43 protein-coding genes, 1 other RNA gene and 1 pseudogene (2 of these 45 cut by a window edge) are annotated in these 57,671 nt (G+C 38.0%); 15 read left to right on the top strand and 30 right to left on the bottom strand.

Annotated features, from left to right (window positions below; genetic code table 11):
* Together EL259_RS07255 and msrAB are read left to right on the top strand one after the other, a co-directional pair.
* On the top strand, positions 1-1,435 hold the final stretch of the coding sequence (locus EL259_RS07255; protein WP_232019033.1) for a type III restriction-modification system endonuclease. Its footprint begins 1,814 nt before the window's first position; only the last 1,435 of its 3,249 coding nucleotides appear in the window; its start codon lies off the left edge, out of view; its stop codon occupies positions 1,433-1,435.
* 300 nt (positions 1,436-1,735) lie between these two features.
* The gene (gene msrAB, locus EL259_RS07250) at positions 1,736-3,307 is read left to right on the top strand and encodes a bifunctional peptide-methionine (S)-S-oxide reductase MsrA/peptide-methionine (R)-S-oxide reductase MsrB (protein WP_126600348.1); all 1,572 of its coding nucleotides are present in this window, start codon (positions 1,736-1,738) and stop codon (positions 3,305-3,307) included.
* Positions 3,308-3,395: 88 nt separating this feature from the next.
* On the opposite strand, the gene EL259_RS07245 is transcribed toward msrAB, so the two are convergent.
* From EL259_RS07245 to sppA, 5 genes and pseudogenes are all read right to left on the bottom strand, one after another.
* On the bottom strand, positions 3,396-5,315 hold the full coding sequence (locus EL259_RS07245) for a YadA-like family protein (RefSeq protein ID WP_126600346.1): 1,920 nt from the start codon (positions 5,313-5,315) through the stop codon (positions 3,396-3,398).
* A gap of 145 nt (positions 5,316-5,460) precedes the next feature.
* On the bottom strand, positions 5,461-6,462 hold the full coding sequence (locus EL259_RS07240) for a hypothetical protein (RefSeq protein ID WP_126600344.1): 1,002 nt from the start codon (positions 6,460-6,462) through the stop codon (positions 5,461-5,463).
* Between the two features lie 40 nt (positions 6,463-6,502).
* Entirely contained in the window at positions 6,503-7,903 is a 1,401-nt protein-coding gene (locus tag EL259_RS07235) for a surface lipoprotein assembly modifier (protein WP_126600342.1), read from the bottom strand.
* 201 nt (positions 7,904-8,104) lie between these two features.
* Positions 8,105-8,476, bottom strand: coding sequence for a hypothetical protein (locus tag EL259_RS07230; RefSeq protein WP_126600340.1), 372 nt, complete (start codon positions 8,474-8,476; stop codon positions 8,105-8,107).
* A gap of 109 nt (positions 8,477-8,585) precedes the next feature.
* Positions 8,586-10,469 (bottom strand): annotated as a pseudogene (sppA, locus tag EL259_RS07225) (signal peptide peptidase SppA).
* Positions 10,470-10,595: 126 nt separating this feature from the next.
* On the opposite strand from sppA, the gene EL259_RS07220 reads away from it, so the two are divergent.
* From EL259_RS07220 to ndk, 3 genes are all read left to right on the top strand, one after another.
* Positions 10,596-11,150: a nitroreductase family protein gene (locus EL259_RS07220; RefSeq protein ID WP_126600338.1), complete on the top strand. Its 555-nt coding sequence runs from the start codon at positions 10,596-10,598 to the stop codon at positions 11,148-11,150.
* A gap of 137 nt (positions 11,151-11,287) precedes the next feature.
* On the top strand, positions 11,288-12,583 hold the full coding sequence (gene pepB, locus EL259_RS07215; RefSeq protein WP_126600336.1) for an aminopeptidase PepB: 1,296 nt from the start codon (positions 11,288-11,290) through the stop codon (positions 12,581-12,583).
* Between the two features lie 11 nt (positions 12,584-12,594).
* A complete protein-coding gene (gene ndk / locus EL259_RS07210; protein WP_126600334.1) occupies positions 12,595-13,011 on the top strand; it encodes a nucleoside-diphosphate kinase in 417 nt (138 codons plus the stop codon).
* A 60-nt stretch (positions 13,012-13,071) separates the two neighbouring features.
* Here ndk and EL259_RS07205 read toward each other — a convergent pair whose 3' ends face one another.
* The gene (locus tag EL259_RS07205) at positions 13,072-13,992 is read right to left on the bottom strand and encodes an outer membrane protein assembly factor BamD (protein WP_172594236.1); all 921 of its coding nucleotides are present in this window, start codon (positions 13,990-13,992) and stop codon (positions 13,072-13,074) included.
* A gap of 252 nt (positions 13,993-14,244) precedes the next feature.
* Between EL259_RS07205 and rluD the strand changes: the two genes are divergently transcribed.
* Complete coding sequence (rluD, locus tag EL259_RS07200; protein WP_126600330.1) at positions 14,245-15,219, top strand: 23S rRNA pseudouridine(1911/1915/1917) synthase RluD; 975 nt, start codon at positions 14,245-14,247, stop codon at positions 15,217-15,219.
* Positions 15,219-15,950, top strand: coding sequence for a peptidoglycan editing factor PgeF (gene pgeF / locus EL259_RS07195; protein ID WP_126600328.1), 732 nt, complete (start codon positions 15,219-15,221; stop codon positions 15,948-15,950). Before rluD ends, pgeF begins: the two co-directional genes overlap by 1 nt.
* 111 nt (positions 15,951-16,061) lie before the next feature.
* On the opposite strand, the gene EL259_RS07190 is transcribed toward pgeF, so the two are convergent.
* The 8 genes from EL259_RS07190 to rpsT all read right to left on the bottom strand — a co-directional run bounded on the left by EL259_RS07190 (position 16,062) and on the right by rpsT (position 26,078).
* Positions 16,062-16,718 (bottom strand): opacity family porin, encoded by a 657-nt coding sequence (locus tag EL259_RS07190; protein ID WP_126600327.1) that lies wholly within the window; start codon positions 16,716-16,718, stop codon positions 16,062-16,064.
* 205 nt (positions 16,719-16,923) lie between these two features.
* A complete protein-coding gene (locus EL259_RS07185) occupies positions 16,924-17,538 on the bottom strand; it encodes an outer membrane protein (RefSeq protein ID WP_126600325.1) in 615 nt (204 codons plus the stop codon).
* A 146-nt stretch (positions 17,539-17,684) separates the two neighbouring features.
* Positions 17,685-18,326 (bottom strand): opacity family porin, encoded by a 642-nt coding sequence (locus EL259_RS07180; RefSeq protein WP_172594235.1) that lies wholly within the window; start codon positions 18,324-18,326, stop codon positions 17,685-17,687.
* A gap of 167 nt (positions 18,327-18,493) precedes the next feature.
* Positions 18,494-19,195, bottom strand: coding sequence for an opacity family porin (locus EL259_RS07175; protein ID WP_126600321.1), 702 nt, complete (start codon positions 19,193-19,195; stop codon positions 18,494-18,496).
* Positions 19,196-19,392: 197 nt separating this feature from the next.
* The gene (locus tag EL259_RS07170) at positions 19,393-20,043 is read right to left on the bottom strand and encodes an opacity family porin (RefSeq protein ID WP_172594234.1); all 651 of its coding nucleotides are present in this window, start codon (positions 20,041-20,043) and stop codon (positions 19,393-19,395) included.
* 219 nt (positions 20,044-20,262) lie between these two features.
* Entirely contained in the window at positions 20,263-24,195 is a 3,933-nt protein-coding gene (hrpA, locus tag EL259_RS07165; protein WP_126600317.1) for an ATP-dependent RNA helicase HrpA, read from the bottom strand.
* A gap of 164 nt (positions 24,196-24,359) precedes the next feature.
* Positions 24,360-25,580 carry a beta-ketoacyl-ACP synthase I gene (gene fabB, locus EL259_RS07160; RefSeq protein WP_126600315.1) on the bottom strand — a complete coding sequence of 407 codons (1,221 nt, stop codon included), beginning with the start codon at positions 25,578-25,580 and terminating at the stop codon, positions 24,360-24,362.
* A 231-nt stretch (positions 25,581-25,811) separates the two neighbouring features.
* Entirely contained in the window at positions 25,812-26,078 is a 267-nt protein-coding gene (rpsT, locus tag EL259_RS07155) for a 30S ribosomal protein S20 (RefSeq protein WP_126600313.1), read from the bottom strand.
* A 256-nt stretch (positions 26,079-26,334) separates the two neighbouring features.
* On the opposite strand from rpsT, the gene murJ reads away from it, so the two are divergent.
* Together murJ and ribF are read left to right on the top strand one after the other, a co-directional pair.
* Positions 26,335-27,915 (top strand): murein biosynthesis integral membrane protein MurJ, encoded by a 1,581-nt coding sequence (murJ, locus tag EL259_RS07150; RefSeq protein WP_126600312.1) that lies wholly within the window; start codon positions 26,335-26,337, stop codon positions 27,913-27,915.
* Between the two features lie 13 nt (positions 27,916-27,928).
* Positions 27,929-28,864, top strand: a complete 936-nt coding sequence (gene ribF / locus EL259_RS07145) for a bifunctional riboflavin kinase/FAD synthetase (RefSeq protein ID WP_126600310.1) — start codon at positions 27,929-27,931, stop codon at positions 28,862-28,864.
* 864 nt (positions 28,865-29,728) lie between these two features.
* Here the strand turns inward: ribF and EL259_RS07140 are convergent.
* Complete coding sequence (locus tag EL259_RS07140) at positions 29,729-30,325, bottom strand: trimeric intracellular cation channel family protein (protein WP_126600308.1); 597 nt, start codon at positions 30,323-30,325, stop codon at positions 29,729-29,731.
* A gap of 107 nt (positions 30,326-30,432) precedes the next feature.
* Positions 30,433-32,190: a 30S ribosomal protein S12 methylthiotransferase accessory factor YcaO gene (gene ycaO / locus EL259_RS07135; RefSeq protein ID WP_126600306.1), complete on the bottom strand. Its 1,758-nt coding sequence runs from the start codon at positions 32,188-32,190 to the stop codon at positions 30,433-30,435.
* 116 nt (positions 32,191-32,306) lie between these two features.
* Between ycaO and gloB the strand changes: the two genes are divergently transcribed.
* From gloB to budA, 4 genes are all read left to right on the top strand, one after another.
* Positions 32,307-33,014 (top strand): hydroxyacylglutathione hydrolase, encoded by a 708-nt coding sequence (gene gloB, locus EL259_RS07130; RefSeq protein WP_126600304.1) that lies wholly within the window; start codon positions 32,307-32,309, stop codon positions 33,012-33,014.
* A gap of 112 nt (positions 33,015-33,126) precedes the next feature.
* Positions 33,127-33,224, top strand: an RNA gene (ffs, locus tag EL259_RS07125) — signal recognition particle sRNA small type.
* 225 nt (positions 33,225-33,449) lie between these two features.
* A complete protein-coding gene (alsS, locus tag EL259_RS07120) occupies positions 33,450-35,132 on the top strand; it encodes an acetolactate synthase AlsS (protein WP_126600302.1) in 1,683 nt (560 codons plus the stop codon).
* A gap of 16 nt (positions 35,133-35,148) precedes the next feature.
* Positions 35,149-35,868: an acetolactate decarboxylase gene (gene budA / locus EL259_RS07115; protein ID WP_126600300.1), complete on the top strand. Its 720-nt coding sequence runs from the start codon at positions 35,149-35,151 to the stop codon at positions 35,866-35,868.
* Between the two features lie 137 nt (positions 35,869-36,005).
* Here budA and panF read toward each other — a convergent pair whose 3' ends face one another.
* From panF to menB, 8 genes are all read right to left on the bottom strand, one after another.
* Positions 36,006-37,442 (bottom strand): sodium/pantothenate symporter, encoded by a 1,437-nt coding sequence (panF, locus tag EL259_RS07110; RefSeq protein ID WP_126600298.1) that lies wholly within the window; start codon positions 37,440-37,442, stop codon positions 36,006-36,008.
* A complete protein-coding gene (locus EL259_RS07105; protein ID WP_126600296.1) occupies positions 37,433-37,714 on the bottom strand; it encodes a YhdT family protein in 282 nt (93 codons plus the stop codon). The genes panF and EL259_RS07105 overlap by 10 nt, the downstream gene beginning before the upstream one ends.
* Positions 37,715-37,784: 70 nt before the next feature.
* A complete protein-coding gene (accC, locus tag EL259_RS07100; protein WP_126600295.1) occupies positions 37,785-39,128 on the bottom strand; it encodes an acetyl-CoA carboxylase biotin carboxylase subunit in 1,344 nt (447 codons plus the stop codon).
* A 16-nt stretch (positions 39,129-39,144) separates the two neighbouring features.
* The gene (accB, locus tag EL259_RS07095) at positions 39,145-39,603 is read right to left on the bottom strand and encodes an acetyl-CoA carboxylase biotin carboxyl carrier protein (RefSeq protein ID WP_126600294.1); all 459 of its coding nucleotides are present in this window, start codon (positions 39,601-39,603) and stop codon (positions 39,145-39,147) included.
* A 146-nt stretch (positions 39,604-39,749) separates the two neighbouring features.
* Entirely contained in the window at positions 39,750-40,187 is a 438-nt protein-coding gene (aroQ, locus tag EL259_RS07090) for a type II 3-dehydroquinate dehydratase (protein ID WP_126600293.1), read from the bottom strand.
* 95 nt (positions 40,188-40,282) lie between these two features.
* Positions 40,283-41,299, bottom strand: a complete 1,017-nt coding sequence (gene menC / locus EL259_RS07085; RefSeq protein WP_126600292.1) for an o-succinylbenzoate synthase — start codon at positions 41,297-41,299, stop codon at positions 40,283-40,285.
* Between the two features lie 158 nt (positions 41,300-41,457).
* Entirely contained in the window at positions 41,458-42,486 is a 1,029-nt protein-coding gene (locus EL259_RS07080; RefSeq protein ID WP_126600291.1) for a TerC/Alx family metal homeostasis membrane protein, read from the bottom strand.
* Positions 42,487-42,542: 56 nt separating this feature from the next.
* Complete coding sequence (gene menB / locus EL259_RS07075; protein ID WP_126600290.1) at positions 42,543-43,400, bottom strand: 1,4-dihydroxy-2-naphthoyl-CoA synthase; 858 nt, start codon at positions 43,398-43,400, stop codon at positions 42,543-42,545.
* 274 nt (positions 43,401-43,674) lie between these two features.
* On the opposite strand from menB, the gene EL259_RS07070 reads away from it, so the two are divergent.
* Complete coding sequence (locus EL259_RS07070; protein WP_126600289.1) at positions 43,675-45,006, top strand: anaerobic C4-dicarboxylate transporter; 1,332 nt, start codon at positions 43,675-43,677, stop codon at positions 45,004-45,006.
* A 49-nt stretch (positions 45,007-45,055) separates the two neighbouring features.
* Here EL259_RS07070 and EL259_RS07065 read toward each other — a convergent pair whose 3' ends face one another.
* The 4 genes from EL259_RS07065 to EL259_RS07050 form a co-directional block, all read right to left on the bottom strand.
* Positions 45,056-46,384 (bottom strand): amidohydrolase, encoded by a 1,329-nt coding sequence (locus EL259_RS07065; protein WP_126600287.1) that lies wholly within the window; start codon positions 46,382-46,384, stop codon positions 45,056-45,058.
* Between the two features lie 591 nt (positions 46,385-46,975).
* The gene (locus EL259_RS07060; protein ID WP_126600285.1) at positions 46,976-48,121 is read right to left on the bottom strand and encodes a glycerate kinase; all 1,146 of its coding nucleotides are present in this window, start codon (positions 48,119-48,121) and stop codon (positions 46,976-46,978) included.
* A gap of 10 nt (positions 48,122-48,131) precedes the next feature.
* A complete protein-coding gene (locus tag EL259_RS07055) occupies positions 48,132-49,391 on the bottom strand; it encodes a GntP family permease (protein WP_126600283.1) in 1,260 nt (419 codons plus the stop codon).
* 98 nt (positions 49,392-49,489) lie between these two features.
* The gene (locus EL259_RS07050; RefSeq protein WP_232019032.1) at positions 49,490-50,602 is read right to left on the bottom strand and encodes a sugar diacid recognition domain-containing protein; all 1,113 of its coding nucleotides are present in this window, start codon (positions 50,600-50,602) and stop codon (positions 49,490-49,492) included.
* A 277-nt stretch (positions 50,603-50,879) separates the two neighbouring features.
* Here EL259_RS07050 and EL259_RS07045 point away from each other — a divergent pair, with 277 nt between their 5' ends.
* Positions 50,880-52,175 carry an adenylosuccinate synthase gene (locus tag EL259_RS07045; protein WP_126600278.1) on the top strand — a complete coding sequence of 432 codons (1,296 nt, stop codon included), beginning with the start codon at positions 50,880-50,882 and terminating at the stop codon, positions 52,173-52,175.
* An 84-nt stretch (positions 52,176-52,259) separates the two neighbouring features.
* Here the strand turns inward: EL259_RS07045 and EL259_RS07040 are convergent, their stop codons facing one another.
* Entirely contained in the window at positions 52,260-53,618 is a 1,359-nt protein-coding gene (locus EL259_RS07040) for an SEL1-like repeat protein (RefSeq protein ID WP_126600276.1), read from the bottom strand.
* 408 nt (positions 53,619-54,026) lie between these two features.
* On the bottom strand, positions 54,027-57,671 hold the final stretch of the coding sequence (locus tag EL259_RS08690) for a YadA-like family protein (protein ID WP_126600274.1). The gene runs 7,320 nt beyond the window's last position; the window shows 3,645 of its 10,965 coding nt (coding positions 7,321-10,965); its start codon lies beyond the right edge, outside the window; it ends in the stop codon at positions 54,027-54,029.

The following is a 57,671-nucleotide window of genomic DNA, read 5'->3' as shown; positions in this document are numbered from 1 at the left end:
AGTAGGCCGGGGCTTAAGATTGGCCGTAAATAAGAACGGTGATCGTATGGATAGCCATTATCTTGGGGCAGAGGGAGCAGTCCATAGTATCAATGATTTAACCGTTGTTACTAATGAAAGTTATACACAGTTTGTAACAGAGCTACAAAGCGAAATTATTAAAACATTAGCAAGTCGTCCGACAACAGCTACACCTGACTATTTTAAAGGTAAAACTATTTATGATAATGATGGTAAACAAGTAATAATTAACGGTGACATGGCGAATAAGATTTATAAATACCTTATCAAGCATAATTATATTGATGAGGAGGATAAAATTACTAGCCAATATCGAGAAGATAAAGCTAATGGTCAATTAGCACCACTTCCAGAAGCATTGCAAACATTTGAGGAAAGTATATATAAACTTACTGATGCGATACTTAATCCTACGATACTAGCTGATATGTTCGGTAATGATAATAAAACTATTTCCAATCCGATTAATAAGCGCAATTTAGATCGTAAAGAATTCCAAGCACTATGGTCGCAAATCAATAAAAAAGCGATTTATCAAATTGCTCTCGATAGCGATATTTTAGTTACGAATAGTATTGATGCTATCCAGAAAGTAGCTGATAAACGTAACAATAATTTTGTTGAAACATTAACTTATGTAGTAAGAACTGGCGAACAAGTTGATAATTTGTCCAAAGAACAATTATCTGATAACCAAGGATTCGGAAAGACAACGATACAAACAGAGAAACCAAAAATTTCTACGCATACAGATGTATCTTATGACTTGGTTGGTGATATTGCAGAGCGAACAAACCTTACTAGAAAAACGATCGTCCGTATTCTACAAGGAATAGCTAAACAGATTTTCTTACAATTTAAGAATAATCCCGAAGCATTCATTAGAGAAGTCAGTGAGATTATTAATGAACAACAAGCAAGTATGCTGATACAGAATTTACAATACTACCCTATTGAGAAAAGATATTTGGCAAACGAGATATTTGTAACGAATAAAGTGCCTAGTACTGCGATGAAAGTTGAAAAACACGTATGGGAATATATAAACACAGACTCAAAGGTTGAGAAAAAATTAGCAGAGAATTTGGAAAGCGCTGTTGATGAAGTGATTGTATATGCCAAATTACCTGATACTTTCAGGATTCCGACTCCCTTCGGTAGTTACAATCCAGATTGGGCAATTGCGTTTAATCAAGAAAAAGTACGCCATATTTACTTTGTGGCTGAAACAAAAGGTTCATCACTCGATAAAGACCTGAAAGATGCTGAAAAACGTAAAATCGAAAGTGCTAAAATATTTTTCAATACACTCGCAGATAGTAGCATTCCGACCGATCAACAAGTTAAATATGGCGTTATCAGTAATTATGACGAACTTGAACAAATTATTGGGATAAAAGAAATGGGAGCATAACTTGTAGTTATTAATTTCTCATTTTCTACCAAAATAACCTTTAAGTCTTCAGGAATAATCAAATTAGCTGATTATTCCTGAATAAATAATGATAATCATCTTGGAACCACAATAATTCCCCCGTGATTCTTTACCCTTTCCCAAAACATCTTTCCAAATCTGTTAAATAAAATATTATGACTATTACAGCAATAGCCAACCAGTGATACTAAATACCCCATTAAACGTAGATTAATTATACAAAAATAGATTAGAATGATTACTATTTAGATTGTATTTTGCTTTTTATTGGAGTCTTTTATGAAACTAAAAGCTTTATTATTAACTACGCTTTGTTCATCGGCTTTTGCTGCGATTGCCGATAATGGTCCGCCTGCTTGGTTTGGAAAAGAAAGTCAGATCAATGATACCCGCATTCTTTCTATCCCTAATTATGTTTTTAATCTTCCCCACGCCCAAAATAGTCCTCAATATTCTCCGAAATCAAATGCGCCATTATTAATAAAATTCTGGGCGAGTTGGTGCCCGCTTTGCCTAGCTACGTTACAAGAAAGCCAGGACTGGCAACATAATAAGGCTCTTCAGAATCTTAACTTTGTTACGGTTGCCTCCCCTGATTTTCTGAATGAAAAAAATTTCCAAAATTTTAATCTATGGTACAAGGGACTGGACTACCCTGATTTGCCTGTATTTCTTGATAATGGCGGTAAATTAGCAAAACAATTGGGCATTACTGTCTATCCTAGCTATGCGCTTTTCAGTCCAAGTGGTGAACTTTTACGTATTCATAGAGGGAATCTTAGCCTTGCACAATTACAAACATTATTAAAAGATCCACGAGCTAACTTAAATAAGGTGAATAAAATGACGTTGTATCAAAATAAAATCGCAAACGATAGTGCAGTAAATCAGATGGCTGATCCTCAACCTATTTACTTAGCTGGAGGTTGTTTCTGGGGATTAGAAGCTTATTTTGAACGTATTCCAGGTGTTATTGATGCGGTATCAGGATATGCGAATAGCCGTATTCCAAATCCAACCTATCAACAAGTTGTTACAGGTAGAACAGGTGCTGCGGAGACTGTAAAAATTACGTTTGATGCGAATCGTATTTCATTAGATCAAATTTTACGTTATTACTTCCGTGTTATCGATCCTACTAGTTTAAATAAACAAGGTAATGATAGAGGAACACAATATCGCACGGGAATTTACTATACTAATTCTAGTGAACGCCCAATTATTGATGCTGCCCTCATGCGTGAAGCGAAAAAATTTGATGTTCCGCTCGCTGTCGAAACCCAAAAGCTGACAAATTTCTATGAAGCGGAAGATTATCATCAAGACTATTTGCAAAAAAATCCAAATGGATATTGTCACATTGATATTTCCAAAGCTGATGTTCCATTGGAGCCAATACCAGAGGATAAACACTATAAAAAACCAAGTGAGCAAGAACTTAGAGAAAAATTAAGTGATTTATCTTATCGAGTCACCCAACAAGGTGCGACAGAGCGGGCATTTAGTCATGCCTATGATGAATTATTTGAGCCTGGGATTTATGTAGATATTGTAAGTGGCGAGCCATTATTTAGTAGTGCAGATAAATACCGTTCTGGTTGTGGGTGGCCGAGCTTTACCCAGCCAATCCAAGCCAAAGCGTTGACGGAAAAAGATGATTACAGCTTCAATATGCATCGTATTGAAGTGCGTAGTAGCCAAGCTAATTCGCACCTTGGACATGTTTTTAATGATGGTCCAAAAGATAAAGGTGGATTACGTTATTGTATTAATGGAGCAAGCCTTAAATTCATTCCACTTAATAAAATGGCAGAAGAAGGCTATGGGGAATGGATTGATAAAGTAAAATAATTGTATTTATCATATTGTCAAAGAAAATGGGCGGCACATAATTATATGTGCCGCCCTAATTTTCGGAAAAATTTACATTAATCAATATTTACCATTGATAACCGAAACTCATTCCGCCACCAAAATTCTTTTGGGTATCTTTTGACACTGCAGTTTTTACAATCCATTTACCATTATCTGATATACGAGATACACCTATCGCAATAGCTTGTTGATCACGATAATGCCCTAAAGATGCCCCTACCATACTTCTTCCTGCACTAAAAGGTTGAGGTAAAAGTGCAGTGGCCACTGCAGAAGCACTTCCTGCACGAGATTCTTTGCTAACTTTATGAATTTTATCATCAATACCTGCTTGTATATGATGCATTTCTTTCTTCAATCCATCAAGTTGTCTAAGATTAACGGCATCCATTGGCGCTTGACCATCAGCCACATTAGAAATTACATTACCACCATTATTTAAGCCCTGTGCCGTTAGAGAAACAGCTGGTTGTCCCTTGTGGGATTGAATCGTTATCCCTTGCTGGGTAATTTTTGTTTGCGCACCAGTTTTATCTCTCCCTACATTAATCGCTTTAAAGGTTGGCGTATCTTTCATCTTAATTTCAATTACACCATTACCATTTTGTTGCTGAGTATATTGTGTAGTTAAATTCTCACTACTATAAACGGCATTCGGATCAGCTTTACTTCCTTGGATTGCAATATGGGAACCAAGTTTTTGTTGTCCGTGACCTGTATTACCAGAAAAATCTAGCCCTTTAGTTAAATCTACATGATTAATCGCAGTCTTAACAGATTTAATCGCCTGAGTTAAATCACCTACATTTACTGCATTTTTAAAAATCTCATTATCACTGTTGCTAATCTTCTCAATGTCTGAAAATGATTTTCCATCAAAACCACTTGCAACATGCGTAATTTTGTTATTGGCATTATCTAAGCCATTTTTAGTTAAAGATGGTCCATGCATCTGACCATTTGCAATGGTTATGCCCTGATTATCTACTTTAACATCACCGACTTGGATATGATCTTTAGCCTTGAGACTATTTACATCAAGATCTTTATTCAATTCAACCTTAATAATCGTTGTCCCAGTGGGGGTTTGTTTTAATTCTGTCGTAATATTTTTATTATCACCTTTTATATCCACTTGTGAGCCTAATTTATTGGTAACAGGACCGCCATGATCACCTTTAAATTTTAGCCCCAAATGTATGACAGATTTCAACTGTGCAACATTCACTGCATCAGTATCCTCTGTTCCTGCTGAAACATGCGTAATCTGACGAATTTTACCCTCTTTACCAATTGAAACTGCAGCGCCTGTGGAATAGAAAGCCTTGGAACTACTTTTATCTTTATCTTCTGGGTATGGATTAAAGCCTACGGTTCCAGCTTTACGTTTGACTATTGAATCAGTACCGATTGCGATACCATCTATTACTTCTGTATGAGCATTACTACCGATAGCAATAGATCGATCTTTATTAGCGATAGCTGTATCACCTAATGCGATAGAATCATTACCTTTGGATTCGGTTGATACTCCAATAGATATTGCACTATCTCCACTAGAATTAGCTTGATAACCTAACGCAATAGAACTTACCCCAGATGAGTTTGAATTTGATCCAATGGCTGTGCCTCCTGTCCCCTTTACATGTACATTAGCACCAATACCGACAGTAGAAGCACTAGTCACAGAACTTAAAGCACCTATTATTACACTATTATCACCATTGGCTGTTGCTTGCGTTCCTAATGCTAATGCAGAATGACCAATAGTTTTAGCCCCCTCTCCTATTGCTGTAGAATACGTACCACTAGCATTAGTAGATGCACCATCACCGACACTCAAATTTAAGTTTTGAGCATTACTTTTAATCAAATCAGAATCCTTTGCTTGCCCTATCATTGGATAGATTGCTATAGTGCTAAACAAAACTACTTCCAATGCTGTTCTTCGTTTTAAAGAATTATTCAAAAAAAACTTTTTCATTATCCTCTCCCTAATACATTTACTTCTAACAAAATCTCATTGTTCTAATAAAAAATCTTCTATAATACAGAGGTTTTTATTAAATAATTTTAATGTTTTTATCAGAAAATAAGGGGAAGTTTTATCTCCCCCTTATTTTTATGGATTATTTCGTTTTTTCTACTACGAAAGCACCATTAAAATCACCAGTCACGGTACCAGTGACATACTTCAACTGGTTCTGATCATCCTTCACAAAGGTTAAATCATCATGTGCGCTTGAGCCTTTTGCTCCTGCCTTAATCCCTAAAGCTTCTTGTCCACTTGTTGCTGTGAAGACTAGATTTTTCGTATCACCATTAATATTAAATAAAGTATCATCCTTTATATTTGGATCTAAAACTTTACCTTTCGCATGTCCATTTTTAAAGGAAAGCTCCATATCCCCAAATTTAACAATGCGTTCTGTTTGATAACTATTATTTAATGGCGAATACATAAAGCCATTTTTCTTACTAAACTCTGCATTAAGATCTGTAGGAACATTTCGTTCACGATTTTTTTCATTAATTGCTCGTACATATTTAGATGTTAAAGTACGACCATCACCATTTTGGTTATATTGATAATATCCAACATATCCTGTTTTAAATTTGCCTAGTGGCACAAAGTAATAATAATTACCTTCAGTTGTATTCGTTGTTTTTACTATTTTTGTATTTTCAGGTTCTAACTTAACAATATCTGGTTGTTTCTTTCTGATAAAATCATGATCATCTTGATATTTTTTATTTTGGTTCTCTTCATATACATCAATTGTTAATGTTAACGGATCGCCATTTTTCATTACAGAATCTAGTCCTGTTGTATAAAATTTTGCATGCGCCGCATTATCTGCTGAAGTTTCCTTGCTCATTTGATTATTAGGCTGCATTGGAGCAGGAATAGTCATTTCGGGTGCCATTGGTACTTTTTGATTTGGCATATTCCCTTTTGTTTCTCCCTGTGATTGAGTATTTTGATTTTTACTCATATTATGCGTCACAGATGATGTTAAATTTTGTTTGGACTGGCTCTGATGATCTTTATCATGACCTGAACTTCCACCACCTGAACCACATGCGGTTAAAAGGCTTATTAAACCTAATGATAAAATTTTCTTTTGCATATAAATACGCTCCTAACTGATTTAATAAAATAAAAATGATCTAAAATGTTTTATTAATTTGTATCACAACTTGTTTTTTGACGTGATTTTTAAAAACATTTGTACTTCTAAACTTTTTATACTGGAAGGTTAACCGAGGTTGAAATCCTTTAAATTGCCATGGTTGATACCAAATAGAATAATCAACCTTCCATTCCCTATCTATTCGACGCTTAGTAAAGAAAGAAATAAAACTTTGTGGATCAATTGGAGCTTGATAAAAACGTTTACTATAATCAAAACGAATTGCCTGCCCTAATTTCAATATTTCTCCTTCTATTCCAGAATAAAGATTCCACTGACGATAACTATCGTAACCCTGATGAGCCATAAAAGAACGATAATCTCCACCTAATTCAAATCTAAATTTAGGTAAAAAATAAGCCATATTTACGCCGTAACTTGTAATATTTGCTTTCAAAATATCATTCTGATAATGGCGTTGGGATAATCTTATAAAAGGCGAAATTCTAATATGTGAACTAGCATAAAAGTGTGTGAAAAAGTTTGTTCCCACTCCGTAATATTCACGTCTTAAATGCCCAGCACCATCGGTTCCTCCTCCGTAAAAACTTTGAGTAACAAAAGGACTAACACCTAATGTAATCCGATTAAATTGTTTACCAAAACGTGGGGCAACAGAGAGATCTAATTCATCAAATGCATGACGATTATATATTTTCCCCGTACCAATAAGAGATATCCCTGTAAATAAGCCGTTCCATGTTGGTCCTAGGATAGGAGCAAGCTCCCAATTATGACTCGCAACCAAACCATAACTTACTCCGACCCCGCTTTCTGGTTTAGCGGTAGAAATTAAGTTATCTACTCGTGTTCCTACAGGTGCAATATTCGTTAAATTATTATCTCGTAAATAACTTAATGAAAAATCATATTCCCAATGAGATTCTGGGTGTAAGAAATTTAAATAATCTTTTGCAATATCTTGGATATTTTTAGGGGCCTGTGTAGCTAATAAATAAAGCTCACGTTTTCCCTGAAAATAATCACCATTTTGTAGTAATAATAAGGCTAATTGTAAGCGTGCTACATCTAAATTAGGCTGATTTTCCAATAGCTGTGTATATTCAATAATAGATTGTTCAGGATCTTTTTTTGCCTTTAATAAGGCATCTGCCCATAATATCCAAGTAGGATTTCTTGAAGATAATCCTGCATAAAATGGCAAAAGTTGCTGAACTTTATTAGTATCATTAAGCGTTAATAAAGTAATAAACGCTTTCTCTAATAAAACATTATGTTGTTCAATATTATTTGGTGTAATTTTAATTTTTTGAATGCCATCTTTAACATGACGATTAATAATGACTTCTTGAGCTAAACTACTAGATACATATCCTAAAAAGCTCATAAATAGTATGGATTTAATATAAAATTTCATGCTTATACCCTAAATTTTGATAGATTCTATCCAAATTTAGAAAAAAGAAAAGCAATTTTACATAATTTTTCATATTCTATTAGTAAAACTAATGAATACGCCTACAAATCTCTTTTATTTTTTAACTTAATACCTCTAACTAATTAATTTATAAATAAAAAAAGCGGACCTTTTGGTCCGCTTTCTATTATTTTAATCGCATCAATAAACACCGCTTGATAATAATGTTTCTTTGTCTGTCTTACTGTTTTCAAAAGTCAGTTCGATTTTAACTTTATCTTTGATGTTAAGTTCACGTCGAACCTCATCTGCCATGCCTGTGATAATTTCTTGGTGAGTTGTTTTATTAAACTTAGACCATGCTCCATCATTATTTTTGGATTCTAATTCAAGTTTTACTAAAACTTGATTTCCCATCTGATCGATATCTATGTCATCGACTTTCATTGTATTTGTTCCATCAGTCAATGTGCTATATACCCCTTCCAACTTATCTTCAAGCATATCGTATTTATCATTCGCCATAACGGCTGTTGAACATAACAATAGTGCGCCTAATAAAATCTTTTTCATAGTACTTGCCTTCTGATTAAAGTTAAAAACTAAAAATGAATTTGCATAAGATAAAAGTTTAAAAGCCTTCATGCCTCCTACAATCACTATACCAACACATGACATTCTGTTATTGAATATCACCACATCCTAAGCAATATAAATATTGCCCTTTCGGATCATTGAATTTATCCAATAAATTCACTTTATCCGTAACTTGCGTATAAGCTTTTGGTAATCCCAAACTTTCAATCACTTGTGCTTTAATTGCAGCCTTACCTTGTTGATCTAAGCCTTTAAAGAAACTGAATAATGTTGGATTATCTTCGTTTTCAACCCACTCTACACCCAGATCTTTTTCAGTAATTTTATCGTTATCCGCAACAATCAAGCTTTTCACTTTAGCAACTGCGTCATCAAAATTACCTAATTCATCAACTAAATGATTTTTAAGTGCATCACGTCCTAACCATACTTGTCCCTGTGCGATTTTATCTACATCCGCTTTAGACATATGGCGTCCTTCACTAACAATCGTTAAGAAACGATCATAACCATGATTAATTTCTTGCTGCAAAATGTCACCATTAATCGGCGTAATACCACTTAACATAGAGCTTTTTGCTAAATCACTTGTACTTACGCCATCGGCATTCACACCGATTTTGTGTAAGGTTTTTTCAAAAGTTGGAATCATCGCAAAAATACCGATAGAGCCAGTTAACGTATCAGGATCGGCAACGATATAATTCGCCCCACTTGAAATCCAATAGCCACCAGATGCCGCCATGCCTCCCATGGATACCACAACAGGTTTGCCTTCGGCTTTAATTTGCATGAGCATTTGACGAATTAATTCTGAAGCAAATGCACTACCACCTGGACTATTTACACGTAAAATGACACCTTTAATATTATCGTCGTGATAAACTTCATTTAATTGTTTAACGATAGTATCGCCACCTGTTTGACCATCACGACTTTCTCCATCAATAATGTCACCTTCTACGCTAATCACTGCGATTTTATCTTTCTTCGTAGTCGTCATTACATCTGGTAAAGTTTTAAGATAAGTATCATAGTTAATTAGATTCGGTTCACCTTCTTTATTCTCACCAAATTTATCCGCTAGTGCTTTTTCAAAGGTAAGGGAATTTGCAAAATTCGTTACGAGATGACGTTCTTTTGCATAAAGCGTATTATCTCCATTTAAACGTTTTAAATCGTCTAAATAAGTGGTTGCAGATGGTAAAACTTGCTGTGCAGTGATATTACGATTCTTCGCTACCACATTCACATAATCTTGCCATGTTTGATCAAGCCAACGTTGCATATTACTACGTGCTGCTTGTGACATATCTTCACGCATAAACGGCTCAACCGCAGATTTATATGTGCCCACACGGAAAATATGCGGAGTCACGTCTAATTTATCCAATAAATTTTTGAAATAAAGGTTTTCAACATTTAGACCTGTAATTCCTACCTGTCCCATCGGATTCATATAAATTTGATCGGCATAACTTGCTAATAAATAGCTACGTTGCCCATAATTTTGGGCGTAAGCAATTACAGGTTTATGGCTTTGTTTAAAGTCGGCAATCGCATCGCCCACATAGTGGATTGCAGGGAAATTACCTTGTGTAAAATCACTTAAATTTAAAACAAGCCCATCAATTTTCGGATCATTTTTTGCATGACGAATGGCATTGACGAGATCAAAAATAGAATATTGCTGTGGAGTATCATCACTGCTTGATAATGCCTCTTTCACTAATTGACGCACACTATCCTCTGGACGATTATCCGCAAGATAACCATTAAGATCGATATATAATGCCCCTTTTTGTGGCAATGTCGGTTGGGTATTTTTATTTCCTTACCATTGATTTAACTGGTGTACGCCAACAAAGATAGCCGCACAAATTACGACAAAGAAAAGGAAGACAATATTCATCACTAATTCACGGATGAAATTTAAACACTTCCATAGGAATTTACATAAAAATGTCATGGAGTTTTTAATCCTTCATTAATTAAATTTAGAACAAATAATAGCACATTTTCATCGAGGACCATGAACAACAAAATTTTTATGTTAAACTTAAGCAAATTTTATTCATTAAAATAGAGCAAATTTATGGATACACTTACTTTATTGACACATCGTCACTCAGAAAAAAAACTCACTTACCCAATTCCTGATGAATCGCAATTAAATCAAATGTTTGAGGCAGCGACACACGTACCTGATCATGCTCGCTTACAGCCTTATCGCTTTATCGTTCTTTCCCCTGAAATCATGCCCGATTTCCAAAGATTACTGCAAGCTGGTGCTGATGAACTTAATTTAGGTGAAAGCCGCAAACAAAAAGCCGAAACCATTTGTCAAAACAGCCCAATGATGATTGCAGTTATTGCTCAACTTGATCCAGACTTTGAAAAAGTACCGACATGGGAACAACTTGCTTGTGCGAGTTGCAGTGCTTATGCCATCCAACTCGCAGCCAATGCATTAGGGTTTGATAACGCATGGCTTTCTGGAAAATGGTTAGAAAGTAACGCAGTACGTGAAGGATTAGATTGTGCTGAAAATGAAAAAATTATTGCGCTCATAGCAATAGGAACATGTACAGAAAAAAGCACACCTAAACCACGTAAAAAATCTCTCGAAGATCTCGTCGAATATTTATAAATTTTTAAATATCACGCCCCGTTTTTCGTAGAAATTTATATTATTTTATTACGAATTTAAATGAGAAAGATTTTGCTTTTCATGGCGGATCGCAGTATAACTGGAAACAATTATAAATAATCTCATAAGGACGCATTATGAACGTTTTTTTATCAACTCAACCTGCTGCTGAAATGTGGGGAAAAAACGCAATTTTAAGTTTCGGTGACAATGGTGCCACTATTCATATCAACAACGATAACGTACTAACCGATATCCAACGTGCGGCTCGAAAACTACGTAATCAAGGCATTAACGACACTGATTTAGAAGGGGAAGGTTGGGATTTAGAAACCTGCTGGGCTTTCTACCAAGGATTTTACACTGCAAAACAAAACTATGATTTAAGTCTGCCTGTGCTTGATGAAGAAAGTCATGAAACACTGCTTGCTCGTATCATTTGTGGTGATTTTGTCCGTGAAATTATTAATACGCCAGCACAACATATGACGCCTGTTCATCTTGCTCACGAAGCCCTTAAATTTATTGAGCATATGACTCAAGAATACGCACCACAAAGTGAGATCAATGCCAGAATTATTGAAGGCAAAGCCCTACTTGAAGAAAACTATCAAGGTATTTGGACAGTGGGTAAAGGGGCGAAGAATCCACCTGCTATGCTTCAACTAGATTATAATCCGACAGGCAATCCAGATGCCCCTACTTTTGCGTGTTTAGTCGGTAAAGGTATCACTTTCGATAGCGGTGGCTATAGCATCAAACCAACAGAAAGCATGGTAACAATGCGTACCGATATGGGGGGCGCTGCATTATTAACTGGCGCATTAGGTATGGCTATCGCAGCTGGACTTAACCAACGTGTTAAACTTGTACTTTGTTGCGCAGAAAACATGGTTAGTGCGGATGCGATGAAACTCGGTGATATCATTGAATATAGCAATGGTGTTACTGTAGAAATTCTGAATACTGATGCAGAAGGTCGCCTCGTGCTTGCTGATGGTTTAATCTGGGCTGATCAACAAAATCCAGAAATGATTATCGATGCTGCAACCTTAACTGGTGCGGCTAAACGTGCTGTTGGCACTGAATATCATACCATTCTTTCAATGGATGAAGATCTTGTCCTTGATTTAATGGAATCTGCAGAAGAAGCCAACGAATTATTCTGGCGCTTACCTTTTGCTAAATTCCACCGTGATCAAATTAAATCACAATTTGCAGATATTGCGAATACGGCAACTGTATCTTCTCCAGCTGGTGCAAGTACCGCAACCGCTTTCTTATCTTATTTCGTTAAAGATTATCCTCGCCATTGGCTTCACATTGATGCGTCTGCAACATTCCGTGCTGCCCCAACTGATTTATGGGCTGCGGGTGCGACAGGTATCGGTGTGCAAACTGTGGCAAACTTACTATTATTAAATCAAGAATAAAAAGGAATTTTATGCAACAAACTTTTGCTATTATTAAACCAGATGCTGTTCAACGTAATATTATTGGTCAGATCATTGCACGTTTAGAAAAAAATGGATTTCGTATCGCAGCAATGAAAATGTGTCACTTAAGCCCTGCGCAAGCACAAGGCTTTTACCAAGAACACGAAGGCAAACCATTCTTTGATGGGCTTGTAGAATACATGACCTCAGGTCCTGTGGTACTTTGTGTTTTAGAAAAAGAAAATGCGGTTGCTGATTACCGCAAATTAATGGGAACGACTGATCCAGCTGAAGCTGAAAAAGGGACACTACGTGCCGATTTCGCTGTAAATAAACGTCAAAATAGCGTACATGGTTCTGATAGCATAGCAAGTGCAGCACGAGAAATTAGTTATTTCTTTGCTCAAACTGAAATTGTAGGCTAAGTTTGTGATAATAAAAAAGCGGATATATCCTTATCCGCTTTTTTAATTTTCTTATAAAAACTAATCATCAGTTAGTTTTTCTTTTTTCAACGATTGTTCTGGTTGCTCAGGTACATAATCATCTGCATGAAGTGCATTTTCTGCTTCCATTTTTTCAATCATTTCTTCAGATGGCATCGGCGGAAGTTTTACCCATTGTGGTGGGAAAATATTTTTAGGTTCACCTGGTTTTTGGATATCTGGCGCTTTTTTCGCTGCGCCACTTTCTGCTTTAATTAATGCCTCTGTATCTGCCGCTAATTTAGGTAGATTCATTTGCTCATACGCCTCTTTTAATAACGGCAAACTTTCAACAGCGGCTTTTGTAAGTGGATATTGACGTTGCACCGCAACAAGACGATTCGCAACAGCTACCCATGCATTGCGTTTTGCATAGAACTTCGCAATATTCACTTCATGACGAGCAAGTTGTGAGTAAATATATTTAATCCGTTGCAACGCATCAGGGGTATAAGGGCTATTTGGGAATGCCGCAACAAGCATTTGGTAATCTTGCAAAGCACTTTGCATAGATGCACTATCGTGGTTAGCTTGATCAACACCAAAAAGCTCTTGCACCCAATGATCATTTGGGACTTCTTTCGCTAAGCCTGCAAGGTATAACACATAGTCAGAATGAGGCGCATTTCTAAAGTAACGCATAAAAGTATCAGCTGCCCACGAAGCTTTATCGTATTCTTTATTTTCAAAATACGCATAAATTAATTCAATTTGTGTTTGTTGACTATAAATTGTGCGTGGGAATCGACCATTTAATGCATTAAGATACTTGATTGCTTGCGCATAATTTTCATCTTTTAAATAAGTCTGTGCTCGGTGTAATAAAACGGATTCTGGTGCGGTTTGCAGTTCTTTATCCCCAGCACACGCAACCAATAATCCTGTTGCAGCTACTAAAAGCGTCAACTTCAATCTTTTCATAAAACTTATCCTTTTTAAGCTCAGCGAAATTAGATACATTTCTCATTTTATAAAACATCACTGAATTATACACGTTCTTTTATACATTTTTATAAAAAATAATCAATAACTTGTTTATCTTATATCTATTTACCCTACCAATCCTTTTCTTGACACAATAAATGAAAGTAGCGGATCGCATGGTTTTTCCCTACTTAAATAAATGCTACAATGTGGCAAATTTTTTTGTATCTACTATTTTTTGGAAACCTTATGGCAACCCTTATTTTAAATTCAGAAATAACACCAGACTTACTTGGCGCACGTCTTGACCAAGCTTTAGCAAAATTATTCCCTGATTATTCACGCTCCCGTATTAAAACATGGATCGAAGATGATCTTGTTAAAGTTAATGGCGAAATCTGTAATGTGCCAAAATTAAAAGTCTATGGTGGAGAACAAATTGAAATTCAAGCCGAAGTCGAAGAAGATGAACGTTTTGAACCAGAAAACTTGCCATTAAATATCGTTTATGAAGATGAACATATCTTAGTCATCAACAAGCCTAAAGATTTTGTGGTCCACCCAGGAGCGGGCAATCGTAATGGCACAATTTTAAATGCATTACTTTATCATTATCCAAGTATTGCTGAAGTCCCACGTGCAGGGATCGTACATCGCCTTGATAAAGACACAACAGGGCTAATGGTTGTCGCAAAAACAATTCCAGCGCAAACCCAATTAGTCCGTGATCTACAAAAACGTAAAATTACCCGTGAATATGAGGCGGTTGCCTTTGGTGTCATGACTCAAGGTGGTAAAGTCGATGAACCGATGGCTCGCCATCCAACTAAACGCACACATATGGCAGTACATCCAATGGGCAAACCAGCGGTAACGCACTATCGTATTATGGAACATTTCCGTAATTACACTCGCTTACGTTTACGTCTTGAAACTGGGCGCACACACCAAATCCGTGTACATATGTCCCACATTGCACACCCATTATTAGGGGATCAAACCTATGGCGGTCGCCCTCGTCCACCGAAAAATGCAAGCCCTGAATTTTTAGAGGTTTTACGTAACTTTAAACGCCAAGCATTACATGCAGTTATGTTACGTCTTTATCATCCAATCACAGGCGAATTAATGGAATGGCATGCACCACTTCCAGACGATTTTGTGCAACTTATTGATGCACTAAAAGCAGATTATCAACTCCATAAAGACGAACTAGACTATTAATGCAAGTTATCCTTCCAACTTGGCAAGCGCCGAAAAATATCCGTGCTTTCACCACCACCCGTCATGGTGGTGTCAGCACTGCACCTTTTGATACACTAAACTTAGGTGCGCATGTCGGTGATGATCCAATTGCGGTCGAACAAAATCGCGTACGGTTACAACAGGAAATGGGACTTCCTCAAATGCCCCACTTCCTTAACCAAACGCACACCACCAACGTGTTAACATTACCTTCAGATTCTACTTATCCAGCAGATGCAAGTTACACGACACAAAAAGGTGAAGTTTGTCTAGTGATGACCGCAGATTGCCTACCCGTTTTATTTTGTAATAAAGACGGTACAGAAATTGCAGCTGCTCATGCGGGCTGGCGTGGATTATGCGACGGTATTTTGGAAAATACCGTGGAAAAATTTAACTCTCCTCGCCATGACATCATGGTATGGCTTGCCCCTGCAATTAGCCAAAAGGCTTTTCAAGTGAGTGAAGATCTTCTTCATGCGTTTATCGATGTTGATCCTCACGCAGAAGCGGCTTTTATTCCTGATCCCTCAGCATCTAATAAATATCTTGCAGATTTATATTTACTTGCTAAACAACGTTTACATGCCTTAGGCATCACAAATATTTCTGGCGGAGAATATTGTACCTTTAGTGATAAGGATCGCTTTTTCTCCTACCGCCGAGAAAAAAATACTGGGCGAATCGCTACCCTCATTTGGATAGAATAATTTTTAATTAAAATACAATCACGCCCCGATTTTCATAATTTTTTATGATTTTTGAGGCGTGATAATTAAAAGCCCCATCACGTAGAGCTTTAATATAAAATCTAGGAAATCCTAGAACGAAACACGTAAAAATGCACTACCTGTAAAATCTTTTATATAGTGGCGGTATAAACGATCGTATTCTACGCCAATACCTGTTGTTACGTTATGAGTAATGTTAAATTCTACCCCACCGAAAGCACCGTAACTAAAACGGTTAAAGGAATATGAATCTTTTGCAGCATCTGCATCTGGACCTACATCAGCAACGCCATCATGATAGTCCTCTTCTCCTTTGACATGCGTATAACCAATACGTGCTCCAATATAAGGGTGAACAACTGAGTCTAGCATCATTACATGCGTATAACTTAAACCAATGCCATAGATACTTTCTTTAATTTCTTCTTGTGCTAGATTTTCACCTTCATCTAAGGTCATATTCCATTTATATCGACCAAAATTAGTGAAGTCTAAACCTAAACGATCCCCCTGAAAATCAAGACCAATGGTTGCTCGTTGTGAAAACCCAGTTTTAGTGGATTCAAGTTCATCGTCGGGTTCCATAAGTCTAGTCATACCTAGATCAATTTGAGCATAAGGTACGACAGATGTGTCTGCTTGATTATCTAAAGACATATCAGGTGCAGATGTTGTCGTTAAGTCAGCATTAGCGCCTGTCGCCATTGCGAGTCCTAAAATTGCAGTTGCAATAAGTGATTTTTTCATATTAATTCCTTTATTTCCTAATAATTGTGCAAAAATCGGCGAGAATTTTATCACTTACTTTTGTTATATCATAGTTAAATATGTTAATTCTAGGTTAATTTTTATATTTTTTACTATTTAAAATACTACTTTATTAATATAAAACTTATTTTTATTCATAAAAAAAGCCCTATTAATAGGGCTTTCATATCAATGGAAATCTTAATTAAAAGGTATAACGTAAGAAACCGTTTGCACTCAAGCTATCAAGATAGCTTGTTAAACGACTATATTCTGCACCAGCACCAATAGTAACGTTCGGAGTGATATTGTACTCAACACCAGCTAAAGCGCCATAGCTAAAGCGAGTTTCGCTATCAGTCTCAGACGATGTGCCAAAAATTGTTTTTTCTTCATCCTTAATTCTTATATTAGTGAACCCTAGACGACCACCGACATAAGGGTGAAGAGCAAAATTAACAGGAATTGCGTAAGTATAGGTTACGCCCATACCATAAACATCACTTTTAACTGTTTCTTCGTAAATATCATCATAATGATACTGTTTATACACTTGGATATCTTCATCACTATCACGATAATGATCTTTAAGTTGTCCATAACGTGTTACATCTAACGCTAAACGACTACCATTTTGAAAATCAAGACCAGCAGCAATACGTTGCGAAAATGCATTTTTATGCAAATTATAATCATCATGATCATGAGTACGCAGTGAAGTCATACCTAAATCAACTTGTGTAAAAATGCGTGGTTCAGCATGTGCAACTGTTGTAGCAGCTAACGCAACCATTGCAGTAGTGAGTAAAAGTTTTTTCATTAATTAATACCTCATTTTTATTAGTGCTTAAAAGCTGCGCAATAATACAACATTTTTTTTACACAATCATTACATTTTTCTTAAAAACTACACCTTTTTTGATTTATTTTTGATCCAATTGATTAAAATCAAGCTATCAAACATTTTTAGAAATAAGTCCGTGCAAACGCTTTAGTTGTTAAATCAGTAGTATCATTCCCTCGTAAACGGCCATATTCCACACCAATCCCAATAGTAAAATTAGGTGAAAGCGTGGCTTCAAGCCCACCAAACGTTCCCATGCTGACATGATTTTGCTCACCGGATTGTGCTAAATAGCCACCACCAATATCGGAATAAGTTTTTCTTAATTTAAAATGTGTATAGCCAATCCTTGCACCTACATAGGGTTTTAAGATTGAATCTATGGCAATTGCACGGGTATAACTCAAGCCAAATTCATTGATATCCACTAAGACCTGCTGATCAACCAAATTCTTGGTAATTTGCCATTTATAGCGTCCAAAATTAGTAAAATATAATCCTATACGATTACCCGTAAAATCCGCTCCGAGTGCAACGTGCCGAGAGAAAATCATTTTATTCGGAAGATATTGCCCATCATTATTTATTAATCGAGTCGTACCAAAATCAAATTGAGTATAAGGTCGTGGAGAAGTATCAATAGAAAAGTTTAAAGGATTATGAGAGAAAATCTGAGGCATTCGATATTGCGGGAAAAGCATTGTGGCATTTACTAAAGAGATTCCCCAACAACAGATTGCCATAACAATAAGTAATTTTCCCATATATTTTCCTCTGTAAATCATCGCTATATAAAAATACGGCCTTTAAAGATTAAATTAATCTTTTAATATACTCAAAAAACAACCAAAATCACTATTTATTAGTGTTAATTTAATAAAATAATAAAAAAGCCCCATAAAAGGGGCCTAACTTTCAGAGGGAGATAAAATTAGAAATAAACTCGCATAAATGCATCGCCACTTAATGCATTCAATTTATTACCCCATAATTGATCATATTCTGCGCCTAATCCAAGTGTTACGTTTCGTGCAACATCTACTTCAACGCCCGCTAAAGCACCAATCGTTGCATGATTATCGGTGTATTCACCTGATGTCCAAGGAATATTTTCTGCTGGAGTAAATTTTGTTTTTACATGTGTAAAGCCAACTCTTGCACCAATATACGGACGAACAGTTGAATTTAGCATCATCGCATGTACGTAGCTTAATCCAAATCCGTAACTATTAACTTTAATATCGCCGAAATGATCAGCCAGAACACGACCTTGAGGGTTTTCTAATTTAATTTTATATTTTACTTGACCAAAATTACTAAAATCAAAACCAATTCGATCGCCTTGGAAATCAAGCCCAAGTGTTAAACGTTGTGAAAATGCTGTAGTATTTGGAAGTGATGAAATTGTTATAGGTGATTTAAATAATTTATTTGTAAAATTATCACTAAAATTAAAATAAGTCGCACCAAGATCAATTTGTGCATACGGCATGACTGGAATATCTGTTGGGAAGCCTGATTGTGCATCTGGTGCTACACTTGTGATAGGTGTACCTGTAGTAGTTAATGCTGCATTTGCACAAGTTGCCGTTGCTAATCCTAAAATTGCAGTTGCTAAAAGTGATTTTTTCATTATTGATTCCTTATCAAATATAGTTAATTAAAAATAGGTAGAAATTCTAACACCACTTTAACACAAACTGTAGTTTTTATTTACAATTATTGTTGTTTTTTATATCTATTAGTGTATAAAACTACCTCTTTTTAATATACCTCAACTTTTATACAAAAAGCCCCTTTACGGGGCTTAACCTTTAGAGGGAGATAAAATTAGAAATAAACACGCATGAAGGCTTTACCAGCGATATCGGTAGTATCATTACCCCATAATTGGTTATATTCTGTACCAATACCAAACGTGATGTTACGTGTTGCGTCAAATTCTACTCCAGCAAATGCGCCAATACTTGCATGATTATCACTATTATCTACTCTTGCAATCTCTTTACTCATATAAGATACAGTTAGTTTTGATTTAAAGTGTGTATATCCAATACGTGCTCCAATATATGGGCGAATAGTAGAATTGAGCATAAATGCATGGCTATAACTTAAACCAATACCATAAATATCAGCTTTCAACTCTGCATTCGCATCATACAAAGAATCATGCCATTTATAATGTCCAAAATTAGTGAAATCTAAACCCAAGCGATCACCTTGAAAATCAAAACCAACGGTTACACGTTGAGAAAATACAGTTTTATTTGATACATCTAAATCATCATCACCATTTTGCATTAGTGTGGTTGCACCAAGATCAATTTGTGCATATGGCATAACTGGGATGTCTGTTGGGAAGCCGGATTGGGCATCTGGTGATACGCCTGTGATAGGAGTTCCTGAAGTGGTTAATGCCGCATTAGCACAAGTTGCTGTAGCGAGTCCTAAAATTGCAGTTGCTAGAAGTGATTTTTTCATAAAATAATTCCTCATTAAAATATTTAATTAAATGTGATTAATTAAAAATCGGTACGCATTCTAGCACTGCTTTAACGAGGTTTGTAGTTTTTATTTACATTTTTTGTGTCTTTTTAGATCGCTTTATTTTAAAAATTACCTCTTATTGATATATATCATTTTATTAAAATAAAAAAGCCTCATGATTATCACGAGGCTTTTATTGGTTATGTGGTTATTTTATGCCTGAATAACGGCTAAAATTCGTTTATCTGAAATCGGATAATTCGTACCAAGTTGTTGGGCAAAAAGGCTTACCCTTAATTCTTCAATCATATAACGAATTGCCAAAATATCTTCAGGAATTGGCTTAGATTTTGGTAATTTGGCTAAAAGCTGTTGGTAAGCTTTTTGGACATTTTCCACTTTTAACATTGCCGCACGATCTCGATTTGGATCTTGCAGCAATTTATCAATGCGTTTATCAATCGCCATGAGGTAGCGTTTTAGATCTTTTAAGCGATCATAGCCTGTATTAGCGACAAAATGTGGATAAATCAATTGATTAATCTGTTGTTTTATATCAGAAAATGCAAAGGCTAACGTAAAGTCCATTTTGCCTTTAATGCGTTTATTTACTTCAAAACTTAGGGTTAAAATCTCTTCCACTTGTTTTGCAATATCGCACGTCATTTCATTTAAATTTTCACGCACATAATCACGCAATTTATCAAACGCTTGTTCTTCCCAAACCACGCCCCCAAAATCGGAAATTAATTTATCAATTGCGCAATCAATACAATCATCAATCAAATCAATTACCTTGCCGAAAGGCGTAAAATACAGCCCCAATTTCGCTTTATTTGGCAATTTCTCGTGTAAATATTTAATCGGCGATGGTACATTCAAGAGTAATAAGCGACGCAATCCTTTTTGCATTGCCGTCATCTGCTCAAATTCAGTTTCAAACAATTTGATACCCACGGAATTTTTCTCATCCACCAACGCAGGGAAAGCCCGCACTGTAAAGCCAACTTTTTTCTGCTCATAACATTGTGGCAGGCGATCGAAGTTCCAAACATGGATACCTGTTTGTTCGATACCGTCATCGGCTACCGCCGATAAACTTTCTTGCACTTGATCTTTGAGTTGTACCTTAAGCGCATCAAGATCCATACTTTCAGCAATTTTCTTACCTTTTTCGTCAATAACACGGAATGTCATGCGTAAATGGCTTGGCAGTGTCACGTCGTCCCAGAGCGCTTTATCGATTGTTACGCCTGTCATTTTGCGTAACTCATTGACCAATGCTTCTTTAAGAGGTTTTTCCTGATCGGTCACTCTCGCTAAAAAGGCTTGCGCATAATTTGGTGCGGGTACAAAGTTTTTCCGCACTGCTTTTGGTAAAGCTTTAATTAGCGTAATCACTAATTCTTCACGCAATCCAGGAATTTGCCAATCAAACCCTTTCATTTCAACTTGGTTTAAAAGTGCTAGCGGAATATTTACCGTCACCCCATCGTTATCTAAGCCTGGTTCAAATTGATAGCTCAATTTAAATTTCAGGTTCCCTTGATGCCAATAGTTAGGGAAATCTAATTCACTGACTTTTTCGCCATCGTTGGTTAAGAACGCTTTTTCAAAATTCAATAATTCAGGTTGTTGTTTTGATTTGGTTTTCCACCATTTATCAAAATGCGCTTGCGATACAATTTCGGGCGGTAAGCGTTTATCGTAAAAATCAAATAACACTTGATCATCGACCAAAATATCACGGCGACGGATTTTATGTTCTAAATCTTCCACTTCTTCAATTAAGCGTAAATTTTGATGGAAGAATTTATGTTTGGTATTCCAATCCCCTTCTACCAGTGCTGATCGAATAAAGATTTCACGGCTTAAAATCGGATCAATATTACCGTAATTCACTACTCGCCCTTGCACAATCGGCACACCGTATAACGTCACTTTCTCATCGGCAATCACCGCACCACGACTTTTTGACCAACGTGGTTCACTGTATGATTTTTTAACCAAATGCCCTGCCAATGGCTCAATCCATTCTGGTTGAATTTCTGCCACCATGCGTCCCCACAATTTACTGGTTTCCACCAACTCTGCCGCCATACACCATTTCGGTTGTTTTTTGAAAAGGGCAGAATTTGGGAAAATCGCAAATTGGCTATTGCGTGCGCCTAAATAAAGCTGTTTATCCGCAATTTTTTCACCGATATGCGATAAAAGCCCAGATAATATTGCTGTATGAATTTGTTCATACGCTGCGGGTTCTGAATTAATTGGCAATCCCATTTCACGCACGATTGTGCGGATTTGGTGATAAATATCTTGCCATTCACGCAAACGTAAATAATTCAAATATTCTTTCTGACAAAGGCGTCTAAATTGATTTTTGGTGAGATCTTTTTGTTGTTCTTGTACATAACGCCATAAATTCACAAAAGATAAAAAGTCAGATTTTTTATCCATAAAACGGCGGTGCATTTCATCCGATGCCTGTTGTTTATCTTGCGGGCGCTCACGCGGATCTTGAATAGAAAGTGCCGCAACGATGATCATCAGTTCATGCAAGCATCCTTGCTTAACTGCTGTCAGCAACATTTTTGCTAAACGAGGATCAACAGGCAATTGTGCAAGTTGGCGCCCAATAGGCGTTAATTTACGCACACTGCCCCTTTTGGTATTTACCCATTCAATCGCTTGTAATTCTTCAAGCAACCGGATCCCGTCTTGAATATTACGTTTATCTGGACGATCGACAAAAGGAAATGCTTCAATATCATCTAAACCTAACGCTGTCATCTGTAAAATAACCGAGGCTAAGTTGGTACGTAAAATTTCAGGATCGGTAAATTCTGGACGATTATTAAAATCTTCTTCTGAATAAAGACGAATACACACCCCTTCTGACACACGACCGCATCGCCCTTTACGTTGATTCGCACTCGCTTGCGAAACCGGTTCAATCGGTAGTCGTTGAACTTTGGTGCGGTAGCTATAACGGGAAATACGCGCCATCCCTGGGTCGATCACATATTTAATACCAGGAACGGTTAATGACGTTTCTGCTACGTTCGTTGCCAGCACAATACGATTTAGCCCATTCGGATGGAAAATTTTATTTTGTTCTTGCGCAGATAAGCGTGCATAAAGTGGCAAAATTTCAGTATGGCGCAATTGGGCTTTTTCCAGCATATCTGCCGTATCACGGATCTCACGTTCACCACTTAAAAAGACAAGAATATCGCCACGCCCCATTTTTTGAAGTTCATGCACGGCATTGAGGATCCCTTCCGCCTGATCGATATTCTTTTCTTCCACCAACGGACGATAAAGTACTTCTACTGGAAAAGTGCGACCTGACACTTCAATAATTGGTGCATTATTAAAATGTTTTGAAAAACGTTCTACATCAATGGTTGCCGATGTGATAATAACTTTTAAATCTGGGCGTTTTTTGAGTAAGTTTTTGAGATAGCCTAAAATAAAATCGTTATTTAAACTGCGTTCGTGCGCTTCATCGATAATCAACACTTCATATTGATTCAAGTACGGATCAGATTGAATTTCAGCTAAAAGGATCCCGTCCGTCATGAGCTTAATTTGCGTTTGCTCGCTAATTTCATCTTTAAAACGGACTTTATAACCAACTAATTCGCCAAGCGGGCTCTGCAATTCTTCAGCAATACGGGTTGCTACGGTACGAGCAGCAATACGACGTGGTTGGGTATGTCCAATCAACCCTTTTGCACCAAAGCCTAATTCAAGGCACATTTTCGGTAATTGCGTCGTTTTACCCGATCCCGTTTCCCCTGCCACGACAATAACTTGATTTTCTTTTAATAATTTTTGAATCTCTGCTTTACGTTGGCTAACGGGTAAATTTTCGGGAAATTCAATCACAGTTGGGCGTTGTTGCTCACGTTGTTGTAATTTTTGTTGAGCAAGCACAATGTGGTTTTGAATATCATTGGCGGTTTGAGTTTGTTTGTCTGCATCGGCAATTTGTGCAAGCCCACGAATGCGCGCATACAATTTACGATAATCAAGATTGCTCACTGCCTTGAGCTGTTGCAATAAATCCTTTTGTAAAGGGGAAAGGCTTTGTTGCGTTTTCTGTTTTGTTCCTTTGGAAGGTGTTTTTTTAAACGTCATAAAAGTGTCATTCCAATCAATTAAATCATATAAATTTTTACGAAAATGGGGGCGTAATCTTTTTTATAAAGCCTATTTTTGTCATCTAACCCCGACTTTAGTAAAAAGTTGCTATAAATAAAAAAAGAGAACCGAAGTTCCCTTTTTTCGTATGCTAAGCAAAATTATTTTTCATATTTTTGAAAAACAAGAGTTGCGTTTGTACCACCGAAACCGAAGCTGTTTGACATCACAGTTTTTAAACCTGCGTGATCTTTCATTTCAGTTACGATATTCATATTTTCAGCGCGTTCGTCAAGGTTATCAATGTTGATGCTTGGTGCGATAAAATCGTTATCTAACATTAATAAAGAATAAACAGCTTCTTGTGCACCCGCTGCACCTAATGAGTGACCAGTCATTGATTTAGTTGAAGAAATCGCTGGTTTTTTGTCGCCAAATACACTACGGATTGCGTCTAATTCTTTTACGTCCCCTACTGGTGTTGAAGTACCGTGAACGTTGATATAGTCGATATCGCCATCCACTGTTTCAAGTGCTTGTTTGATACAACGTTCTGCACCTTCACCACTTGGCGCTACCATGTCATAACCATCAGATGTGGCACCGTAACCTACGACTTCTGCGTAGATTTTCGCACCACGCGCTAAAGCGTGTTCTAATTCTTCAACTACAACAACGGCTGCACCACCTGCAATAACGAAACCATCACGGTCTACGTCATATGCACGAGATGCTTTTTCTGGGGTTTCATTGTATTTAGTAGAAACTGCACCCATTGCATCGAATTCTGCTGCGCTTTCCCAGCAAAGTTCTTCCGCACCACCCGCGAAAACAACATCTTGTTTTCCAAGTTGGATTAATTCTACTGCGTTACCAATACAGTGTGCAGAAGTCGCGCATGCTGAACTGATACTATAGTTTACCCCTTTAATTTTGTAAGGCGTTGCAAGACATGCAGAAACGCTTGATGCCATGGTTTTAGTTACCGCGTAAGGTCCAATACCTTTCACACCACGACGACCAACTGCTGCTTCACAAGCAAGGCGTTGGTTACGAGCAGAACCTGTACCAGCACCGATTACTAGCCCTGTACGAGGATTAGAAACTTGATCTTCAGTTAAATGTGCATCTTCAATTGCTTCTTTCATCGCAAGATACGCATATGCCGCAGAGTCACCCATGAAACGGTAAACTTTACGTTCAATTAATTCTGATGGATCAAGGTTAATGGTACCTGCTACTTGAGTGCGTAACCCAATTTCAGCAAATTCTGGTACAAATTCAATACCTGCTTTACCTGCTTTTAATGAGCTTAATACTTCTTCTTTATTGTTACCAATACTTGAAATAATCCCAAAGCCAGTAATCACTGCTCTTCTCATATATTCTTCCTATCTATATTAAATAAATTGACTTCATTACATTTTACGTTATACGCATAAAGTGTAATCAAGCGAAAAACGGGCGTATTATACAGAATTTAATTCACTGGATAAAGGTAGAAAAAATTTTAATCAACAGATTTTTCTCTTTCACGCCCCAATTTTCGAAAAAATTTATATAAAAAAATACCGCACATTACTGTGCGGCATCTTCGGAACGTCTCAAAAAAATTAAGCTTCTAATTTTTTGATTTGTTTCATTACTTTAGCTTTGTGGTTTGCAGCTTTATTTTTGTGAATTAAGCCTTTAGACGCCATGCGGTCTACCACTTTTTGCATTTCAACGAAAGCTGCTTGCGCTGCTGCAACATCACCTGCTGCTACTGCTGCGTATGCTTTTTTGATGAAAGTACGCATCATTGAGCGTAAGCTTGCGTTATGTTGACGGTGTTTTTCAGATTGAACCGCACGTTTTTTAGCTGACTTGATATTTGCCAAGGTCAAACTCCTAATTTGTTTTGTTAATTGATATAAAAATACAGTAAGGCTTTCACCTCACTTCTATAATTCAAACTTGTTCGAGAGTTTCGGTGAGACACAACCGACGGGGTAACCCGATTACACCTTTTTTGCCATCCAAATGGATGCAAAATAAAAATGCGGCAAGATTTTAACAGTTTTTTTTACATTAATATAGCTTAAAAATAAAATTTCTATACAATTAGAGGTCTTTTTTTATTATCAGGGAAAAATTTTGAGTAAAGGTCTATTAAAATCAGGTATTGTTGTTAGTGGTTTTACCTTTTTATCACGTATTCTCGGATTAGTACGAGATATCATTGTTGCAAATTTAATTGGTGCGGGCGTATCGGCGGACGTTTTCCTATTCGCTAACCGTATCCCAAATTTCTTACGCCGTCTTTTTGCAGAGGGTGCATTCTCACAAGCATTTATTCCTGTTTTGGTTGAATATCGTAAAAACGATAATGCAGATTTAAGCCAGACTCAAGAATTTATCGCTAAAGTATCAGGTACCTTAGGGGGACTTGTAAGTATCGTCACCCTTATCGGGATGATCGCGTCACCAGTCATTGTCATGATTTTTGGTACCGGTTGGTTTTTAGATTGGCTACACGGGGGCGTGAATGCTGAAAAATTTACCCAAGCCGCTTTTTTATTGAAAATCACTTTCCCTTATTTGTGGTTTATCACGTTTGTTGCGCTTTCTGGTGCGATTTTAAATACCATTGGTAACTTCAGTGTGATGGCATTCTCACCCGTTTTACTCAATGCCGCCATCATTGCTTGCGCGATTTTCCTAGCACCACATGTATCTCGACCAGATACCGCACTTGCTATCGGTGTCTTTTTAGGAGGACTACTACAATTTTTATTCCAATTCCCATTCCTTAAAAAAGCCGGTTTATTAGTTAAACCCAAATGGGCATGGAATGATCCAGGTGTAAAAAAAGTGCGTAACCTTATGCTACCGGCACTTTTTGGCGTATCAGTCACACAAATTAACTTACTTTTAGACACCGTTATCGCCAGTTTCTTGGTTACGGGCTCAATCAGTTGGCTTTATTATTCTGACCGTTTAATCGAATTTCCACTCGGTTTATTTGGTATCGCCATTTCAACCGTTATTCTACCAACTCTTTCCCGCCACCACGTAAAAGCCGAAGATGGAAACCTCGTCCACTTCCGCCAGACAATGGATTGGGGCGTGCGTATGGTGCTTTTACTCGGTATTCCAGCAATGGTCGGGATCGGTGTTCTTGCCCAACCGATGCTCCTTGTCCTCTTTATGCGCGGACAATTTGGTTTAGATGACGTAGAATTCGCCTCTTATTCTTTGTGGGCGTTTAACTGTGGCTTATTAAGCTTTATGTTAATTAAAATCCTTGCTAACGGTTATTATGCACGCCAAGATACGAAAACGCCTGTAAAAATCGGAATTATCGCCATGGTAAGTAATATGTTCTTCAACTTACTTGCCATTCCATTTGGTTATGTAGGGCTTGCTATTTCTTCTGCCATGTCAGGTACACTAAATGCAAGCTTACTCTATCGTGGTTTAGTCAAAGGCAACGTTTACCGTTTTTCTAAAAAAAGTGCTATTTTTCTATTAAAAATTATCTGCTCCGCAACTTTAATGGGCGTTATCCTTTGGTATTTATCCCCGAGTTTAGCTCAATGGAGCACCATGCATATCGGACATCGCCTAATGTGGCTATTCGGATTAATGGTGGCTGGCGGTGCAATTTATGCAACGAGTTTATTAATTTTAGGGGTGCGCTTACGTCACCTCCTTGCAGAAAATGCTGCACACTGATTAGGATGATCGCATGAAACTCTATCGAGGAATACATCAACTAGAACATGCCTTTCCACAAGGCTGTGCATTAACTATCGGGAATTTTGATGGTGTCCATCTTGGGCACCAATCCGTGATTGCCCATTTAAAACAAGAGGCACAAAAACGTCATCTGCCTGCGGTAGTCATGCTATTTGAACCGCAAGCAAATGAATATTTTGGTGGCGACAATGCGCCAGCACGCTTAATGCGCCTCCGTGATAAACTGCACTATTTAAAAGAAGCAGATGTCGATGCTGTGATTTGTATTAAATTTAATCATGCTTTTGCAGAATTATCCGCCTCTGATTTTATTCAGCAAATATTACTGGATAAATTACATATTAAATTTTTAAGTGTCGGCGATGACTTCCGTTTTGGTGCTAACCGTCAAGGTGATTTTCATCTTTTACAAAATTTTGCGGAAAAATATCACTTCACCGTGGAAAAAAATCCAACTTTTGCGGTTAATGAAGAACGGATTAGCAGTACGGCAATTCGCCGTATTATTGCGGAAAGCGACTTCGTGCAAGCTGAAAAATTATTGGATAAGCCTTTCATCATCCGTGGGCGTGTTATTCACGGACAACAACTCGGGCGCACCCTCAACGTCCCTACGGCAAACATCCGCCTCCACCGCCAAGTTTGCCCAGTAAAAGGGGTTTTTGCAGTCAATGTACATCTTGAAAATGGGAAAACCTACCAAGGTGTCGCTAACCTCGGCACCCGCCCAAGTGTTAAAGGCAAAGATCAACTTCTTGAAGTTCATCTATTTGATTTTAAAGGTGATCTTTACGGACAACGCATCGAAGTCACCTTCTGCAAAAAACTCCGTGACGAAGTTAAATTCCCAAGCCTCGACGCTCTAAAAACCCAAATCCACACCGACATCACCACGGCTAAAGCTTATTTCAACACCTTGAAATAAACAACTTCCCAAAATCACGCCCTAAAAATCATAAAATTTTATGAAAATTCAGGCGTGATTTTATTCTCAAAGCCCCCAAATACCCCAAAGTCCACCAACAAATCCCCTTATAAATCACCCGAACGACTGGAAATTTTTAGGTTTTTTTGTCCTGTCTGAGCGTAGCGAGTTACAAAAAAACGTTAAAAAAATTTCCACAAAGTGAAGATAAGTGATTTATCAGGGGCGTGTTTTTGCGTTACTTTTTGCACGAGCAAAAAGTAACAAACCCCGAGTTGCCCTAATTTACGTTAAGAAAAATTTTACCAAGCGAAGAACAGCGATTTATCAGGGGGGTGTTATTTGGTTACTTTACTCGCTTATGCTCGCCCTTCGGGTCGTTGTTTCGCAACGCTCAAACCTGCGGTTTGTCTTGCACAAACAAGTAAAGTAACAACCCCACGCCCCAAAAATCATAAAATTTTATGAAAATTCAAGCGTGATTTTATTCTCAAAGCCCCCAAATACCCCAAAGTCCACCAGCAAATCCCCTTATAAATCACCCGAACGACTGGAAATTTTTAGTTTTTTTGTCCTGTCTGAGCGTAGCGAGTTACAAAAAAACCGTTAAAAAAATTTCCACAAAGTGAGGATAAGTGATTTATCAGGGGCGTGTTTTTGCGTTACTTTTTGCACGAGCAAAAAGTAACAAACCCCGAGTTGCCCTAATTTGCGTTAAGAAAAATTTTACCAAGCGAAGAACAGCGATTTATCAGGGGTGTGTTCTTTGGTTACTTTACTCGCTTATGCTCGCCCTTCGGGTTGTTGCTTCGCAACGCTCAAACCTGCGGTTTGTCTTGCACAAGCAAAGAAAAGTGCCAAAACTCAATAATGATAAACCGGCAACGTCCAACTCCTAAAAATCCCCCCTAACCGTAATCCCAACACAATCGCCATTGTCAAAATCGCCAAAACAACCTCATCAAAAATTCCATAAAAGCTCACATAAAACATGCCACCAATCGCACTTGCGGTGACATAAATTTCTTGACGGAATACAAAAGGGACTCGGCGGGCGAGGACATCACGAATCACGCCTCCACCACATCCCGTTACTGCGCCCATGATAATCGCGATTGTTGGGCTAAATCCGAGAAGTAATGTTTTCTGAGCGCCGATCACCGTAAATGCTGCCAATCCTATGGCATCAGAAACAGGCAAGAGCCACCAAATACGTTTATTGAGGCGTAATAAAACAATGATACTGATAATGCAAGTAAAGAGGATATCCCAAAGGTAGGTGTTATTGGTGAGCCAAAAAACGGGGGTATTGAGAATAATATCACGAACGGTTCCGCCACCAATGGCAACGGCTGCGGAAAGAACAAGCACGCCAATAACATTCATGCGTAAACGGAATGCAAGCGTGACACCAGAAATGGCAAAAACGGCGGTGCCAAATAGATCAAGAAAATATAACATTAACCTGTGACCTCGTTATTTATTACCTATTATGTGTGTGAGTGTAACAAAGTCTTTTTTGAAAAAAGTTGAACTAGATCACAGGATTTTGTTTATTTTATCAACGATTAAGCTTTTTTAGCACGTTGTAATTTTTCATAAGCCGCCAGTAATTTTTGATGCGCTTTGAATTGCTCTAGATTTTCATCATCTGCAATCAGATTGTAGAATGGATTTCCGCGACCTTCGATCACATCCCAAACCTTAGCAATTAGGGCTTTGCCGTACATTTTCTCGAAAACATCTCGGTATTCTGCTGGATTGCGTTCTTCATCCAAGAATAGTGCTAACGATTGTTGTAATGCACGGTAATAACGTGCCGTTTCTTCATTAAACAGGCTACCGCTCATAGCTCGAGTCCATTCAACCCAAGTTGCTGCGTTTTCTAAATCACCAAGTGCGAGGTAAAGCATCGCTTTTAATTCACCAACACGTAGATTTGCCCAGCCTGAATCTTTATCTGCCACAATACCGATAAATTCACGCACGCGCGTTGCGTCATCAACATCTTGTGCATCTAACTCATCAAGTAATTCTTGATAAGTTTCTGCACCGTGATGGAAATGTGGAAGATCAAGTAAGATCTCGCGCCACGCTAATCCTGCATTGTTATTTGCATAAATCAGATCATCTACTGGATAAATCTCTGACATGCCAGGTACCAAAATACGACATGCAGGAACACCGAGGTGATCATAATCCATGATGTACGCATCCATGCCATTTTCAAATAGAATCGCCATAAGGTTATTAAATTCGCCTTGTGTGGTCGCATCTGAGAAATTCCAATGCACAAATGGGTAATCTGGGGTTACTTTGAAAAGATCCCAAGAAATTAAGCCGCTTGAATCAATAAAATGGGTTTCTAAATTTGCGTCTTCGGCAATAGCAGCATTATCAAAACTTGGCGGAGCAAATACATCAAGATCTTTTAAGCTACGTCCTTGTAAAAGTTCGGTAACTGTGCGTTCAAAGGCAACTTCAAAATTAGGATGCGCACCAAAAGAGGCAAAGCATGAGCCATTTTCAGGGTTAAGTAGCACCACGCAAATAACTGGATATTCGCCACCGAGTGATGCATCATACGCATAAATTGGGAAGCCTGCTTCCTCTAAACCTTTGATTGCTACAGCGATTTTTGGATAAGAGGCGATCACATCATCAGGAATACGTGGCAAACTGATCGCCTCACGGATAATGCGATTTTTGACGTAACGTTCAAAGACTTCAGATAAGCCTTGCACACGGGCTTCAGTTTTAGTGTTACCTGCTGACATACCATTAGATACAAATAAATTTGCAATAATAGATTGCGGGATATACACCACTTCCCCATCACTTTGGCGAACATATGGTAATGCGACGATCCCTCGATCTTCATTGCCTGATTGCAGATCAATGAGTAAATCAGGTGTTAGTTGATTTTCTGGATCAAAATACGCAAGTAATTCGTCATTCAAAATACCTTCTGGTAGCAGATCTTCATCTTCAATAGCGAACCATTTTTCACTTGGATAATGCACAAAATCACTTTGTGCGATTTTTTGACCGAGATAAAAATCAGCAAAGAAATAATTGGTAGAAAGACGCTCAAAGAATTCACCTAATGCCGATGCGAGTGCGGCTTTTTGGCTTGCCCCTTTACCATTTGCAAAGCATTGTGGGCAATCTTTATCACGGATATGCACTGACCAGACATTAGGTACAGGATTTAACCATGATGCTTCTTCAATATTGAACCCTAATTGTGTTAATTTTTGTTGGAAATTTGCGATACTGGTTTCCAATGCCGCATCTTTCCCAAGAATAAAAGTTTGTTCTGACATAAAATTCTACTTTCTGTTTTTTAAAATTTTTGCATAATAGGGAACTTCCTTAGCAAGTGCAAGTAAGCATCCAACTATTAAGATTAAAAATAATTTATCATTATCACGGAGAGTATATGCTAACCCCGATACGTACTTTAACAGATAACTATATTTGGCTCTATCGTCAAAAAGACTTACCCGCATTGGTTGTAGATATCGGGGATTTTTCACCGCTCGCAGAATATCTAGATAAACACCCTATGCCGATTGAGGCAGTTCTGCTTACTCACTATCATGCTGATCATATTGCGGGCGTGGCGGCTTTTCATAAGATTTTTCCAGACGTGCCAATCTATGGTCCTGCAGAATGTGGGGATGTTGTCACCCATATGGTCACGGAAGGAGAAATTCATACGCCTCATTACACAATTAAGGTCCTTACTACGCCTGGTCACACTGCCCAGCACGTAAGCTATTTAGTCGATAAAAACTTGTTTTGCGGAGATACGCTCTTTTCTGCAGGGTGTGGACGAGTTTTTACTCAAAACTATCAAGCAATGTTTGACAGTTTGCAAAAAATTAAAGCATTACCAGATGATACGCAAATCTGCGCAGCCCATGAATATACATTGAATAATTTACAATTTGCGATGGCAGTTGCTAACACAACTGCACAAAAAGAAACCGTCTCCGCTAACATGGGCATTGTTAAATTTTTGGTTGCAGCAGGTATGCCAACTTTACCTACTCCGTTGGCAGATGAAAAACGGATTAATCCTTTTTTACAAGCAAAAGATGTAACAGAATTTACACAATTACGCATAAAAAAAGATAATTTTTAAGCGCTTACCTTACCTACACCCGAATTTTCGGTAAAAAATTTGCATTTTTAAAAGGGTTATTGCATAATGCAACGCACTTGATTTTGCTTCGCAAATCAATCCTATGGGAACCTTCTCGGTCTCTCGCAACAGTCTCTGGTTTACCTGGTCAGGTTCGGAAGAAAGCAGCCAAAGTCAGATGTCCTGTGTGCCGAGATAAGCTGGGAAGGTTTCCGCCTATATAACATATTAAAAATATCCTTTCTTTTTATTCTTTTAGATAGTGTTTATTTTCTCTTTTTATTAAACCTATTTTTACATTCCATTTAAATTTTTTTTACATTTTTTTAAAAAATAGTTAGTAACTTTTTTTAAAAGGAGTAGAATCCCCACCATCTGAATGGGATTTATTCCATATCAGAAAAAGTTTCAAAAATTTATATAGAGGATCAGAATATGAGTAATGATCAAAAAAAATACGGTGCAGATGCCGTTGTTCAAAGTCTTATCAATCATAATGTAAAATTCGTTTTCGGTATTCCTGGTGCTAAAATTGACCGTGTTTTCGATTTATTAGACCACCCTACCGACCCTAAAGCACCACAATTCGTTCTTGTACGTCACGAACAAAATGCTGCATTTATGGCTGCAGGTATCGGTCGTATCACTGGCGAACCAGGTGTAGTAATTACAACCTCTGGTCCAGGCGCAAGTAACTTAGCGACAGGTTTAGTAACCGCAACCGCTGAAGGTGACCCGGTATTAGCAATTTCTGGTCAAGTACAACGTACCGACTTACTTCGCTTAACTCACCAAAGCATGAAAAATGCAGCACTTTTCGAACCAATTACTAAATACAGTGCTGAAGTTCAAGATCCTGAAAACGTTTCTGAAGTTATTGCAAATGCTTACCAAGCAGCAGCTTCTGGTAAACAAGGTGCAACTTTCGTATCTATTCCACAAGACGTTACTGACTCGCTCGTTAAAACTGATGTAATCCGCCCAATGGAACCAGCTAAACTTGGTCCAGCAAGCCCAGTAGAATCTACTGCACTAGCACAACGTATCAAAGAAGCTAAATGCCCAGTTCTTTTAGTAGGTATGCGTGCATCTGATCCTGAAATTGCACGTGCAATCCGTAATTTAGTAGCAGAAACTCACCTTCCAGTTGTAGAAACTTTCCAAGCTGCTGGCGTGATCTCTCGTGAATTAGAAGCTGACTTCTTTGGTCGTATCGGTTTATTCCGTAACCAACCAGGTGATAAACTTTTAAAACACAGTGACTTAGTTATCGCTATCGGTTATGACCCAATCGAATACGAACCACGTAACTGGAACAAATCTGGTGAAGCAAATATCGTGGTTATCGATTCAGTAAATATCGAAATCGATAAAAACTTCCAACCACAAACTGTGCTTGTAGGTGATATTTCTCAAACTTTAGACTTCTTAGTACCTTACATGAAAGGTTTCAAACTAAGCGAAGAAGCTCAAGATTACTTAGGTAAATTACGTGTTCAATTACAAACTCGTGACGTACCACCTGAAGTAAAACCAGATCAAACCCTTTGCCACCCATTAAGCATTGTGCGTGAATTACAAAAACGTACAACTGATGATATGACTGTGTCTGTGGACGTTGGTAGCTTCTATATTTGGATGGCTCGCCACTTCCGTTCATACAAACCACGTCACTTGTTATTCAGTAACGGTATGCAAACTCTTGGTGTTGCACTTCCTTGGGGTATCGCAGCAGCACTTGTTCGCCCAGAACATAAATCTATTTCTGTATCTGGTGATGGTGGTTTCTTATTCTCAGCACAAGATCTTGAAACTGCAGTACGTTTGAACCTTAACCTTGTTCACATCATCTGGAACGATGGTCACTATGACATGGTTAAATTCCAAGAAGAAATGAAATACGATCGTTCAGCAGCGGTTAAATTCGGTCCTGTAGATTTCGTTAAATACGCAGAAAGCTTTGGTGCAACTGGTTTACGTGTAGAAAAAGCTGAAGATCTTGGTAAAGTACTTGATCAAGCATTCGCTATCAACGGTCCAGTTATCGTAGATGTTCCTGTTGACTATAGCTTCAACAAAGAACTTGGTGGTCAAATCTTAGAAGATCAATTCCACTAAGAAGAAGGTAAGGTGTATGGATAATTTAACTAAATTGTACCAACACGGTACGTTAGCAATGCTTATTGAAGGCATGCTAAAAGGCACTATGACAATGAAGGATTTACTTGCGCATGGTGATACTGGTCTTGGTACAGGTGAAGGATTACACGGCGAACTTGTTGTGCTTGATGGACATCCTTATCTTGCTCAAGCGGATGGTACCATTCTCGAAGCAGGTCCAGATTTTGTTGTTCCTTACGCCAGTGTTCATTTCCAAAAACCTGAAGTTTCTATTAAGGTTGAAATGGAAAATGTACGACAAGCCGACCTTCACGATCGTATTTGTGAATTTTATCCGTATGAAAATATTTTCTACGGTATCACAATTCGTGGTGAATTCCGTGATGTGAATACGCGTATTGTTAAAAAACAATGCCCTCCGTATCCAAAACTTGTAGAAGTTGCAGAACAACAAGCAACTTTCCACAAAGATCACGTGAAAGGTGCAGTAGTAGGATATTTCTCACCTGAATTATTTAATGGTAGTGCAGTATCTGGCAACCATGTTCACTTTGTAGCAGATGATAAATCTATCGGTGGACATTTGTTAGATTTTGAATTAGTGAAAGGTGAAGTTATGATTCAACCATTCTCTACTATCGAAACTCACTTCCCATTGGATTATAAAGAATTCATGTGTGGAAAAATCAATCTTCATACTTTAGCAGACGAATTAGAACGTTCTGAAAAATAAGAGATTGATTAACTAGAATAAAAAGGTGCGTAAGGGATTATGCACCTTTTCTTTTTACAGAAAAAGAAAAAATCACGCCCCAAAATTCATAAATTTTTATGCAAATTGGGGCGTGATTTTATTTTTTTAGAATTAATTTAGGCGGAAATATGTTTTTTCTCCCCAAATTTATTCCCAATTAAGAATGCGATTAAACCAAGCAATAATGCAGGGACGATTGGATGGAAACCTAAAATTTGGATATTCTTCGCCGTTAAAATAACATAACTACAAAATCCAACAATCATTGAGGATACACCACCGACACTATTTGCTTTTTTCCAGTAAAGTCCAAATAGAATTACCCATAAGAATGTCGTTTCTAACCCACCTAATGCAAAAAGATTCAACCAAATCAGCATATCGGGTGGATTTAACACGGAAACAGTGACGATGATTGTAATAAGCAACGTTGCTACGGTTGATAACCGTTTGATATGTTTTTCGTTGGCAATGCCTTCTGGTTTAAAATATAAATAGAGATCTTTAATTAGAGTTGAAGAAGTTTGGATTAACATACTGTCAATCGAAGACATAATTGCTGCCATTGGCGCAGCGAGAAAAATTCCTGCTACCGCGGGTGGTAATACTTTAATCATTAATAACGGAATGATTTTATCGGTTACCGTAAGATCAGGAATAATCGCACGCCCCAAAGCACCCGATAAATGGATACTCACCATTAATAAAGCAATCACGATCGTACCAATAATTACCCCTCGGTGTAAGGCTTGGCTATTTTTATAGGACATCGCACGCACCACAGTACTTGGTAATCCTAATAAACCAAAACAAACCAACACCCAAAATGAAGTCATAAAAGTAAAATCAAGTGGGCGTGATTTAATTCCGTATGGTGTCACTAAACGTGGATTAATTTCGGTTAATGTGTGCATAATTTTATGCACACCACCGCCTGCATGAATGACTGCAAATAAGAGTAAGAAAGTCCCAACCATCATAATCATGCCTTGGATACTATCGGTCAATACCACGGCACGGAACCCACCGATAAAGGTATAAATCCCCACGGTTAATGCAAAGAAAATGACCGCCCAACGGTAATCTAGATTAAGTGTTGTTTCCAGTAATCGCCCTGCCCCAATAAATTGCACCGCCATCATAATAAAAAATGACACCATTAATGCCAGGCTAGCGAGTAGCATCAAGGTTGGGCTTTTATAGCGATCATATAAAATATCATTAATCGTTAAGCTATTGTTTTTACGCGCAAGAATCGCAAATTTTTTCCCGAGCACGCCGAGTGTAAAAAGCACTACGGGAACCTGAATCATTGCCAGCAACACCCAACCGAGTCCGAACTTATAAGCTGCACCTGGTCCACCAATAAATGAACTCGCCCCCACATAAGTAGCGGCGGTTGTCATCGCAAGTACGAAACCAGTCATCGAACGGTTACCTACATAATATTCCGTTAAAAAATCGCCTTTTTGACGCTGAGTATAAGCATAAATTGCCCCTGCAAATACGACGACAATATAGCCCAGCAAAGGTAATAAAATAGCTAGTTGCATTTGTGATTCTCGGATTCTTTTGATTCATCAGTACAGTCATTATTTAATTCAATATCTTTAAAAAAGAAATGAATAACAACTGCGGTTACGATGATAAATAGGATAGGAAGATAAAAACAGGCAAGCTCAAACCAGAGCGGAAACCCTAGCAAACCTGTTTGTTGTGGGGCAAAATAAGCGCATAAGCACCACCCACACAGATAGAATACGGTCAACCCAAAGGCTAATCGTGCTTCTTTTGTCGCCTGTTTTAAAGGATTTTTAACACTCATATGTCATTTCATAAAAATGGGAAAAGGGGGTTGAAACGCCCCCTTTGTATTTTATTAACTGAATTAATTATTAGTTTAATCCAAGTTTTTTCTCTAAATAGTGAATATTTGTTCCACCTTTTTGGAAATTCTCATCAGAAAGAATCTCTTCTTGAAGTGGAATATTTGTTTTAATACCACTAATGATTGTCTCTGCTAACGCATTTTTCATACGTGCGATCGCTACATCACGGGTTTCACCATGCGTAATTAATTTACCTACCATGGAATCATAGTGAGGCGGTACGCTGTAACCACCGTAAAGATGCGAATCCCAACGCACACCAATACCACCTGGTGAATGCAAGTGTGCAATTTTACCTGGTGATGGTAAGAAGGTATTTGGATCTTCCGCATTGATACGGCATTCGATTGCGTGTCCACGTACTTTAATATCGTTTTGTGTAATAGATAATGGTAAACCTGATGCAATGCGAAGTTGTTCTTTAACAAGATCAACACCTGTAATCATTTCTGTTACTGGGTGTTCCACTTGGATACGGGTATTCATTTCAATGAAATAGAATTCACCATTTTCATATAAAAATTCAAATGTACCTGCACCGCTATATCCAATCTCTAAGCATGCATTTGCACAACGAGAACCAATATTACGACGAGTTTCTTCATCAATACCTGGTGCTGGTGCTTCTTCTAATACTTTTTGATGACGACGTTGCATTGAACAATCACGTTCAGCTAAGTAAACTGCATGACCACATTTATCTGCTAATACTTGGATTTCAATATGACGTGGATTTTCAAGGTATTTTTCCATGTAAACCATATCATTATTGAATGCTGCTTTCGCTTCTGCTTTCGTTAAAGCAATGGCTTCTTCAAGATTATCATCGCTACGTACTACACGCATACCACGACCACCGCCGCCACCAGAGGCTTTAATAATTACAGGATAACCAATTCGTGCAGCAATCGCTTTATTTTTAACCATATCTGTACCTAGTGGTCCATCAGAACCTGGTACGCATGGCACACCTGCTTTTTTCATCGCATTAATCGCAGAAACTTTATCCCCCATAAGGCGAATAACTTCTGGACTTGGTCCAATAAAAATAAAGCCTGAACGTTCAACTTGTTCAGCAAAATCGGCATTTTCTGATAAAAAACCATATCCTGGGTGAATAGCATCTGCCCCCGTTACTTCTGCAGCGGCAATAATTGCAGGCACATTTAAGTAACTTTTTGTAGAAGGTGCAGGACCAATACAGACGGTTTCATCTGCTAACAATACGTGTTTTAATTCACGATCTGCAGTGGAATGAACCGCTACGGTTTTAATGCCCATTTCCTTACAAGCACGTAAAATACGTAACGCAATTTCACCACGATTAGCAATCACTACTTTTTCGATCATGCAAAACTCCCGTTTTTTATTCAATAATCATTAACGGCTGATCAAACTCGACCGCTTCACCATCATTAATTAAGATTGCTTTTACCACACCCGCTTTGTCAGCTTCGATACGGTTCATCATTTTCATTGCTTCAACGATACAAAGTGCATCGCCAACATTAACTTTTTGTCCAATTTCAACAAATGGTGCAGCTTCTGGGCTTGGTGAGCGATAGAAAGTGCCGACCATTGGTGAACGCACTTGGTGACCTGACATCACTTCATCTTGTTTTTCTTCAACAGCTGGCGTTGCAGATGCAACTGGAGATGCTTGAACAGCTGGGATTGTCATAGCGGGAGCGTGTGCAGGTGCCATTGCAACTGTTGGGGTGCCACGATTAATACGAATTGTTTCTTCACCCTCAGAAATTTCAAGCTCCATGATGCCTGACTCTTCCACTAACTCGATAAGTTTTTTAATTTTACGTACGTCCATAATTTATCCTAAATTAATTTTTAGTTTTAATGCCCCATTTTGTGACGAATAAAATGAGGTATGGTGTCCAAAAGTTTGGCAAGTATTCCTTAAAATACACCTTTTAGCAATGAAAATCTCCGATTTTCTGCGAAAATTGGCAATTTTCAGCTATTTTTCAAGAAATTTATTGCGTAATTTATAGCAAATTCATAGCCTTTAGCACCTAGTCCACAAATAATGCCTTCTGCGATATCACTAAAATAAGAATGATGGCGGAAAGCCTCACGTTGATGCACATTCGACAAATGAATTTCAATAAATGGGATATTTACAGCGAGTATTGCATCACGTAGCGCAACACTCGTATGTGTAAAAGCGGCAGGATTAAACAGAATAAAATCGACCTTTCCAAGACTTTCATGAAGTTTATTGATAAGTTTTTCTTCGCTATTCGATTGAAAACATTCACAATCAATATTTGCTTGTTTAGCTAATTGCATTACATTTTCTTCAATCATTTGTAACGTCGTTGAACCATAATGTTGAGGCTCACGCTTACCTAATAAATTCAAATTAGGTCCATTAAGTAGCAGAATTTTCATCCGTTATCCAGTTTTTGATTACAATTTCGTGGCATTTTACCGAAATTTAAAACATTTTTCATTGATTTATGAAAATAATTTTAAGACCTCGTACCTCATGCATGTGAAAGTACACCACTTGCAATGCATTCAATAAATTCACGATCATCTAAATTTAATACAGGCTGCGGTGCATTTGGCCATTGACGAATCAATTGGTATTCCATAAGCCCAAGTGTATCTAACCCAGGAATTGTGTCTGGCGTATATTGAGCAGAAATGCGAGCTAATTGCGTTAATCCAAAACTACTTTCAATACTTGAACTTATTATAGCTTGCATACCTAATCGATTTGCAGTTTGAATCAATGCAATACATTTTTGCAAAGACCCAACCAAGGTTGGTTTGATCACGATCGCACTAAGCTGATTTTCTGGTATTAACTGAAAACCAGGATCACGTAACGTTTCATCCCATGCAATAGCAATGCCTGTACTTTTTGCAAATGCTAAGCTATCTTCAGGTTTTTTACACGGCTCTTCTAAAAATTGAATACGTTGACGGAACTCTGGTTTAATGTACTTAGCAAAAAGTTGTGCCTTTTCTGGTGTCCACGCACGATTTGCATCTAACCGTAGCTTCAAATCAGGAATAGCTTCTAAAAACATATTCACGATCATGCCATCACGATTTGCTTCATATAATCCGACCTTGATTTTTCCGACTTTTTCACCAGTCGTATTTTCTAACTTATGAAAAAGCTCATCAGGATCACCATAGCAAAGCGGTGCAGTTTGGTAGTTCCCTTCTTCTTGCAAATAACCCGATAATTCGGTTAATGCACAACTTAATCCAAAAGCAACCGAGGGATAAAGGTTATCTAAACTTAAAATCAAATTTTCACTACGAGCCTGATTCCAGTTTTTCAACCAGACTAACGTTTGACAAAGCGCCTCTTCAACATTTTCTTGACTAAATCCAGGCAAAGGGGCAATTTCACCCCAACCAATATTTTCGCCACATTGTACTTTAACAAGTAGCCCTTCTCTCACTTTAAGAAAACGATTACGTAACACCACTTGACTGTCGACAGGAATACGATAACGGTAAATTTCATAGGCTCTTTGAGTCATTTTATTCTCCTCACATCTCACACGTTTTTGTTACATTATCATAACGACCACCAGCATCCAAACAGCGATCTATATCATCGCATCCCATGAGTGTTCCAATGATAATGAACACGAAGAATACTTTTTTACCATATCAGACTCCTCTTTTCTGTTAAGTGTTACTTCTTGGCTTTTTTAGGAAACACCAGACTGCAAACGACACTCACGACAAGTGTTGCCACTACAACAAATAATGATTGATTTGGTGTAATATCAAAATGTGTAATGCCCAATGCGTGTAATCCGCCCAATGCTAACTTCACGCCGATAAATAAGAGTAAGAACACAACCCCTTGTTCTAAGTATGTCAAAATGCCCTTTAACCCTTCTAAGACAAAATACAGTGTTCTTAAACCTAAAATCGCAAACAACATAGCGCTATAAACAATAAGAGGTTCTTTGGAAACCGCAATCACTGCAGGTACGCTATCGAATGAGAACATAATATCGCTAAGCTGAATTACGAATAAACAAACAAACAATGGTGTGGCAAAACGCATTGCTCCTTTAGCAGTTGCCAAACTTTTTTGTAATTGATTTTTATCTGAATCAGAGCGATTTTCATCTTGCAATGCTTGTTCAACTTCTTGTCGTCCAACTACAAATTTATCTTTAAAAAGTGATGGTACGATCGGATAAAACTTATGAACTAATTTATTTGCTGGATGGCTTGCATAATCAATTTCGCTATCTTCATTTGTCGTTAACATTTTGAACACTGCATAGAAGATAATGAGTGCAAACACAAAATCTGCATACCCGCCGAAACTACTCATAAATTTCACGCCGATAAGCACAAAAATCAATCGGAAAATGATGGCGCCAATGACACCCCAGAATAAGACTTTATGACAATAGCGATTTGGAATATTAAACCATGCAAAAATCGCACCAAATACAAAAAGGTTATCGACAGAAAGACTTTTTTCTAACATATAACCAGAAAGGAATAACGATGCCATTTTACTGCCGTGTTCCCACCACAAATAGCCTGCATAAATAAAAGCAATTACGATCCAGAAAATCGTCCATTTAATAGCAGAACCTAGAGTAACTTCTTTATTATCGCGATGAAGCCAATAATCCGTTACCATAGAAAAAATCACTAAAACTAGAAAAACAGTTAAATCAAGCGTTGTAACATTCATTTTATTAACACTAAAAACAGAAAAAAAGGGCAATAAATTGCCCTTTATGCAAAAGATTATGGATTACGTTTAAATTTACTAAAGTCTGGCGCACGTTTTTCATTAAATGCGTTACGACCTTCTTGCCCTTCTTCTGTCATGTAGAAAAGCATTGTAGCGTTACCCGCTAATTCTTGTAACCCTGCTTGACCGTCACAATCTGCATTTAAAGCAGCTTTTAAGCAACGTAAGGCGATAGGACTGTTACGTAGCATTTCACGGCACCAATGTACAGTTTCTTTTTCAAGTTCTGCATAAGGTACAACGGTGTTTACTAAGCCCATATCTAATGCTTCTTGCGCATTGTATTGACGGCATAAGAACCAAATTTCACGTGCTTTTTTCTGACCAACAAGGCGAGCCATATAGCTTGCACCCCAACCGCCATCAAAAGAACCTACTTTCGGTCCAGTTTGACCAAAGATAGCGTTATCTGCTGCAATAGTTAAGTCACAAAGCATGTGTAATACGTGACCACCACCGATTGCATAACCTGCAACCATAGCAACAACTGGTTTTGGACAAGAACGAATATCACGTTGGAAATCTAAAACATTTAAGTGGTGAACACCTGCATCGTCTTTATAACCGCCGTAGTCCCCACGAACTTTTTGGTCACCACCAGAGCAAAACGCTTTTTCGCCTTCACCAGTAAGTACGATTACGCCAATTTTTTCATCGAAACGTGCATCAGCAAATGCATTGATCATTTCTTTTACAGTTTGTGGGCGGAATGCGTTACGTACATGTGGACGATTGATAGTGATTTTGGCAATACCTTCTGGCGATTTGTGATAAAAAATATCTTCATATCCTTCACTAAAATCTTGCCATTCAATCGGTGCATATAATGCATCGTCTTTTGGATTTCGCATAAAAATTCCTTGTATTTGCTAAAAAACGGCGGGAATTATACCTGAAATTCTGATTTAGCAAAACTCCGAAAAGTCCACATATTGCATTCCAATTAAAAATAACCTGAAAAGCATAAATTATTCCGAAAATTGAGGCGTGATTTTTAAACCGTTTTGTGAGCCTAATCACAATTTGAAAATAAAAACCTTACTTATTTCAAGGTTAAATTGTTGTACGTCATTTCTTTCACTAAAATATGCCATCTTAAAATTATTATTTCATTTGGAGTCTATTATGTTGTATTTAGAATTTTTATTCTTATTACTCATGTTATATTTAGGGAGTCGTTCTGGTGGCGTAGGACTATGTGTTGTGTCGGGAATTGGGCTTGCGATTGAAGTCTTTATTTTCCGTATGCCTGTCGGGAAAGCGCCGATTAACGTTATGCTTATCATTCTTGCAGTCGTTACCTGCGCCTCTGTTTTGGAAGCAGCGGGTGGCTTAAAATACATGTTACAGGTTGCTGAAAAAATCTTACGCCGCAACCCAAAACGCATCACTCTTTTAGGTCCGATTACCACTTATGTGATGACTTTTATGCTCGGAACGGGGCATTCTGTTTATTCGATTATGCCAATCATTGGTGATATCGCTTTAAAAAATAAAATCCGTCCAGAACGCCCAATGGCCGCCTCTTCTGTCGCCTCTCAATTAGCGATTACCTCAAGCCCACTTTCTGCGGCAGTCGTTTACTATCTTGCTCAAATTACTCAAATTTCAGGCTATGAATCTATTACGCTATTAAACATTATCAGTGTAACGGTCCCTGCTACCTTTATTGGGACAATTGCATTGTCTATTTATAGTATGTATCGCGGTAAAGATTTAGATGATGATCCCATCTATCAAGCCCGTTTAAAAGATCCTATTTGGCGCGAACGTATTTTAAATTCAGAAAGTACCTCTCTTAATCACGAATTACCAAAAGAAGCACGTTTATCTATGTACCTCTTCATTCTTTCATTTATCGTGATTATCCTTGTGGCCATGTTCCCATCTGTGCGTACAATTGGTGATACCAAAACCATTTCTATGTCGCTGATTATTCAAATGCTTATGCTTTGTTTTGCTGGGATTATTTTATTGGCAACAAAAACTGTGTCAGAAAAAGTGCCAAATGGGGTCGTTTTTAAATCAGGTATGGTGGCAACGATTGCTATTTTCGGGATTGCATGGATGAGTGATACCTATTTCCAATATGCGATGCCAGAATTTAAAGCGGCGGTAACCTCTATGGTAGAAACTGCACCTTGGACATTTGCATTAGCGCTTTTTATCGTATCCGTGGTCATTAATAGCCAAGCAGCCACCGCAGTCATGATGCTCCCTGTTGGCATTGCACTTGGTTTGCCTGCCCCACTTTTGGTTGGTTTAATGCCTGCAACCTACGGTTATTTCTTTATTCCAAACTACCCTTCAGATATTGCCACTATCAGCTTTGATATGACAGGAACGACACGTATTGGCAAATACTATTTTAATCATAGCTTTATGGCACCAGGGTTAATTGGTGTAGTCGTCGCTTGCGTAGTTGGCGTATTAATTTCTAATCTATTAATCGCTTAAATGCCACAATAAAAAAGACCGAGATACCTCGGTCTTTTTCTTCTTACGTTTACTCTTGCGTCTGCATATCTGCGCCATTTAGCCGCTGTGCTAAACGCAATACGATATCCAACCCTGAAAGCAAACAATCTTCATCAAAATCAAAACGTTCATTATGATGCCCTGCAGCTAGGTGAGTTCCAATCATCGCATAGCCACTTACTCCACCATTTTGCTGAACTTTATGCATAAAATGTGCAAAATCTTCACACGCTTTAAAATCACTTTCCCGTTGAATAAGGCTATTAAGAATAAAAGGCGATTCCAGCGCTATTTCTTCTATAAGATCAGTCATAGCACAACTGCTATTTCCGCCTGCTGTCCCGCCCGTTGACAGAATTTTATAATCTACATCGTAAATCTTCGCCACGCCTTCAATAATATTCTCACAACGTTGACGCATAAAATCATTAATTTCTGTGGTTTCACCACGCGTTTCACAAGCAAGATATGCATTTGGTGCAATAACATTTCGCCCTGTCCCTGCCTTCAAAACACCTACATTGATGCGTGATGCCCCATCGGCATGACGAGTAATCGCATGCATTTGCAAAGCGGCTGTCGCTCCAGCTAAAAGTGCATTTTGCCCTTTCTGCGGTTCACCTGATGCATGGGCTGCTTTACCTTGAAAATATACATCAAATTTTGATGTTGCTAAGAATTTTTGCACACCACAAATAATGCTTTGTGGTCGTTTAGCCTGAAAACCAATATGCATGCCAAATAAGTAATCCACATTATCTAAAAAGTGTAGTGGTTCCATACCAACCGCACCACGGCAACCTTCTTCGCCAGTTTGAAAAATAAGAATAATTTTTCCAGCGAATTCATCTCGATGTTCTGCCAAGATTTTAGCAAACGTTAAACCAATACTGGTATGCCCATCATGTCCGCATGCATGCATCATGCCTTCAAGATCCGCACTAAATCCCTCTTTTTCTGGGAAATGTGCTTTATCACGACTTTCACTTACCTCTACTGCATCAATATCAAAACGAAAAGCGGTCACTGGTCCAGGTTTTCCCGTATCAAGCTCTGCCACCACACCTGTTAAACCGTCTTCCAAAATTGGTAAAAATTGCTGTTCTTCTTCAGTGAGAAGTTTCTTTGCTCGTTCTTGTGCAGAGATAATTTCTTCCGCCGTTCCTAACCCTAAACGACAATGGCGACTTACAATTTCTTCTCCCATTTTTAAACGATATCCGAGATTGCGCAATACATGAGCTATTTTACATGTCGCATAAAAGGTCAACCATCCAGATTCAGGATGTCTATGCAATTCACGGCGTAAATCAATCATTGCTTGATGATGTTGCTGAGCTAGCTCGGAAATATTCATCTTTTTCTCCTCTATAAAATTTACTTCTAACCCCAAAATAAAAAACACATTAACTATGCTAATCAGCACAATGACAGTGTGTTCTTTTAAATATTTAAACCTAAAAAATTTATACGATTTTGGTAAAAGATATTTCTCCTTTTATACATAGAAATAATTATACATAGAAATAACTATAACCCATTCCGTAATAATATCTTGATAAATAGAAAATAATGTGATGTGAATGAAGGAAATAAAAGAATAAGCAACAAGAATCAAATATAATCCAAGTTGCTTTAAAATATGATTTTGCACGAAAAGGATAAAGCAATGAAATATGGTAAGTGCTTGAAAGAAATTTCCTACCATAAGTAACATCTGCTTCATTTTAACGAAACAAGTAAGATAATAAGTAACGGCAACGATTCCTAAAAATGCTACATTCAGCTTAAATATTTCCATTCGTCACTCCACTTTGGATAATAATCAGCGAATAATTTTAGTATCTTGAGATTATATAAAAATAAATAAAATCGTTTATTGATTAATCTCAAAGGGAGAATATTCTAAATAACAAAGGTTATCTTACTCATTGATTTAATATTGCGATTATTGAAGATTAAAATTGGCAACCTTTATAACTGTTGCAATGTTCTTAGCAGTCCGAAAAACATTATCTCTAGCATGTTGTAAGGCATCTGCCAAACCATTGGTATTAGCAATTATAGGGAAAACTGCATCAATACCATATTCATGAATAGCCTGATATCCATGCCCTAAACTTCCAACGATCGCAATGACAGGTTTATCATAATATTTTGCAATTTTTGCCACACCCATAGGGGTTTTACCAAAAATACTTTGTCCATCCATTCGACCTTCACCTGTAATCACCCAATCTGCATCTTTAATTTTATGTTCCAATTCAGTAAAGCTTAAAACAATATCAATTCCTCTATGCATCATAACGTGAGGGAGCAAAAGTAAACCACCACCCATTCCTCCCGCTGCTCCTGAACCAGCAACTTGTTTAATATCACGCCCTAGTGTTTGTTGTATCACATCTGCAAAATGAGCAAGCGCTTTATCTAGGGTTTTCACCATGCTTGGTGTTGCCCCTTTTTGAGGTCCAAAAATCGCACTTGCTCCATTTTCCCCACAAAGCGGATTATCAACATCGCATGCAACTTCAATTTCGATCTTATCTAATCGTGGATCCAAGTCCGTAAAATCAATAGTTGCAAGATTCAATAACGCTGCTCCACCCAAAGGTAATGCCACGCCCCGATTATCTAAAAATTTTATGCCTAACGCCTGCAACATTCCAACCCCACCATCATTGGTCGCACTGCCACCTAACCCCAGAATAATTTTACGTACCCCGTAATCCAGCGCATTTTTGATTAATTCGCCTGTACCAAAACTGGTTGTCATCAATGGATTGCGTTGTTCCAGTGGTACCAGCGGCAAACCACTCGCACTCGCCATTTCAATAATCGCCGTTTCCCCATCCCCAGAAAGCCCCCAGAATGCCATTGTCCTATCGCCCAAAGGTGCGGTCACCTCACACTGTATAATTTTCCCACCCGTTGCATCGACCAAGGATTGGACAGTCCCCTCCCCCCCATCAGCCATAGGCACACAACAATATTCTGCCTTGGGGAAAATATCCCTAATCCCCATTTCAATAGCCTCCGCAACCTGCAATGCAGTTAAACTTTCTTTAAAAGAATCTGGCGCAATAACAATTTTCATTATTTTCTCCTTAAAATTTAAATACCCCAAAAATTAATGTAGAAACGAATGCCAACATTAAACCAATCGCGCTTTCGTAAAGAATAAGTTTTAAACGTTCTTTGATATCCATATTCACGCTACCGCCAGTTGCATGGAAAAATGAACCATGTGGCATATGATCAAAAACAGTTGCCCCTGCTTGGATCATCGCAGCACTTGCTAGTCCTGTAACGCCTAATTGAACTAAAGTATCACCGAACACGTTGGCAGCTACCGCTGTCCCAGCAGTAGTTGATGCTGTTGCCATAGACATTAAGGCGCCTGAGATAGGTGCTAAAATGTAAGACGGTAATCCCAAAGCAGAAAGTCCATTGATTAAAACATCTTTTAATCCTGAATTTGCAATAATCCCCGCTAATGCACCAGTACCTAACAACATAATGGCTACAGGTGTCATTTTTCCCAATCCGCTCAGAGCATATTGATTTAAACTACGCCACTTACCCATACATACAACACCAATTAATCCTCCTAATGGTAATGCAATTAAAGGATCAATTTTAATGCCACAAATCGGTCTTAACATTAACAGGAAAATCGCAATAAGTGGCGCTGATATTGCAGGTAAAAAATGTGGTAGCGCCATATCATCTGGTGTTAATACTTCTGATTTATCAACAAAGCTACCACGTTTAATAAGGCGTTTAGCTAAAAAGTAAGTAAGTACTAAACCGAACATAGCAGGAATCACCCCAGCCAACATAACTGATGTTAGAGGAACGTGGAAGGCTTCTGCTGCCGCAATACCATTTGGATTTGGTGACATAATATTACCTGCTTTGCCACCACCTACCATTGCTAATAAAATTGCTGCTTTAGATAGCCCAACACGTCGCCCTAATGCTAAGGCAATCGGTGAAACAGTAATGACAGATACATCGACAAAAACACCTGCCGTAGTCAACATCATTGTAGAAACAGCCAGTGCTAACAATGCTTTTTCTTCACCTAATTTATGAACAATTTGCTCTGCAATACTATGTGCTGCACCTGATTCAATTAATACCCCTGCAAGAATACCTGCCGCAAGGATACGAAGTACTGCCGTAGTAATGCCCTGGGCACCACCGATCATTAAAGAAACAGTATGGGAAAGATCTACCCCACCGAGTAGACCGCCTATGGTTGCCCCAATCAGCATTCCATAAACAGGTGAAACCTTTTTCAAAATAAGAGTAATTGCAATCGCTAATGCAACGATCGCCCCAAAAGCGGATACTGTTACCATATTCACCTCCAAATTAATAAAATTTCAATCTTATTATTCATAATCTCGGTGGAATAACATTATTGAAAAGGCTAAAAATCGTGTCCACGGTTGGGTATTTATTTGTTGTTTTCTACAATATTCTGCTCAAAAATAGTGCTTAAATATAAAACACATTTTTCATCTATCTTATTGAAAGATAAGCCTGTTATCTGCTCAATCTTATGCAATCGATAACGTAGTGTATTTATATGAATAAACAATTTTTTAGATGTGTGAAGTAAATCACAATTTGGAGAAAAATACTGCTTAAGCGTTTTTTGTAAGACCGCTCCTTTATCTTGTGAATATAAGATCCGCAGTGGTTTAAATAATTCCGATAGATACCAATTTGATGGGATATTGTATAAAAGTACTGGAATTTTATTTTTATCAAAAAAATAAGTCTGCTGTTTGGGATGATGCATTTTACCAAAGCTCAAGGCATTAAGTGCTGATTTATAAGCGACACTCGCACAAAAACCATTTTCCACTTTTAGCCCTACTGCAATTTTAGCCCCTATTTTCTTTAAATGCTCAGGCAAGTGTTGGGAAAAATCATGAGGAATATCAACTTGCCAAAGAGCGATAAGATTTTTTTGTTTATCTACAATTAAGTTACATTGATTATGATAATCCTCTAGATAACTTAGCCAATATTGCGTATTATCAACACTAGGTTCTTTAAGTGAGATAATCATTACTTGTAACGTCTTGTCTAAATTAAATTTAAAGAACCTCGCTTGTTTAATTAACTCGTTTTCTGATAATCTTTCATCAATTAACTGAACTAGAAAGTCTTCAAAATAACGTTTTTGCCACTGAAGCCTTTCGATAGCAAACCTTTGCTCTACCATTAACTCTGCGGCCATTTTAACAAGCTCAGCATAAGGTTTTACTTTATCTAATTCGCCTGATATGCCAATAACACCAATATTTTTTTCTTGAAAAGCAATCGGTAAATTGACACCAATTCTTACCTCGTTATTCCAATCTTTAACAAGTTGCTCATCAATCTCTACAATTCTAGATTTCCTCAATGCAACCACGGCACCAATATGTTTTTCACCAATCCGTGAAGTATCGCCAGAAGCAATAATTTCTCCACATTCATTCATAACATTAACTGAATATGGGACTATTTTCATTGCCCTTGCCGTTATTTCTCGGGCGAGTTGATAATCTAATTTCATATTCACTCCAAACTCAATATTCTGACTTACATTTTAAAGAAGCCTACGACTAAATCAAAATATCTCCCGCTATTTTTCTATATTTATAAAGTTTATACTAATTATTGATTACCTTTGATTTATTAATTAGTTATATTTCTGTATAACGCTTAAAGTTTTTTCGCGTTTTATGTGATTTTTTCATTGAGTCAGGAAGGATAAACGGGTAAAGTACTGAGTTTTTGTTATTTAGCAATAACATTGCTTTTGATTAACTCTCAACCAAAAGGCGAAAAATATGGGAAAAAGTGTTGTTATCTTAGGGGCTCAATGGGGCGATGAAGGTAAAGGGAAAATTGTTGACCTTTTAACTGACCGTGTAAAATATGTGGTTCGTTATCAAGGTGGACATAATGCTGGACATACGCTTATTATCAATGGCGAAAAAACAGTATTACGTTTAATCCCAAGCGGTATCTTACGCGAAAACGTAACTTGCTTAATCGGTAACGGCGTGGTGCTTTCACCTGCTGCATTAATGCAAGAAATGGGCGAACTTGAAGCACGTGGCATCAATGTTCGTGAACGCTTAAAAATCTCAGAGGCTTGTCCTTTAATCCTTCCTTACCACGTAGCAATGGATCATGCGCGTGAAAAAGCATTAGGTAAAAAAGCAATCGGTACAACAGGTCGTGGTATTGGTCCTGCTTATGAAGATAAAGTTGCACGTCGCGGTTTACGCGTTGGCGACCTTTTCGATAAAGAAACCTTTGCTGAAAAACTCAAAGCTATCCTTGATTACTACAACTTCCAATTAGTGCATTACTACCACGTTGAACCTGTTGATTTCGATACTGTAATGCAAGATGTTTTCGCCGTTGCTGATGTAATTAAAGGCATGGTTGCAGACGTTACCACTATCCTTGATACCGCACGTAAACGTGGCGACAATATCCTTTTCGAAGGCGCACAAGGTACCATGCTTGATATCGACCAAGGGACTTATCCGTATGTAACCAGTTCAAATACTACAGCTGGTGGTGTATCAACTGGTGCGGGCTTTGGTCCACGTCATATTGACTATGTTCTTGGTATTATCAAAGCTTACTGTACACGTGTGGGTGGTGGTCCATTCACTACTGAATTATTCGATGACATCGGTGCAATTATCGCACGTCGTGGTAATGAATTTGGTGCAGTAACTGGTCGTGCACGCCGTTGTGGCTGGTTCGATGCAGTTGCAATGCGTCGTGCTATCCAAGTAAATAGTATCTCTGGTTTCTGTATGACTAAATTAGACGTACTTGATGGTCTTGATGAAGTGAAAATCTGTGTTGGCTACAAAATGCCAAACGGTGAAATCGTTGATTTCGCACCACTTGCTGCTAAAGACTGGGAAGGCGTTGAACCAATTTACGAAACCATGCCAGGTTGGAAAGAAAATACTTTCGGCGTAACCGATGTTGAAATGTTACCAGAAAATACGCGTAACTACATCAAACGTATCGAAGAAGTAACTGGCGTACCTGTTGCGATCCTCTCTACTGGTCCAGACCGTGTAGAAACGATGATCCTCCAAGATCCATTCGCATAATCAACCTCGCCAAATAAAACCACGCCCCGATTTTCGTGAAAATTTTTGCGAAAATCGGGGCGTAATGTTTATAAATTATGTACTTTACAGGCTAGCTTGATCAATTTCCTTTAAAGCCTTAATCGCATATTTATTGCCTTGGGCAGCCGCTTTTCTAAAATATTGTACTGCTTTCGCAAGATCTTGTTTTACGCCCAATCCATTTGCATACATAACCCCTAGACTACGTTGTGCATTTGCATCACCTCGATCAGCCGCTTTTCGCAAATATTTTACTGCTTGCGCATAATTTTGCCTTACACCTTGACCTCTCGCATAAGCAATACCCAAGTTTAATTGGGCATTTACATTACCTTGAACTGCAGCTTTTTGATAATATTTCACTGCTTTTACATAATCTTGTTTTACACCTCGTCCACAATAATAGGCATTCGCTAAATTATCTTGTGCAGTTTCATCGCCTTGTTCCGCTGCTTTTTTAAAATACTCTGCTGCTTTAGTATAGTCTTGTTTTACACCATCACCATTGTAATACGCAGTTCCTAAATTACCTTGTGCGATTACATCACCCTGGGCAGCCGCTTTTTTCCAATACTTTACTGCTTGTGCATAATCTCGCTTTACACCTCGCCCATTTGAATAAGCCGATCCTAAAGCACCTTGTGCATCTACATTACCTTGGGCAGCGGCTTTTTGATAAAATATTACTGCCCTTGCATAATCTTTTTTTACACCCAAACCACTTTGATACATTGCACCTAAACGATATTGTGCTACTGCATTCCCTTGTTCTGCTGCTTTTCTAAAATATTCTACTGCTTTCGTATAATCTCGTTTTATACCTTGACCTCTTGCATAAGCAGTACCTAGTTTTAATTGTGCATCTACATTGTCTTGTGCTGCGGATTTTTGGTAGTACTCTACGGCTTTAGTATAATTTTGCTTTACGCCTTGACCACTTTCATAAACCATTCCTAAAATATACTGTGCATCTGCATTACCGTTGGTAGCAGATTTTTTAAAATATTCTATGGATTTTGCATAATCTCGTTTTACGCCATAACCATCTGCATAAGCAACCCCTAAGCGAGCTTGTGCATCTGCATTACCTTGTGCGGCAGCTTTTTGTAAATATTCTATAGCTTTTGCGTAGTCACGTTTTACGCCTAGACCATTCGCATAGGCAATCCCTAAGCGATCTTGCGCATCTGCATTACCTTGTGCAGCGGCTTTTTGAAAATATTCCACTGCCTTTGCGTAATCACGTTTTACGCCATAACCATTCACGTAAGCAATCCCTAAGCCATCTTGTGCCTTTACATCACCTTGATTGGCTCGTGCGATGACCGTTTGGATATCAAGTGCTTCTGCTGCATAAAGTGGATTGGCAAATATGCCGAGCAGCATACTGGCGAGAAGCGTTTTCTTAATAAATGTGCGCATATTATTTTCTCTAGTTAATAAAAAATTCTGCGCATTCTATACCCATAAAAAATTAATAGTAAGGAAAATAAGTTATTAATTTGATCGAAAACAATGTTATATATTGCTTTTATTTAATATGGATATTTTGTTTAAAATGGAAAACACGCCCCGATTTTCGTGAAAATTTTTGCGAAAATCGGGGCGTGTTGTTTTTTGTTAAATGATAAATTTTTTAGCTCATCTTGGTAGCTTATACTTTCATTGTGTATTTTATGTTATTGATATTCTTGTAGATAAGCCTAAATTGTATTGGTACCAAAATCATAAAATAAACTAATAAATATCATAAATTTTTCTGAAAAATTGGGCGTATTTAAGATAAAAAAATGCGATCCGAAGATCGCATTTTGTAAGCAAATTAATAAATTACCATTGGTATCCGACACTTGCACCGTAGTCGACATTTTTCTGAGTATTTAACCCAACACCGACTTTGAAGGACATTTTGTTATTATCGGAATTACGTGCGTAACCGATAGCTAACGCTTTTTGTCCTAAGTGTCCGCCAATTGCAGCAGAGATAATACTTCTTCCGCCTTCATTTGGACGTTGTAAGAAGCCAAGCGCAATAGCACCCGCAACGCCTGCATTGTGGCGTTTATCCATGTCTTTTAAGGTGTTTTGTAAGTTATTAATGCGTTTGTTCACATTGTTATAACTTTGGTTAACCATCTTGTTGACATAATCCACATTCGCTGCATGCGATAATTGTGAGCTGGTTGGGGTCGCTAAACCTCGGATTTCACCTGTCGCAGTACGAATATCTTTTGGATTACTTTGTCTAAAGCCGATAGTATTGTGTTTATCACCCGCTTGGATGTTAATACCTGTATTACCCGCTTTGTCTGCAACCTGTACGCCATCAGTACTGACAGTAGTATGTGGTCCATGGCTATCGCCCGCTGTCACACTATTTGCAACTTGGACATCTTTATCCAACGCAATTTCTAATTTATCGCTACCAGAGGTAACTGAAATATTGCGATGACCGTTTACGTTTTTACCTTCCACTTTTACTTGGTAGTTTGATTCAAGTTTTGTTTGAATCGCTGTACCTTGGTCACCTTGGATTTGGAAGCCTTCACCACGATTAAGTTTAAGATTTTCCAACGTTTTCGTGTTGTTATCTACTTTATTTACAAAGTTTTTATCTAACCCAACCGTAATTTTGCCACCATCAACATTTACTGTTGTTTCACCTTTAGTGCCATGGAAATCTAAGCCATCACGAAGTTTAACTGGATGTTTTTTACCGCCATTCGCACCAATTTGGATTGTTTGATCCGCAATGGTTTGATTAAGCTTGTTCACATTGTTAGTTAAATCGTCCGTTAATGCTTTTTTCGCTTGATCTAACTGGCTCTTATTCACGGCATCCGTTGGTTTTGTCCCTGCTGCTACGCCATGAACTTGAGTAGGTTTGTCATCGCCATTACTTAATGTAATACCGTCATTCTTACCGCCAAGCGTAATTTTGCTGCCATTTTGTGGTCCTTGAAGGCTATGAATGTTCGTTAAGTTTTGATTTAACTGTACTTGTAAGCCGTCACCATTTTTCACAACACGAATATTGTTTTGCGCACTTTCAAAATGATCAAGATGAGCTTTATCAATATCGCCTGTCACTTGAAGAGTTTGACCTAAGTTGCGGTGTACAACTTTGCTGTCATTACCTTCAAAATTTAGACCTGCTGTTGCGACTGTTTTTAAATCACCCACGGTTGCAGCGGTATTTAAGCCTGTATCTTGTTGCGTTAATGCATTCACTACATCCGCAGCCGCTTTTTCAACTGCTTGCTTATAAGCGGCTTTTTCAGCAGCGGTTGCATTCGCATTTGGTTTAGTAACGTGTTTATCTGCCAATGCTTTCTCTACTTGAGATGCAATGGTTGATTTCACATTATTTACCACTTGCGGTGCTTTTCCTTTTGCACTGATTACCACGTTATTTGCATCAGTCGCCGTTAATGGTTGTGCACCATTTGTCGGTTTACCTTGTGCGTCAAGCGGTGTATTTGCTGGATATACTTTACCGTCTTTACTGATCACTAATGGAGCATTGCCCTCATTTTGATAGAAATGATCGCCTACTTTTTCAAGTTTATGTCCTTGTGTATCTTTATATTCAAACGGTGTATTCGCATTAATACTTTGCGCTTGGTGGTTAATCGCATTGTCTAACTGTCCTTTATTCACTGCGTCAGTTGGGCTAGTCCCCGCTGCTACGCCATGAACTTGGGTAGGTTTATTATCACCATTACTTAATGTAATACCGTGATCTTTATCACCAAGGGTGATCTTACTTCCGCCATTTGATCCTTGAACACTGTTAATGTCTTTAAGATCTTTATTTAAGCTAAAGTGGACGGTTGTTTTACCCGTTGTTGTATCAGTTGTTTGGCTTACGATAACATTGCCATTTTCAGCTTTACCTGCTTTTTCTGTTTTACCCGTTAAGTTCACGGTATTTCCTGGATGAATAAGTGTCTTATTCGCTCCATCCGCTTCAAGGTTAAAACCAGATTGGTTAATTGCTTTCGCTACACCTTCCACTGTTGCAACTTTACCTAAACCTGCGTCTTGATAATCTTTTTGGGCTTTATCCAATGCATGTTGGGCTTGATTTAATGCTTTTTCAGCTTGGGCAACTTTATTTTTCGCTGCTGTAATTGCTGATGTATCTTTACCTTTTTCTGCATTTTCTAATGCTGTTTTTGCCATATCTAAAGATTGGCGATTATCATTAACAGTTTTTTCAGCTTTGTTTAAAGCATTTTGCAATGTTGGGTTAGTTGGTACCTGTGCCTTGCCATCTTGCCCAATTGTCACATCGCCTGTCGTAACATTCACACGGAACGGATCGTTTTGTGTGCCAGTACCGCTGATAACTGTACTATCTCCATTAGCAATATGCGTTGCATTTTCTTTTATGGTGTCACGTAATTGTTTAACGTTCACCGCATCCTGATCGCTCGTGCCTGTTGCCACATTGCCTAATTTAATCGGCTGTTTATTTGGGCTAACAATACCAACTTTCGCTGGTGTCACAGGGGTTGCAACTGGTGCATGAGAATCGTTTGGTTCGCCATCTGTCATTGGTGTGCCTTGCGGATACACTTTTCCATCTTTGCCCACAATCGATCCTGCTGGATAGTACTTATCACCATGGTGTACAAGCGGATTACCCTGATCATCAACATATTGAGTCAAACTATTGATCTGGATTGTACTTTCTGTTCCATGATCACTTGCTTTTGCAACTACAGTTGTTCCTGTACCATCAATAATATTAACGGTATCAAACGGTTTCACAAAGTCCACTGGCGTAGAATTACCTTGTAAATTCCAGCCCACATTCAATACATCACTCACCGTTGCTGCTTGGTGCGCTTTCGGTGCAATATCACTCGGTACACTTTCCGACTTGATATTTTGTGTTGACGGTTCTGTGAAGTGATTATTTAATCCATCAATAGAACCATAAACTTTATGACCATCTTGCCCTGGTTTGCTTAAATCAAGGTGTTGATTTAAATCAAAGTGGACAGTTGGTTGACCATCCTCTACTGTTTGTTTAACCACAATGTTACCGTCTTTCGCAGTTGTACCTTGAGCAGGTGTTGTTTGACCTGTTAAGTTTACAGTGCTACCCGGTTTCACTAATTCTCCACCTTTACCGTTAGTTTGTAGCGTAAAGCCTGAATCATTGATTGCTTTTGCTACATTACCAACAGTGGCAATTTGCTTATCCGCATCTTGCAATGCTTTTTCTGCTTGCGCAACTTTTGCTTCCGCTTCTTTCACGGCTTTAGCATCCTGTGGATTTTTCGCTTTAGCTGCTTCCAAGGCTTTCTTCGCATTATCTACCGCAGTTTGTAACGTTTTGGTATCTACTACAACTTTACCTGCTGGAGTTTGTCCCGCTGGTGATGCGTTATTACCATTGCTTAAACTACCTGTTACCACATTTACTTTGTACGGATCAGTTTCGCTACCTGTACCTGTAACCTG

The sequence above is a fragment of the Actinobacillus delphinicola genome (genome assembly GCF_900638385.1).
Lineage (GTDB): Bacteria > Pseudomonadota > Gammaproteobacteria > Enterobacterales > Pasteurellaceae > Actinobacillus_C > Actinobacillus_C delphinicola.
This window is presented reverse-complemented; position numbering and strand designations above follow the sequence as displayed.

Excerpts from the sequence above, each read along its gene's own strand:
- accC (WP_126600295.1), bottom strand. The coding sequence starts at position 39,128 with ATGATCGAAAAAGTAGTGATTGCTAATCGTGGTGAAATTGCGTTACGT.
- EL259_RS07245 (WP_126600346.1), bottom strand. The coding sequence starts at position 5,315 with ATGAAAAAGTTTTTTTTGAATAATTCTTTAAAACGAAGAACAGCATTG.
- EL259_RS07220 (WP_126600338.1), top strand. The coding sequence starts at position 10,596 with ATGGATACACTTACTTTATTGACACATCGTCACTCAGAAAAAAAACTC.
- EL259_RS07185 (WP_126600325.1), bottom strand. The coding sequence starts at position 17,538 with ATGAAAAAACTTTTACTCACTACTGCAATGGTTGCGTTAGCTGCTACA.
- EL259_RS07080 (WP_126600291.1), bottom strand. The coding sequence starts at position 42,486 with ATGAATGTTACAACGCTTGATTTAACTGTTTTTCTAGTTTTAGTGATT.
- pgeF (WP_126600328.1), top strand. The coding sequence starts at position 15,219 with ATGCAAGTTATCCTTCCAACTTGGCAAGCGCCGAAAAATATCCGTGCT.
- hrpA (WP_126600317.1), bottom strand. The coding sequence starts at position 24,195 with ATGACGTTTAAAAAAACACCTTCCAAAGGAACAAAACAGAAAACGCAA.
- alsS (WP_126600302.1), top strand. The coding sequence starts at position 33,450 with ATGAGTAATGATCAAAAAAAATACGGTGCAGATGCCGTTGTTCAAAGT.
- EL259_RS07050 (WP_232019032.1), bottom strand. The coding sequence starts at position 50,602 with ATGAAATTAGATTATCAACTCGCCCGAGAAATAACGGCAAGGGCAATG.
- ndk (WP_126600334.1), top strand. The coding sequence starts at position 12,595 with ATGCAACAAACTTTTGCTATTATTAAACCAGATGCTGTTCAACGTAAT.
- EL259_RS07170 (WP_172594234.1), bottom strand. The coding sequence starts at position 20,043 with ATGAAAAAATCACTTCTAGCAACTGCAATTTTAGGACTCGCTACAGCA.
- EL259_RS07055 (WP_126600283.1), bottom strand. The coding sequence starts at position 49,391 with ATGGTAACAGTATCCGCTTTTGGGGCGATCGTTGCATTAGCGATTGCA.
- rluD (WP_126600330.1), top strand. The coding sequence starts at position 14,245 with ATGGCAACCCTTATTTTAAATTCAGAAATAACACCAGACTTACTTGGC.
- panF (WP_126600298.1), bottom strand. The coding sequence starts at position 37,442 with ATGCAACTAGCTATTTTATTACCTTTGCTGGGCTATATTGTCGTCGTA.
- budA (WP_126600300.1), top strand. The coding sequence starts at position 35,149 with ATGGATAATTTAACTAAATTGTACCAACACGGTACGTTAGCAATGCTT.
- EL259_RS07230 (WP_126600340.1), bottom strand. The coding sequence starts at position 8,476 with ATGAAAAAGATTTTATTAGGCGCACTATTGTTATGTTCAACAGCCGTT.
- EL259_RS07105 (WP_126600296.1), bottom strand. The coding sequence starts at position 37,714 with ATGAGTGTTAAAAATCCTTTAAAACAGGCGACAAAAGAAGCACGATTA.
- msrAB (WP_126600348.1), top strand. The coding sequence starts at position 1,736 with ATGAAACTAAAAGCTTTATTATTAACTACGCTTTGTTCATCGGCTTTT.
- menB (WP_126600290.1), bottom strand. The coding sequence starts at position 43,400 with ATGCGAAATCCAAAAGACGATGCATTATATGCACCGATTGAATGGCAA.
- EL259_RS07175 (WP_126600321.1), bottom strand. The coding sequence starts at position 19,195 with ATGAAAAAATCACTTTTAGCAACTGCAATTTTAGGATTAGCAACGGCA.
- fabB (WP_126600315.1), bottom strand. The coding sequence starts at position 25,580 with ATGAGAAGAGCAGTGATTACTGGCTTTGGGATTATTTCAAGTATTGGT.
- ycaO (WP_126600306.1), bottom strand. The coding sequence starts at position 32,190 with ATGTCAGAACAAACTTTTATTCTTGGGAAAGATGCGGCATTGGAAACC.
- EL259_RS07040 (WP_126600276.1), bottom strand. The coding sequence starts at position 53,618 with ATGCGCACATTTATTAAGAAAACGCTTCTCGCCAGTATGCTGCTCGGC.
- pepB (WP_126600336.1), top strand. The coding sequence starts at position 11,288 with ATGAACGTTTTTTTATCAACTCAACCTGCTGCTGAAATGTGGGGAAAA.
- EL259_RS07060 (WP_126600285.1), bottom strand. The coding sequence starts at position 48,121 with ATGAAAATTGTTATTGCGCCAGATTCTTTTAAAGAAAGTTTAACTGCA.
- EL259_RS07190 (WP_126600327.1), bottom strand. The coding sequence starts at position 16,718 with ATGAAAAAATCACTTATTGCAACTGCAATTTTAGGACTCGCAATGGCG.
- EL259_RS07065 (WP_126600287.1), bottom strand. The coding sequence starts at position 46,384 with ATGAATATTTCCGAGCTAGCTCAGCAACATCATCAAGCAATGATTGAT.
- EL259_RS07140 (WP_126600308.1), bottom strand. The coding sequence starts at position 30,325 with ATGTTATATTTTCTTGATCTATTTGGCACCGCCGTTTTTGCCATTTCT.
- ribF (WP_126600310.1), top strand. The coding sequence starts at position 27,929 with ATGAAACTCTATCGAGGAATACATCAACTAGAACATGCCTTTCCACAA.
- EL259_RS07240 (WP_126600344.1), bottom strand. The coding sequence starts at position 6,462 with ATGCAAAAGAAAATTTTATCATTAGGTTTAATAAGCCTTTTAACCGCA.
- gloB (WP_126600304.1), top strand. The coding sequence starts at position 32,307 with ATGCTAACCCCGATACGTACTTTAACAGATAACTATATTTGGCTCTAT.
- EL259_RS07205 (WP_172594236.1), bottom strand. The coding sequence starts at position 13,992 with ATGAAAAGATTGAAGTTGACGCTTTTAGTAGCTGCAACAGGATTATTG.
- EL259_RS07045 (WP_126600278.1), top strand. The coding sequence starts at position 50,880 with ATGGGAAAAAGTGTTGTTATCTTAGGGGCTCAATGGGGCGATGAAGGT.
- aroQ (WP_126600293.1), bottom strand. The coding sequence starts at position 40,187 with ATGAAAATTCTGCTACTTAATGGACCTAATTTGAATTTATTAGGTAAG.
- accB (WP_126600294.1), bottom strand. The coding sequence starts at position 39,603 with ATGGACGTACGTAAAATTAAAAAACTTATCGAGTTAGTGGAAGAGTCA.
- EL259_RS07070 (WP_126600289.1), top strand. The coding sequence starts at position 43,675 with ATGTTGTATTTAGAATTTTTATTCTTATTACTCATGTTATATTTAGGG.
- EL259_RS07180 (WP_172594235.1), bottom strand. The coding sequence starts at position 18,326 with ATGGGAAAATTACTTATTGTTATGGCAATCTGTTGTTGGGGAATCTCT.
- EL259_RS07235 (WP_126600342.1), bottom strand. The coding sequence starts at position 7,903 with ATGAAATTTTATATTAAATCCATACTATTTATGAGCTTTTTAGGATAT.
- menC (WP_126600292.1), bottom strand. The coding sequence starts at position 41,299 with ATGACTCAAAGAGCCTATGAAATTTACCGTTATCGTATTCCTGTCGAC.